Origin of the sequence: Paracoccus aminophilus JCM 7686, from assembly GCF_000444995.1 — a bacterium.
GTDB classification, from domain to species: domain Bacteria; phylum Pseudomonadota; class Alphaproteobacteria; order Rhodobacterales; family Rhodobacteraceae; genus Paracoccus; species Paracoccus aminophilus.
On record NC_022041.1, the window covers coordinates 2,512,533 to 2,567,498 of the forward strand.

Genomic DNA, 54,966 nt, shown 5'->3' on the forward strand with positions numbered 1-54,966 from the left:
CAATTGCGGCCTTAAACCGGATATCTCAGGTGAGCACAACACGGTCAGACCGACAAGCATTGGGACAGGCAATGGACTGTGGCCAAAATGAAAACACCGGCGCCGAGGCGCCGGTGTTTTTCAAGCTGACGATGGTGCGGTCGAAAAGACTCGAACTTTCACTCCGGTTAAGGAACAGCGACCTCAACGCTGCGCGTCTACCAATTCCGCCACGACCGCTCCGTCGTCAGCCCGGTCGATGTAGCCTGACCGCCGGGCGTTGAAAAGGGGCATTCGACAGATTTTTGAAGAATTTTTTACGCCCCTTTCTTATGCTCTATTCCGCCGCCTGCGCCGGTGCGGGCAGATAGTTCAGAACCGGCGCCAGCCAGCGCTCGGCCTCGGTCAGCGTCATGCCCTTGCGCTCGGCATAATCGGCGACCTGATCGTGCTCGACCTTGGCCACGCCGAAATAATAGGCCTCGGGATGACCGATATAGATGCCCGAAACCGAGGCACCCGGCCACATCGCCATCGACTCGGTCAGTTCGACCCCGGTCGCCTCCGTCGCATCGAGCAGATCGAAAAGCGCAACCTTTTCCGTATGATCGGGCTGGGCCGGATAGCCCGGCGCGGGGCGGATGCCCTGATAGGGCTCGCCGATCAGCTCAACCGGGGTGAAGGTTTCGCCCGCGGCATAGCCCCAGTAATCGCGCCGCACCCGCTCATGCATCAGCTCGGCCAGAGCCTCGGCAAAACGGTCGGCCAAGGCCTGCACCAGAATCGCCGAGAAATCGTCACGCTCGGCCTTGAAGCGGTCGGCGATCACCTGCTCTTCCGCGCCGGTGGTGACGACGAAGCCGCCGACGTAATCGCGGTAGCCCTCGGGCGCCACGAAATCCGACAAGGCGACATTCGGGCGGTCATCGCGCTTGGCAACCTGCTGGCGCAAGGTGTGGAAGGTGTTGAGCTTTTCCGTGCGGCTCTCATCGGTCCAAAGCCGGATATCGTCGCCGACCCGGTTCGCAGGCCAGAAGCCGATGACGGCGCGCGGCTTGAACCAATTTTCGTCGATGATCCGCTTCAGCATCGCTTGCGCATCGGCAAAGAGCTGACGCGCGGCCTCGCCCTGCTTTTCATCGTCGAGAATGCGCGGATAGACCCCTTTCATCTCCCAAGTCTGGAAGAAGGGCGTCCAGTCGATATAGCGCGCGATTTCGGCGAGATCGAAATCTTCGATCACCCGCGCGCCAAGGAAGCTCGGCACCTTGGCCGCAAAGCCGGTCCAATCGACCTTGACCGCATTGTCGCGCGCCGTCGCCAGAGGCAGACGCTTCTTATCGGCCTCGCCGCGCGTGTATTTCTCGGCCACGTCGAGATATTCGGCATTCACCCCGGCGGTGAAATCGCTCTTGCGGTCCGAGAGCAGGTTCGAGACCACGCCGACCGCGCGGCTCGCATCGGTGACATAGACGGTCTGGCCCTTGTGATAGCGCGGGTTGATCTTGACCGCCGTATGCACGCGGCTTGTCGTCGCGCCGCCGATCAGCAGCGGAATGTCAAAGCCCTCGCGCTCCATCTCCGAGGCGACATGGACCATCTCGTCGAGCGAGGGCGTGATCAGCCCCGAAAGGCCGATGATATCGACGTTTTCCTTCTTCGCGATCTCGAGGATCTTGGTCGCGGGCACCATGACGCCAAGGTCGATGATTTCGTAATTGTTGCAGGCCAAAACCACGCCGACGATGTTCTTGCCGATGTCATGAACATCGCCTTTCACGGTCGCCATCAGGACCTTACCGGCCGAACTTGAGGTGCCGTCCTTTTCCGCTTCCATATAGGGCAGCAGATGGGCGACGGCCTGTTTCATCACGCGGGCGGATTTCACCACCTGCGGCAGGAACATCTTGCCCGAGCCGAAGAGATCGCCGACGACGTTCATCCCCGACATCAGCGGGCCTTCGATGACATGAAGCGGGCGCGCGGCATTGAGGCGCGCGGCCTCGGTGTCTTCGTCGATATATTCGGTGATCCCGTTCACCAAAGCATGTTCCAGCCGCTTTTCGACCGGCCATTCGCGCCAGCTCAGATCCTTTTCGCGGCCTTTCGCGCCCTCGCCGCCGCGATATTTCTGCGCGATTTCAAGCATGCGCTCGGTCGAATCCTCGCGCCGGTTGAGGACGACATCCTCGCAGGCCTCGCGCAGCTCGGGATCGATCTGGTCGTAAACGGCAAGCTGGCCCGCGTTGACGATGCCCATATCCATCCCCGCCTGAATGGCGTGGTAGAGAAAGACCGCATGCATCGCCTCGCGCACCGGCTCGTTGCCGCGGAAGCTGAACGAGAGGTTCGAGACGCCGCCCGAAATATGGACATGCGGCAGGGTCTGGATGATCCGGCGTGTCGCGTGGATGAAATCGAGCCCGTAATTGTTGTGCTCTTCGATCCCGGTCGCGACGGCGAAGATATTCGGGTCGAAAATGATGTCTTCCGGCGGGAAACCGACCTCATTGACCAGCAGGTCATAGGCGCGGGCCGAGATCTCGACCTTGCGGTTTTCGGTATCGGCCTGACCGACCTCGTCAAAGGCCATGACCACGACCGCCGCCCCATAGGCGCGGCAGAGGCGGGCGTGATGGAGAAACGCCTCTTCGCCCTCTTTCAGCGAGATCGAGTTCACAACCGGCTTGCCCTGCACGCATTTCAGCCCGGCCTCGATCACCTCCCATTTCGAGCTGTCGATCATCACCGGCACCTTGGCGATATCGGGCTCGGAGGCGATCAGGTTCAGGTAATCGATCATGACCTGCTTCGAATCGATCAGACCCTCGTCCATGTTCACGTCGATGATCTGGGCGCCGTTCTCGACCTGATCGCGCGCAATGTCCAAGGCGGTGGCGTAATCGCCCGCCGTGATCAGCTTGCGGAACTTGGCCGAGCCGGTGACATTCGTGCGCTCGCCCACGTTCACGAAGGGGATCGCATCGGTCTTGACGAAGGGCTCGAGGCCCGAGAGGCGCAGGCGCGGCTCGATCTCGGGGATGGCGCGCGGCGGATATTTCGCAACGACCTCGGCAATCGCGCGGATGTGGTCGGGCGTCGAGCCGCAGCAGCCGCCAACGATATTGACCAGACCTTCACGCGCGAATTCCTCGATCTGCGCGGCCATGAAGGCGGGGCTTTCGTCATATTGGCCCATCTCATTCGGAAGACCCGCATTCGGATAGGCGCAGGTCAGCGTATCCGCGACCGAGGAGATCTCGGCCAGATGCGGGCGCATCGCCGCCGCGCCAAGCGCACAGTTCAGCCCGATCGACAATGGCATGGCATGGCGCATCGAATACCAGAAGGCGGTCGGCGTCTGGCCGGTCAGCGTGCGGCCCGAAAGGTCGGTGATCGTGCCCGAGATCATCACCGGCAGTCGCAGGCCCTTTTCGATAAACACCTCTTCGCACGCAAAAATCGCGGCTTTGGCGTTCAGAGTGTCGAAAATCGTCTCGATCAGGATGAGATCGGCACCGCCGTCCATCAAACCGCGGATCTGCTCGGAATAGGCGATGCGCAGATCGTCGAAAGTCACCGCGCGATAGCCCGGATTGTTCACATCGGGCGAGATCGAGGCGGTGCGGTTGGTCGGCCCAAGCGCGCCCGCGACGAAACGCTCGCGCCCGTCTTCGGCCGTGGCGCGGTTCAGCGCCTGCCGCGCCAGCCGGGCGCCGTTGAAGTTCAGGTCATAGACCGCGCCCTCCATCGCGTAATCGGCCTGCGCGATCGAGGTCGAGGAGAAGGTATTGGTCTCGACAATATCGGCGCCCGCTTTGGCATAGCGGTAATGAATGGCCTCGATCGCCTCGGGCTGGGTCAGGATCAGAAGGTCGTTGTTGCCCTTCTGCGGATGATCCGAGTGATGGTGACACGAGCAGCCCGAGCCATGGCCGAGGAACTCATCCTCGCCAAAACCCAGATTCTGGATCTGGGTGCCCATCGCGCCGTCAAGGATCAGAATGCGCTCGGCCGCAGCCTTGCGCAGCTTGTCGAAAACGGGGGAGAGAACGGGCTTCTTGGTGTCGGTCATGATCGGGTCCGGGAAAATGCAGGCTGCTATCTATAACGCTTGTGCGTCATTTAGGGAAATTCATCATCTGCACAATGATAATGAAGTGATTTCATAATCTGGCGCTTCTCTTTGCCCCGGTCCCGCGCCCTCTTGCGGCGGCCAAGGCCCGGGCGATATGACAGCCTTATGGTTGAATGGAAAACAGAACCCGGCCTGCTTGACTACCCTACCGCCGTCGCGCGGATGGAGGCGCGTGCGGCCGCGATTTCCGCAGGCGAGGCCGATGAGCTGATCTGGCTGGTCGAGCATCCCCCGCTTTACACCGCAGGCACCAGCGCCAAGGCGCAGGACCTGACCGATCCCGACCGCTTTCCGGTCTACGAGACCGGGCGCGGCGGTCAATATACCTATCACGGCCCCGGCCAGCGCGTGATCTATGTCATGCTTGACCTCAACAAGCGCGGCCGCGATGTCCGCGCTTTCGTCAAGGCGCTGGAGAACTGGGTCATTGATGCGCTCTCGGAATTCGGCGTGACGGGCGAGATCCGTGACGGCCGCGTCGGCGTCTGGGTCGCGCGACCCGACAAGGCGCCGCTGATCGACGGTTCGATGCGCGAGGACAAGATTGCGGCCATCGGCATCAAATTGCGCAAATGGGTGAGCTTTCACGGCATTGCCATCAATGTCGAACCCGATCTCGGCCATTACGGCGGCATCGTGCCTTGCGGCATTTCGGCGCATGGTGTGACCAGCCTTGTCGATCTTGGGCTTCCCGTCGACATGGGGGATCTCGACTCTGCGCTCATTCGGCGCTTTACCGACAGTTTCCCGGACCTCTGAGTCCATAAGACCCCCTATTTCGGGGTGCGGGACAGATCGTGATGAGAAAGAGCTTCAACCTTTTTCAACATGCTGTATCTTCCGCAACCTTGATGTAGATCAACCTCACGGCATTTTCCCCTGCCGGGAAGATCCGCTTTGGAAGGACATAGCGATGAAGACCAGCATCCTCGCCACTCTCGCCGCCACACTGCTGGCTGTTCCTGCTTTCGCTCAGGACGCCGGAGACGCCGCGAAAGGCGAAAACGAATTCAAGAAATGCAAAGCCTGCCACATGATCCAGGCTCCCGATGGGACCGATGTGGTCAAGGGCGGCAAGACCGGCCCGAACCTCTATGGCGTTGTTGGCCGCAAGGCGGGCACGGCCGAGGGCTTCAAATATTCGGACGCGCTGACCAAGCTTGGCGAGGCCGGTGAAGTCTGGACCCAGGAAGACCTGGAAGCCTATATCACCGACCCGAACAAATATGTCGAAGACAAGGTCGGCGACAAAACCCTGAAGACCAAAATGACCTTCAAGATGGCCAAGAATCAGCCCGACGTCGTGGCCTTCCTTGCCAAGAACTCGCCCGATGCGGGCGCGGCTCCGGCCGCTGAAGGCGCTGCGGCTCCCGCTGCAGAAGGCGCAGCCGCTCCGGCCGCCAACTAAGCCTTTCGCGTGACCCTCCGGTGGAGCGGTTGCGAAATGTGAATGAAATTGTCCCCCCGGCCTCTTGAAAAAGCTGCCGGGGGTTCGTCAATCCACCTTCCGGTCCATTGCCCGGCGGGTTTTTGTGGTCTAGAACCACCCAGAGTCCGCCGGCCCGTCTCCGATGGTCGGCCAGCCGCAAGTCTAGGGAGATCACTCATGGCAGACGCCGCCGTCCACGGCCCGGATGACCATCATGACACCCGTGGGTTCTTTACCCGCTGGTTCATGTCAACAAACCACAAGGATATCGGGATCCTCTATCTGTTCACGGCGGGTATCGTCGGGCTGATCTCGGTCTGCTTCACCGTCTATATGCGGATGGAACTGCAACACCCCGGCGTGCAATACATGTGCGCCGAAGGTGCCCGCCTCTTCGCCGATGCGACCCGGGAATGCACCCCGAACGGCCATCTTTGGAACGTGATGATCACCTATCACGGCGTCCTGATGATGTTCTTCGTCGTGATTCCCGCGCTGTTCGGTGGCTTTGGCAACTATTTCATGCCGCTGCAGCTGGGCGCGCCGGACATGGCCTTCCCGCGTCTGAACAACCTGAGCTACTGGCTCTATGTCTGCGGCGTCGCGCTTGGCATTGCCTCGCTTCTGTCGCCGGGCGGTTCGGACCAGATGGGCTCGGGCGTCGGTTGGGTGCTCTACCCCCCGCTTTCGACCTCGGAATCCGGCTATTCGATGGATCTGGCGATTTTCGCCGTCCACGTCTCGGGTGCCTCTTCGATCGTCGGCTCGATCAACATCATCACCACCTTCCTGAACATGCGCGCCCCGGGCATGACCATGTTCAAGGTGCCGCTGTTTGCTTGGTCGGTCTTCATCACCGCATGGCTCATCCTGCTGTCGCTGCCGGTTCTGGCTGGCGCCATCACCATGCTGCTCATGGACCGCAACTTCGGGACGAACTTCTTCAACCCGGCCGGTGGCGGTGACCCGATTCTCTACCAGCACATCCTGTGGTTCTTCGGCCACCCGGAAGTGTATATCATCATTCTCCCGGGCTTCGGCATCATCAGCCACGTCATCTCGACCTTCGCCAAGAAACCGATCTTCGGTTACCTGCCGATGGTTCTCGCGATGGCCGCGATCGGTGTTCTGGGCTTCGTCGTCTGGGCGCACCACATGTATACGGTCGGCCTGTCGCTGACCCAGCAGAGCTACTTCATGCTCGCCACCATGACGATCGCCGTGCCCACGGGCATCAAGGTCTTCTCGTGGATCGCAACGATGTGGGGCGGCTCGATCGAGTTCAAGACGCCGATGCTCTGGGCCTTCGGCTTCCTGTTCCTCTTCACCGTTGGTGGCGTCACCGGCGTTGTGCTGAGCCAGGCTCCGCTGGACCGCGTCTATCACGACACCTATTACGTCGTGGCGCACTTCCACTACGTGATGTCGCTCGGGGCGATCTATGCCATCTTCGCCGGTGTCTATTACTGGATCGGCAAGATGTCGGGCCGTCAGTATCCGGAATGGGCGGGCAAGCTGCACTTCTGGACCATGTTCATCGGTTCGAACCTGATCTTCTTCCCGCAGCACTTCCTTGGCCGTCAGGGTATGCCGCGCCGTTACATCGACTATCCGGTGGAATTCGCCTACTGGAACAATATCTCGTCGATCGGTGCCTATATCTCGTTCGCCTCGTTCCTCTTCTTCATCGGTATCGTGTTCTACACGCTCTTCGCGGGCAAACGCATCACCGTGAACAACTACTGGAACGAGCATGCCGATACGCTGGAATGGACCCTGCCCTGCCCGCCGCCGGAGCATACGTTCGAACAGCTGCCCAAGCGTGAAGATTGGGATCGCGCTGTCGCTCACTAAGGCAGTCGCCTGCTGAGCCAGCAAGACAATCGCAAACGGCCCCGGAGATTTCCGGGGCCGTTTTCATTCGCGCCGAGCCTCGGCCGCAGCCAACTGTTGCGCTCCTCGCCCGGCTTGGCGAAAATGGGGAAGGCGGTGCCCGCGATGTTCCAACGGGCGCTGACTGGCCGATCCCGCGCCTGGGGCGGCCCCTTCACCCTTCGAGATGAACGACGCCCATGCCCTATCGCTGGATCACGCCCCAAGCCGAAATCACCGCCGCCCCGGTCGAGCTGCATCTGTGGCCCTACCGCTCGCTGTCGCGCAAAGGCTTTGTCTGGGTGATTGGTCTGGCCGCGGGGCTCATCAGCCTGCCGGTGCTTTCGGTGCTCGGGCGGCAGGCACTCTGGGGGCTTTTGCCCTTCGCCATGCTGGCGGTCGCGGCCTTATGGTATGGAATCGAGCGCAGCTATCAGTCCGGCACCATGCATGAGACGCTGATTCTCACCCCCGAATCGCTGGTGCTGACGCGTGAGGATCCGGGTCGCGCGAATCGGGTCTGGCGCACGAATCCCTATTGGGTGCGGGTCAATCTGCGCAAGGACGGGCCGGTCGAGGAGTATCTGACGCTCACCGATGGCCAGCGCGAAGTCGAGATCGGCAGCTTCCTTTCCGCGCCCGAGCGGCTGACCCTGCGCGAAGAGCTTGGCCGCGAGCTCGCCCGCGTCCATTGACGCCAAAGGCCGCCCGCCCCAGAGGGAAACCGCGGATATCCCGCGCCAATCATCTTGCCGGAAATTGCGGGCTCATGACCTCAGGCCAAAGGCCCATGATCCAAAACCACCCATAAAAAAGGGCAGCCGAAGCCGCCCTTTCTCAAGCCGGGCGCACCCGCGTCATTTCATCAGGCGGTCTTTGATCATCGGGCCGACCGCGCCGAAATCCATCTGCCCGGCAAAGCGCGTCTTGAGCTCACCCATCACCCGGCCCATGTCGCGCACCGAATTGGCGCCGAGCTCGGCGATCACCGCATCAATCGCGGCCTGAACCTCACCGGCGTCAAGCTGGCGCGGCAGATAGCCCTGGATGATGCCGATCTCGGCCTCTTCCTTTTCGGCCAGCTCGAGCCGTCCGCCCTCTTCATAGGCGCGTGCCGATTCCTGCCGCTGCTTGACCATTTTCGACAGGATCGCGGTCAGATCGGCATCGGTCAGGCCGGGATGCTCGGCATTTTCGCCGCGCGCCGCGATCTCGCGGTCCTTGATTGCCGCGCTGATCAACCGCAGCGTCGAGAGACGTGCGGCATCCTTGCTTTTCATGGCCTCTTTGGTATCGGCCTGAATGCGTTCGCGAAGTTCCATCATATCCTCACTGTGAAGGTCACCGCAGGCTGTGCCCCCGCGCCGGGGCAACGTCAAGCCTGACGCCCCGCGATCTTGGCCCTCAACCCTTGGCCCTCAACCCTTGGACCCTGGCATGGTTCCGGCCTTGACGTTGCGGAGCGCTCCCCTTAGGTTCTCGCCGATTTATCCGGAGAGTTTGAAGATGGCACAGAAACCGACCGCATGTCTCGCCCTTGCTGACGGAACGGTCTTTCATGGCCGAGGCTTCGGCGCCACGGGAGAAACCGTGGCCGAGCTCGTCTTCAACACCGCGATGACCGGCTATCAGGAAATCATGACGGATCCGTCCTACGCCAGTCAGGTCGTGACCTTCACCTTCCCCCATATTGGCAATACCGGCGTCACCGAACAGGATGACGAAGCGCCCGAGCCCGTCGCCTCGGGCATCGTTGTAAAATGGGACCCGACCGAGCCCTCGAACTGGCGCGCCAATGCCGATCTGATCGAGTGGATGGAAAAGCGCGGTCGGATCGGGATCGGCGGCATCGACACCCGCCGCCTGACCCGCGCGATCCGCCAGCAGGGCTCGCCGCATGTCGTGATCGCCCATGATCCCGAAGGCAAGTTCGACATCGCGGCCATGGTCGCGAAGGCGCGTGCCTGGAAAGGTCTGGTCGGCCTCGATCTCGCCAAGGATGTGAGCTGCACCCAGAGCTATAAATGGGACGAGGGCCTGTGGAACTGGCCGGGCGAATTCGCCACCAACCCCGAGAAAACCCCCTTCCGCGTCGTGGCGATCGACTACGGCGCCAAGCGCAATATCCTGCGCTCGCTGGTCTCGGCCGGGGCCGATGTCACGGTCCTGCCCGCCACCGCCACCGCCGAGGATATTCTCGCCCATAATCCCGAAGGCGTGTTTCTCTCGAACGGCCCCGGGGATCCGGCAGCGACCGGCTCCTATGCGGTGCCGATGATTCAGGACCTGCTGAAGACCGAGCTGCCGATTTTCGGGATCTGCCTCGGCCACCAGATGCTCGCGCTCGCTCTGGGTGCGAAGACCGTGAAAATGGGCCACGGCCATCACGGCGCCAACCATCCGGTGCGCAATATCGAAAGCGGCAAGGTCGAGATCACCTCGATGAACCACGGTTTCGCCGTCGATGCCGAGAGCTTCCCGGCGGGCGTGATCGAGACCCATGTCAGCCTCTTTGACGGCACCAATTGCGGTTTGCGCATGGTCGATAAGCCGGTGTTTTCGGTGCAATATCACCCCGAGGCCGCGCCGGGTCCGCAAGACAGCGGCTATCTCTTCGATGCGTTCAGCGACGCGATGCGCGCGCGCCGACATTAAGGGCCGCCGCTAAGGCGGACCGTCAAATCGGTCAGGGACGGGATTAACCCGTCCTTAACTCCCCCCGTGGCAGAAGTGGCGAAAGATCCCAACGGGAAACGCCCATGTCCTCGTCCACGGTCTCCGCGCTGTCGCGGAAAATCAAGCTTGTCCCGGCCCAAACCGGCCCACGCGCCGGCATGGATGGTGCGACGCCGCCGCCGCCGACCAATCTGATCGAAGGGCGCGACCTGCGCCCACTCGGCCAGATCCTGCTCGAGGATGAAGCGGTCTCTGCGCAAAATCTGCTGAAAGCGGTGGTGATGCGTCAGCGTCAGGACGCGCCTCTGGGCGAGATCCTGCTGACCCATGACTGGGTCTCGGAAGAGGCGCTGACCCGCGCGCTTTCACGGCAATGGCGCAGCTCGCAGGTCGATCTCAAGGCGATGCCGCCCGACCCGCGGCTGATCGACCGCATCGGCGCCGATCGCTGCATCGCGGCCGGAATCCTGCCCTGGCGCCGCGTCGGGGGCGTCACCTATGTCGCTTGCGCGCGCCCCGATGAATTCGCCGAAACCCGCAAGCTTCTGCCCGAAGATTTCGGGGCAATCCGGATGCTTCTCGCCTCGGAAACCGCGCTGCGCGAGGCGGCCCTCGGGGCGAGGCGCAGCCAACTGGCGCGGCGCGCCGAAACCTGCGTCGCGGCGGCGGAAAGCTGTCGCAGCCGCAATGATGCCCGCATCGCGCGGCTGGCCGGGGTGGTCCTTGCGCTGCTCGCGCTCGGCCTCTGGTTCGCGCCGCTGACCATGCTTTCGCTCATCACCGGCTGGACGATCCTGACCCTGATCGCCACCATGTCGCTCAAGACGCTGGCCTTCGCCTCGGTGATCCGGGACGAGGCGCGCGCGCGGCGCAAATCCGGCACGCTTCCCGAGCGGCTGAAGGCAGAGCCCGAGATGAAGGGCCCGCTGCCGGTCATCTCGGTCATGGTGCCTCTGTTCAACGAATCGGACATTGCCGGACGTTTGGTCGAACGGCTCTCGCGGCTGACCTATCCGCGCGAGCTGACCGATGTGCTCCTCGTGATCGAGGAAAGCGACAAGGTCACCTCGGAGGCCTTGGCCCAAACGCGGCTGCCGCGCTGGATCCGCACGGTGACCGTGCCCGATGGTCCGGTCCAGACCAAGCCGCGCGCGCTCAATTTCGCGCTGAGCTTTTGTCGCGGCCAGATCATCGGGGTCTGGGATGCCGAAGACCGGCCCGAGCCCGATCAGCTTCACAAGATCGCCCGCGGCTTCCACTTCGCCGCGCCCGATGTCGCCTGCCTGCAAGGTGCGCTCGATTTCTACAACCCGCGCACAAACTGGCTCGCGCGCTGTTTCACCATCGAATACGCGACCTGGTTTCGCGCCAATCTGCGCGGTGTGGCGCGGCTTGGGCTGGTGGTGCCTTTGGGCGGCACGACGATGTTCATCCGCCGCAAGGCGCTGGAGGAGGTCGGCTGCTGGGACGCCCATAACGTCACCGAGGATGCCGATCTCGGCGTGCGGCTGGCGCGGCGCGGCTGGCGCACCGAAATGATCGACACCGTGACCCATGAAGAGGCCAACTGCCGCGCGCTCCCTTGGGTCAAGCAACGCTCGCGCTGGCTCAAGGGCTATGCGATGACATGGGCCGTCCATATGCGCCAGCCGCGCCAGCTTTGGCGTGAGCTCGGGCCCCGCCGCTTCTGGGGCTTTCAGACGCAGTTCCTCGGCGGGCTCTCGCAATATCTGTTGGCCCCGGTGCTCTGGAGCTTCTGGGCTCTGGCCTTCGGCCTGCCCCATCCGCTGGAAGCCCCCCTGCAAACCGTCTGGAATGGCTGGGCACTGACGCTGCTGATCACCACCATGATCGCGACCGAGGTCATCAATATCTGCGCCGGTCTCTGGGCGGTGCGTGAGCCCGAACATCGCCACCTGCTGCCTTGGGTGCCAAGCCTGCATCTTTACTTCCCGCTTGGGTGTCTCGCCGGATGGAAGGCCCTTTACGAAGTGGTCGCGCGGCCCTTCTTCTGGGACAAGACCAGCCACGGCCATTTCGATGAGATCTCGACCGAAGGCGACGACGCCTCGTCCCTGACCAGCTCGGCGCTGGTCGAGCTGCAAGGCGAGCTGACAGAGCGCCCCGCGCACGAAGACGAGGGCACGCCCGTTCAGGTCCTGGGCACCGTTGGCTAGGCCGCCGGGTGATCGGGAGATGTTGCCGCCGGAACAGGTCCCCCGAACCGGGGGATGGATCCCCCGCTTGGGCAAAGCTGCCTCAGCTGTCCTGATGGGCTGGCGCCTTCGATCCCGCATCTTCGCCCAGAAGCTGCGAGATGACTTCGGACGCCGCGGTCACATGGGCCGTCAGGCGCTCGCTCAACGCATCGAGGCTCAGCGCCCCGGTTTCGCGCAGCAGAAACTCACGTCCACCCTGCCCCAAAGTCTCGGGATCGAACGTGCCTTCGCTCAGCAGCCGGCCGGTGCATTGCAGGCTCCAGAGAAAGCGATAGGCCGAGCCGAGGATGGCGCTTTGCGCGGTGCTCACCAGCTTGCCGCGCTGGCCCGCTCTGAATTGGGCGATCGTGGCGCGGGCGGGGGCAGCGGTGCGCAAGGCGAAAGATTGGCCGAGCAATTCGATATCCTGCAAGCGGCCCGGTCCGATCTTGGCGCTCCATGCGGATTCGCTGGCCTTGGCGGCAAAGATCCGGGCGCGCATCTCGGTCAGATCGGCGAGAACGCGGGGTTCCTGACCGCGTGCGGCCAGGATCTCCATGCGCAAAGCCTCGACTTCGATGGCCAGTGCCGGGCCATCCGCGCCGGTGTCCGCAATGACCTGCGCCCGGGTCAGCGCGAGATGCTCCCAGGTCCAGGCCTCGTTCAGCTGATAGTCGCGGAAGGACTGGACCGAGGTCGCAACCGGCCCCTGCCGCCCCGAGGGGCGCAGCCGCATATCGACCTCGTAGAGCCGCCCCGCAGCAGTCGGCGCCGAAAGCGCGGTGATCATCGCCTGCGTCAGCCGCGCGAAATAGGCGCGCGCGGCGAGCGGGCGATCTCCGGTCGAGCTTTCCTCTCCGGCGCTGTCATAGATCACGATCAGATCGAGGTCCGAGCCCGCATTCAGCCGATGCGCGCCGATCGAGCCCATGCCCAGCACCACCGCTCCGCGACCGGGCGGCGGACCGTGGCGGCGGCTGAATTCGCGCGCCACGAAGGGAAAGAGCGCGCCGACGGCGGCCCGCGCGACATCGCCATATTGGCCCCCCGCCTCTTCCGCGCCAATCAGCGCGCGCAGATGGTGGACGCCGGTGCGGAACTGCCATTCATGCGCCCAGCGCCGCGCGGCATCGAGCCCGCGCTCATAGCCGCCATCGGGCGCAGCCAGCGCGCTGGCAAGAACGGTCTCAAGATCGCTTTGCAGCGCGACGGCACCCGGCCAATCAGAAAAGAAGCTGCCGCCCAAAACCCCGTCCAGAACATCCGGATGGCGCGCAAGATAGGTCGCCAGCCCCGGTGCAGTGCCGCAGATATCAACGATCAGCTCGATCAGCTGAGGATTGGCCTCGAAGAGCGAAAAGAGCTGAACCCCGGCGGGCAAAGCCGCGAGAAAGGCATCGAACCGCGCGAGCGCATCGTCGGGATCGGCGGCGCGCTGCATCCGGGTCAGGAGATCGGCCTCGATCCGCCGGAAGATCAGCCGCGCCCGCTGCGAGCGCAGCGCGGGATAGCTGCGCCACCGATCGATGATCGCCTCGGCCTCGGGCGACAGATCGGGACGCGTGGCCTCTTCGGCGGGGGCGAAGAAATCATTGGTCAGGGTCTCGACCCGCTCGAGCCGCTGGATCAGCGCCTGCGACCACGCCTCGGTATCGGCCTCGCCCATCATCCGCGCGATCCCCTCGATCCCCTCGGGCGTCACCGGCACGGCATGGGTCTGGGCGTCATTGACCATCTGGATCCGGTGCTCGACCTCGCGATGGGAACGGTAAAGCGCGATCAATTCGAGCGCGTCTTCCTTACCGATCCAGCCCTTTTCCGAGAGTGCAAGCAGCCCCGGCACCGTGCCCTTGGCCCGCAGTTCGGGATCGCGCCCACCGGCGATCAACTGGCGGGTCTGGGTGAAGAATTCGATCTCGCGGATGCCACCGCGCCCGAGCTTCATGTCATGACCGGGCAGCACCATCGGCCCTTGCAGGCCCTTATGCTCGCGGATGCGCAGCCGCATGTCCTGCGTGTCCTGCACGGTCGCGAAATCGAGATGGCGGCGCCAGATGAAGGGCCGCATCTCGTGGAGAAAGCGCGCCCCCGCCTCAAGATTGCCTGCGCAGGCGCGGGCCTTGATATAGGCCGCGCGCTCCCATGTCCGGCCCTCGGCCTCATAATAGCGCAGCGCGGCGGCGGTCGAGATGCAGACCGGCGTCACCGAAGCATCCGGGCGCAGCCGCAGATCCGTGCGGAAGACATAGCCCTGATCGGTCACATCCGAGAGCGTCGCCACCGCCTTGCGCGTCGCCCGGATCAGCGCCGCGCGCGCCTCTTGCTGGTCCTCGGGCGCATAGGCGGTTTCGTCAAAGAGCACGATCAGATCGATGTCAGAGCTGTAATTCAGCTCTCCTGCCCCCATCTTGCCCATGGCAAGCACGATGATCCCACCCGCATCCGCTGCGGTCGGCGGCAGCTTGCGACGCGAGATCTCGCTGTTGATATGGACACGCAACGCCAGATCGGTGCCGCGATCGGCGAATTGCGTGAGCACGCCGGTTACCGCCTCGAGCGGCCAGAGCCCGCCGAGATCGGCCAAAGCCGTCCAAAGCGCGATCCGCCGTTTCGCCTGCCGCAGCGCCGGGCCAAGGGCGTCGGCGGAAAGCGTCTCATAGCCAAGGGTGACCTGCGCCGTGATCCCCTGCGGATCATTGCCGGGCGCGACCGGATCGCCCGAAAGCGCGCCGATCAGCCAGTCGCGCTCGCGTTCGAGCAGTCCGGCGAGATAGGGGCTGCAACCGGAAGCCCCTTTGATGAGTTGGCCCAGAGGTTCGGCGAGCGGTGGAAACAACGCCAGAGTGGCCGCCCCGCGCGCGGGATCGGCAGGCAAGGGAAGACGGGTGATGCGCGATGCGAAATCCATATAAGCAGCCTAGCGGTGGCGATGGCAGTTGCAACCGGGATTGCCATGCGGCGCGGGTTGACCGGCTTCGCGCCTCTCCCCCGTTTAGATGCTTGGCCTCGGACATATCTCTTGTTAGGCTTGCCCCATCCGCAGCTCGATTGACGCCGTTCCCAATTTCACATTCCATGACCCGATTGCACGCCCGGCCCTTCTTTTCCTGTCCAGCTGCCCCAGGTGTGGCGCGCCATCGGACACGAATGTGCAGCAGGCCGATCCCGACCTGGTCGGTCAGGGCGCGCACAGAAAAGGGTCGTCCGTGATGAGACACAGCCGTCCGAACGCTCCGCAATTCTATGTGACCGCGCCCCAGCCCTGCCCCTATCTGCATGGCCGCGCCGAGCGGAAATTGTTCACCGCGCTTTCGGGCGATGGCGCGACCGAGCTGAATAACGTGTTGTCGCGGCAAGGCTTTCGCCGCTCGCAGAATGTGCTTTACCGGCCGAGCTGTGAAAGCTGCGTCGCCTGCATGTCCGCGCGGATCCGGGTCGCGGATTTTCACCCGTCGCGCACCCAGCGCCGGATCATCACCCGCAACCGCGACATCCAGCGGCTGGCGAGCAGCGCCTGGGCCACGGAAGAGCAATATGACCTCTTCCGCGCCTATCTCGACCATCGCCACGCCGATGGCGGCATGGCCGATATGGATATTTTCGAATTCGCCGCGATGGTCGAGGAAACCCCGGTCCGCACTCGAGTCATGGAATACCGGCTCGCCGATGACCAGCTGATCGCGACCTGCCTGACCGATGTGCTCGATGACGGGTTGAGCCTTGTCTATAGCTTCTATGATCCCGCGCTCGAACAGCGCAGCCTTGGCACGCATATCATCCTCGATCATATCGAGCTGGCGCGTCAGGCCGGACTTCCCTTCGTCTATCTGGGCTATTGGGTGCCGGGCAGCCGCAAGATGGCCTATAAGGCCAAATTCGACGCGCTCGAGATCTATAAGGGCGGTGTCTGGCAGCCGATTGGCGACCCGGATTCGCATAATGACGACATCCACCCGCTCTCGATTGACCCGATCGTTGAACAGGTCGCGCGCATCTCTCTTCCGCATATAAAGGGATAGTTTCGCGCAACCCTGACTTCGTGAAATAAAATTACAAGAATTTGCCAAATCTTGTCATTTTATTGGAGGGCGGCCATTGACCCTCCCTGCAAGGCCCCTTAGTTTGCGCGGACTGTCGGCCGGATTCCCCGGCAATTGGTTCACTTGGCTATCTATACACGGAGAATGGGCACATGTCCCGAAGCATGACCGGTGCAAGAATGGTTATCGAAGCTCTGCGCGATCAGGGCGTCGATACGGTATTCGGCTATCCGGGGGGCGCGGTACTACCCATTTACGACGAGATTTTCCAGCAAAACGATATCCAGCACATTCTGGTCCGCCATGAGCAAGGCGCGGTCCATATGGCCGAAGGCTATGCACGCACCACTGGCAAGCCCGGCGTCGTGCTGGTGACCTCGGGCCCCGGCGCGACCAATGCGGTCACCGGGCTGACCGATGCGCTGATGGATTCGATCCCGATCGTGGTTCTGACCGGACAGGTCCCGACCTTCCTGATCGGCACCGACGGCTTCCAAGAGGCTGATACGATCGGCATCACCCGGCCCTGCACCAAGCACAACTGGCTGGTGAAGGACACCGATCAGCTGAGCCAGACCATCCACCGCGCCTTCCATGTCGCGACCACCGGCCGTCCCGGCCCGGTGCTGATCGACATCCCGAAGGACGTGCAATTCGCGACCGGCGAATATGTCGGGCCGAAGGGCATGGATCTGGCCTCTTATCAGCCGGCGAAGAAGGGCGATCTCGATCAGATCACCAAGCTGGTCGAGCTGATGGAAAAGGCCGAGCGTCCGATTTTCTACACCGGCGGCGGCGTCATCAACTCGGGTCCGGCGGCGAGCCAATTGCTGCGCGAGCTGGTCGAGGCCACCGGCTTTCCGATCACCTCGACTCTGATGGGTCTGGGCTCTTACCCGGCGACCGGCAAGGCCTGGCTCGGGATGCTTGGGATGCATGGTCTCTATGAGGCCAATATGGCGATGCATGACTGCGATCTGATGATCAACCTCGGCGCGCGGTTCGACGACCGTATCACCGGCCGCGTCGCTGATTTCAGCCCGGGCTCGGTCAAGGCGCATGTCGATATCGACCCGAGCTCGATCAACAAGATCATCCGCGTCGATGTGCCGATCGTCGGCGATGTCGGTCATGTGCTGGAAGATCTGCTCAAGATCTGGAAATCGCGCGGGCGCAAGACCAACAGCGCGGCGGTCCAGCAATGGTGGGTCCAGATCGAGCAATGGCGCGCGCGCAACTGTCTGGCCTACAAGGGCTCGGATCAGGTCATCAAGCCGCAATATGCGCTCGAGCGGCTGCATGAGCTGACCAAGCACCGCAAGCCCTATATCTCGACCGAGGTCGGGCAGCATCAGATGTGGGCCGCGCAATATCTGCATTTCGACGACCCGAACCACTGGATGACCTCGGGCGGTCTGGGCACGATGGGCTATGGCCTGCCGGCCTCGATCGGCGCGCAGGTTGCGCATCCGGATGCGCTGGTCATCAACGTCGCGGGCGATGCGAGCTGGCTGATGAACATGCAGGAAATGGGCACTGCGATCCAGTTCCGCGCGCCCGTGAAGCAGTTCATCCTGAACAACGAGCGTCTGGGCATGGTGCGTCAATGGCAGCAACTGCTGCATGGCGAGCGCTACAGTCAGAGCTGGTCGGACAGCCTGCCCGATTTCGTCAAGCTGGCCGAAGCCTTTGGCTGCAAGGGCCGTATGGTCTCTGATCCGGCAGAGCTCGACGAGGCCATTCAGGAAATGCTCGACTATGACGGCCCCTATATTCTCGACGTGCTGATCGAGAAGCATGAGAACTGCCTGCCGATGATCCCCTCGGGCAAGCCGCATAACGAGATGATCCTTTCGGAAGAAGCCACCGAAGGCGCCATTGTCGGAGCGGGCGGCGCGCTCGTCTAAGCGCGGAACCTGACCGACCCCGTCCGGGGGCAAGCCCCCCGGACTTTCCCACTTTCATCTAGCGAGGCCATCATGGCGGCATTGAATATTCAGCAGGGTGCAAGCAGCCACTCGGCATATGATCTTCGCGACCCCAATGCACAGGTCGAGGAACCCCATACCCTAGCGGTGCTGGTGGACAATGAATCGGGCGTTCTGGCTCGCGTCATCGGGCTGTTCTCGGGCCGTGGCTACAACATCGACAGCCTGACCGTGGCCGAGGTCGATCACACCGGCCACCGCTCGCGCATCACCATCGTCACGCGCGGCACGCCTTCGGTGATCGAGCAGATCAAGGCCCAGCTTGGCCGGATCGTCCCGGTGCACGAGGTCCATGACCTCACCGTCGAAGGGCCTTCGGTCGAGCGTGAGCTGGGGTTGTTCAAGGTGAAGGGTCAGGGCGACAAGCGTGTGGAAGCCCTGCGCATCGCCGAGATCTTTCGCGCCAATGTCGTTGATTCGACGCTTGAAACCTTCGTTTTCGAGATCACCGGCACGTCGGACAAACTGGATGCATTCGCCGATCTGATGCGCCCGCTTGGGCTTGTCGAGCTGGCGCGCACCGGCGTTGCCGCACTGGCACGGGGCGTCTAAGCGAGAGGCTGAGCCGAAAGGCTCAGCGCGCTTTTCCAGCCGTTTTGACGGCCATCAGGCTCGGGTGCTTGTCTGACGCATCCGATCCCGGGGCAACGCTGTCTTGCGAGGCAACCAGACGCAAAGCAGGGCGCCCCGCAGCGCCTACGACCTCTGAAGTCACAGTCTTCGAGGAAACGGTGTCCGACGGCGCAGAACCAGTGGAATCAGCCCGTCCCATGTCGCGCAAAATTTTGGGCAATTGGGTATAGCTATGCTCTTCAACCACGCGGACATTGAAGGCATGACGCAGGTCGTTGCGCATTTCGGTCTCAAGCGAGACCATATCACCCGCCTCGGGCCAGCCGCGACCGGCGACCAGCTTATCGGCCCCCTGCAGATAGGCCAAAGCGCCCTGATCCTCGCACCAGATCACAGCTTTCGACTTCGCCGCACTGCTCCAGACAATCACGCCGATCATGGACGCTCCCTGAATCAAAAAGGACCGGGGCTCATCCCCAGTAAGCAACAACTTGCCGATGCAACCTATCGAGAGCGCCCTCAAGACGGAAGAGTTTTTCAAACAAAAACGCTCTTTGTCTTGAGAGGATGACGGGACGTCACCAGCTGCGGATTCGCGTTAGGTGCACGAAATTTCTACTCTTTTTAGCACAGCGCTCCGGACTTGCACACCCAGGTTGCGTTGCTTTTGAGTTATCGGAATGCCCCGCTGCGGTAGTCCGAGACGGCGCGCGCAACCTGAGCCATTCGTGCTGCACGCGAAGGATGTGTCCCGAGAATACGATCTCCCGGATCGGGAATTCGCGCGAAGAACTGCGCGCCATGTTCAGGGTTGAAACCGGCATCCAGCGCGATAATCGCGCCCAGGTAGTCGGCTTCGAGCTCCCAATCCTTAGAGTAGTAGCGCGCGCCCATTTGCGCGCCCATTTCCTGCGCCGAACGAATCGCCGAGGCATCCGCGCCATAGGCGCTGGCCAGCCCACCAAGGATCACCGCCCCCGCCGAAGCGGCGCTCGATTTGCGGTTGATATGGCCGAGGATATGATGGCTTGCCTCGTGGCCCATGACGAAGGCCAGCTCATCGGCATTGCGCGCCTCTCCGATCAAGGAGAGCGTGAAGCCGATAATCGGGCGGCCGGTGCGGTCGATGGTCTGGAAGGCATTGGGCTCGAGGCCGGGACGGTCATCGACGACGAATTGGAAATCGCAATTGATCGGCTGGGTGCGGCGGCGCAGGCATTCCTGCTTCACCGCCGGTTCCATCTGGCGCACGACCTCGGCGAAACCGCGCGCGGCGCTGACGGGCGAGCGGGCAAAATCCGGCGCGGGTTGCGAGACCACCGCAGGCACAGGCCCGCCCGGCCCGGTCTGCGACACTGGCAAGGGACCGACGCAGGCTGAAACAGCAAGACTGAACGCCAAAACCGCGCCCGCTCTCAGAATTTTGCGCATCATCCCTTACCTCGCAACACTGTTCGTCGCTATGTATCCTTGACGGTCCCACCGCGCCAAGCCCAGCCTTTCGTCCTGCGCGGGCTTTCACGCAAATGTTGCCGATCTGAATGAGGAGACGCCAATGTTCACCATCGAGCATGATTTCGACGCCACGGTCATCACCTTGATCGACGAAGCCGGAGGCGAGGATCGCCCGCTGTTCGAGGATGTCACCATTCTCGCCTTCGACGACCGCATCATTCTGGAACAGGAAGACCCCGAAAGCGATGAGGTGGTGCGCGTGGCCCTGAGCATGCGTCAACTCGACGAGCTGCGCGCCGCGCTGAACCTGCCGGAAGGCAATTACCGGCTCGAACCCCGCTAATCGATCCGGAAAACCTTGTCGCGCCCGCTTGCCCCGCGCAAAAGCGTCAGCCGCGATTTCGCGATGCCAAGCGCCTTGGCCAGCAGCCGGACGACCTCGGCATTGGCCTTGCCGCCTTCGGGCACGGTGGTGACCGTGACCTTGATCACGCCCCCCTCACAGCTGACAGCATTGCGCGAGGCGCGCGGCGTGACCCGCACCTCAATCACATGGCCGTGTTGCACAAGATGGCTGAGATCGGTCATGCTTCCTTGAACCGAAACCCCACCGGAAAAGCAATGCACGCGACCGCCTTTCTCCACGACGAGCTCACGCTTTGGCACGGCGGCGGGGAGTATGCGCTGACCATGCCGGTCGGCGGTCTGGTCAAGCCCGGCGGCGGCCTGCCCGAAAGCCCCGAAAGCAAGCGCCGTCTGGTGAACCTTCTGCGCGTCACCGGGCTGATGGAGGCGTTGGCACTGCAAAGCGCCCCGCCTGCCCCGCGCGAAGATCTGCTGCGCGTCCATCCCGCCGCCTATCTCGACCGCTTCAAGGCGCTCTCCGATGCAGGCGGGGGCGAGCTCGGCCCGCGCGCGCCTTTTCTCAAGGGCGGCTACGAGATCGCGGCGCTCTCGGCGGGGCTTGCGACCGAGGCCCTGCGTCAGGTCCTGCGCGGCCAGGTGCGGCGCGCCTATGCGCTCTCGCGCCCGCCCGGCCATCATGCGCTGCCCGATCTGCCGAACGGCTTTTGCCTGCTCGCCAATATCGCCGTCGCCATCCGCGCGGTGCGGGCCGGGGGGCTCGCGCGCCGCATTGCCGTCGTTGATTGGGATGTCCATCACGGCAACGGCACCGAGGCGATTTTCCTCGACGATCCCGACTGCCTGACGATCTCGCTGCATCAAGAGCGGAACTATCCGCTCGACACCGGCGGGGCCGATGTCCGGGGCGCGCGCGGCAGCAATCTCAATATCCCGCTGCCGCCCGGCACCGGCCATGCGAGCTATCTCGAAGCTTTCGAGCGCATCGTCCTGCCTGCGCTTCGCCGTTTCGAGCCCGAAGCCATCGTCATCGCCTGCGGCTATGATGCCTCGGCGATGGACCCGCTCGGGCGGATGATGCTGGGCGCGGAGAGCTTCGGCGCCATGACCGCGCTTCTGGTCGAAGCAGCCGAGCAGCTCTGTCAGGGCCGTCTGGTCGCGGTTCATGAAGGCGGCTATTCTGAGGCCCATGTCCCCTTCTGCGGTCATGCGGTCGTGGCCGGACTTGCCGGATCCCCCATTGCCGCGCCCGACCCGCTCGGCGCCACCATCCGGGCCCGCCAACCAGCGCCGCTCTGGATCAATCACCTGTCGGCCTATCTTCGCGATCTGGCCCAAACTTTCGAGGTCTGAATGACGCATTCCAACCCCCAAGCTCTCGATTTCCTGCGCCAGCGCCGCTCGCATCCGCCGAAACTGCTCACGGGCCCCGCCCCCGACCGCGCCGAACTGCTCGACCTGCTCGACATTGCCGCCCGCGTGCCCGATCACGGCAAGCTCGAGCCCTGGCGCTTCATCGTGCTGGAGCGCACAGCCCTCGACCGGCTGGCCCCGGTGCTGGCCGATTTCGTCGCGGCTTCGGGCGGTGATGAGGCGATGATCGAGAAGGCGCGCTCGGCCTTTGCCTCGCCGGTGATCGTCGCGGTCGTCTCTTCGCCCGTCGCCAGCGAGAAAATCCCGGAATGGGAGCAGTTCCTGTCCTCGGGCGCGGTCTGCATCAGTCTGGTCAATGCCGCCCTCGCGGCGGGCTATGGCGCGGCCTGGCTGACCGGTCCCGCCACGCGCGCCGATTTCGCCGCCGCCCATCTCGGCGTCAAACCCGGTGAGCGCGTCGTGGGCCTTGTCCATATCGGCCAGCGCGGCGCCACCCCGCCCGAGCGCCCGCGCCCGGTCATCGCCGACAAGGTCAACTTCCTCGGATGATCGCGCAGGCGCTGATCCGCGGCTGGGGGGATCTGCTGCGACCACGCGTGTTCCGTGTGGTCCTGCTTGGCGTTCTGCTCACGCTGGTCTTGCTGGTGGTGCTGCAAACCGGGGTCTTCTGGGTGATCCGTTGGGTCGCGCCCGACCACTTCAGCCTGCCGTGGATTGGCCAGATCCCGGTCGGCGCGGCGCTGAGCTGGGGCTCGCTGCTCTTGCTGCCGGTGATGGCGTTTTTCCTGATGGCGCCGGTCGCCGCCGCCTTTTCGGGCCTTTTCGCCGAGCAGGTCGCGGTCGTGGTCGAAGAGACCCATTACCCCGACGCAAAGGGCCTGCCGCTCGATTTCTGGGACGGGCTGCTGGAAGCGGCAGCCGTCACCGGCCTTGTGCTGCTGATCGCGCTCGTGACATTGATCGCGACACCGTTTCTCGGCCCGCTTGCGCCGGTGCTCTTTTACGGCGCGAATGGCTGGCTGCTCGGGCGCGAGTTCTTCGCCATGGCCGCCCGGCGCCACCTGACGCCAGAGGCCGCCGGGGCCCTGCGCCAGCGCCTCTCTGCTCAGACGCTGGGGCTGGGCGTGCTGATCGCGCTGCTGCTGTCAGTGCCGGTTCTGAATATCCTGATCCCGACACTGGCCGCAGCCAGCTTCACCCATCTCTATCACCTCAGCCAAAGAGGCGGACGAGATCGGCGCGGGTGACGATATCGTCGAGGATGATCCAGGCAATCGCGCCCCACAGCACGGTGGTGATGATCGTCGCCATGATCGCCATGCGCTTGAGCGGCGGGTTATGCGGCGCGCCTGCGGGCGTGCCCGGCGTCACCTCGCCGACATCGGCCTGGCTGCGCTGGCCAATCGGGGCCAGCACAAAGAGGACCAGAAACCAGATCACCGCATAAAGAACGATACCGCCGGTCAGATTCATCAGATTTGCTCCAGTTCAATCAGGGTGCCGTTGAAATCCTTCGGGTGAAGGAACAGCACGGGCTTGCCATGCGCGCCGATCTTGGGCTCGCCGCTGCCAAGGACGCGCGCGCCCTGAGCCTTGAGCTGATCGCGCGCGGCGAGAATGTCATCGACCTCGAAACACATGTGATGGATGCCGCCCGAGGGGTTTTTGTCGAGGAAGCTCTTGATCGGGCTGTCATCGCCCATCGGGTAAAGCAGCTCGATCTTGGTGTTCGGCAGCTCGATGAAAATGACGGTCACGCCATGATCGGGTTCGTCTTGAGGCGCGCCGACCTTGGCGCCAAGCGTGGTGCGATATTGCTCGGCCGCTGCCGTGAGATCCGGCACGGCGATGGCAACATGGTTCAGACGTCCGATCATGTGATTTCCTCCGCTATATGGGCTCCTTCTAGGCCGCTGATCCGCGCAGGGGAAGCAAAACCCGTCACGCTTAACCGCTTCTTAGGGAAACCGAGTCATTCTTGAGAAAAGGGATTCTGGACGGAGTTGATCATGAATGGACTGGAAAACGCGGCGCAGGGGAGCGAGCTTCCGCTCTGGCGCGCGCCAATGCTGCCTGACCGTCCGCTGGCTGGGCTGACGGTGCTGGTGGTGGAAGATTCGCGCTTCGCATCCGAGGCGTTGCGGCTTTTGTGCCTGCGTTCGGGTGCGCGCATCCGCCGCGCCGACTCACTGCGCGCGGCGCTCAAACATCTGCGCACCTATCGCCCGACGGTGCTCATTGTCGATATGGGCCTGCCCGACGGCAATGGCGCCGAACTGATCCGCAGCCTGACCGCCAACATGCCGCGTCCGGCGGTGGTCTTGGGCATTTCGGGCGATCCCGCGAATGAGGCTGCGGCATTGGCGGCTGGGGCCGATGGCTTCCTGTGCAAACCGATCGAGCGGGTGGCGCAGTTCCAGCAAGCGATCCTTGCCGCTTTGCCCGGCGATCTGAATCGAGGCGGGATGCGGCTTCTGCCCGATGACATGATTTGGCCCGATCAGACCGCCTTGCGCGATGATCTGAGCCATGTCGCCGAGATTCTCGCGACCGCCACGGACACCGCGGCCATCGACTATATCGCGCGCTTCCTCGCTGGCATCGCCCGCTCGGCCCATGATCCGCAACTGGAAGAGGCTGCGCGCACGCTCGCCCGGGATCAGCGAGAAGGCCGCGCTATGGCCGCCGATCTTGCGCGGATCAGCGGGCTGGTTCACGACCGGTTGGACGCGGTCGGGCAGATCTAAGCCGAGGCAGATGCGTTCGAGACGGGGGAGGCGAACAGGACCCCGCTCAGGTCTCGTGCGACGGCCGGCTTGCCGCGTCAGACGCGGCCTCGGTCAAAACGGACAGGCGCAGCTTCTGGCGACCGTCTGCGTCGAAATTCTCGGGCGTGAGCCAGCTTTGATGCGCTTTCGCAAGCGGGGGCCAATCCTTGTCGATGATCGCCCACCAGGCGGTATCCCGATTGCGGCCCTTATAGATCATATGCTGGCGGAAGGTACCTTCGTAACGGAAGCCATAGCGTTTTGCCGCCGCCATCGAGGGCGCGTTCAAGGCATCACATTTCCACTCGACCCGACGATAGCCGTGATCGAAGGCCCAGCCGATCATCAGCGAAATCGCCTCGGTCGCGGCGGGGCTGCGCTGCATCGCGGGTGAAATCTCGATATGGCCGATCTCGATCACGCCGTGATTGCGGTCAATCCGCAGATAAGAGGCAAGACCGCCAATCCGCTCGCGGGCAAGATCGCGCAGGGCGTAAAAGCAGGGATCGGCTTTGGCCGCAGCTTCGGCCTGCCAGGCGCGATAGGCGCCGAGCGTCGCGAATGGGCCGTAACCCATGTAATCCCAGACCCAATCCTGCCCGGCATTCGCGGCATAAAGATCATCGGCATGACGCGACGGATCCAGCCGTTCCAGCGCGACATAGCGCCCGGCAATCACCTCGGGCCCCGGGGCGGGCGGCACGGTGAAATCGGTGAGCTTGGCCCCTATCGGTCGCGCCTGCATCCCTGCCTCCTGATGATCGGCCCTTTAGCCAAGAAACTTCGGATCCGTCCCCATATCAAGCCCGGCGAAGATCTGGCTCTCGAGCGCGCCGCGCTCGATCCCGTAAAGATTGCGCATGGCCCAAGCGGCATAAGCGCGGATATCGCCTGTCGGCATGAGATCGCGCCCGGCGTAAAGCTGGTTGTCCTGAAGCCCCGGCCAGTCGCCATAGGCCTTGCCGCCGCGGATCGCGCCGCCTGCCATCAAAAGCGCGCCAGCCGTGCCGTGATCGGTCCCGCCCGAGCCGTTTTCGCGGGCCGTACGGCCAAATTCGGTCATGGCGAGGACGGTGGTGCGCTGCCAATTCGCGCCAAGCCCCTCTTTCAGCGCCACGATTGCATCACCCAACCGCATGAGCGCGCGGCCCAGAACCGCCTCTTGCCGGGCATGGCTGTCCCAGCCCGGCAGCGAAAACGCCGCGATCCGGGTCTCGCCATTCAGCCGGCTCGCCGCGAATTTCGCCAATGCCTTGGCATCACCGCTTGGCCCCGGCGTCTTCATGCCTGGGGTCGTCTCCATCCCGAGATCGCTCGCATCCATCGCCGCGTCGCGAAACAGCGGATCGTCGTGATAGACCTGCTCGAGCAGAAGCTGGGCCTGCGGCGACAAGCTCAGATCGGCATCGGGCGCCCAGCTTTTGGCCTTGGCCTTGCCGCTGAGGATCTTCATCTCATCCGTGCCGACCGAATAAGCGGTTTCCGAGGTCGCGCCGGGCAGAATCTGCAGCAAGCGGTTCAGCCAGCCGCCGGTGCGCGAGATTTCGGGAATGTCATTGCCCGTGCCCGCCTCGAGCACATCCTGACCGTCGAAATGGCTGCGCTTGTCGCGGTAGGGCGTGGAGACCGCATGGGCGAAGGACAGCTCTCCAGCCTTCCAGAGCGGCATGAGCATCTCGAGCTTCGGATGCAGCGCGTAAAATCCATCAAGATCGAAGGCACCCTGCCCCGGCCCGACCGAAATCGTCTTGCGCAATTGGGCGAGCTGGCGATCGCCATAGGGCTGGAACACGTCGAGCCCGTCCATCGCGCCGCGCAAGATGATCACCACCAACCGATTCTCGCCCGGAGCCGAGGCAAAGGTGATCGTGTTCAGGAAGGGATGGGCCGCAACCGAGCAGCCGATCAGCGCGCTCCCGCGCAAAAACATGCGTCTGTTGAGCATGAACTCCCCCTAGCGCCGGTTGAAATCGTTCGAGGCCAAGATCAGCGCCACGCCCTCGCGCTCGCTTTCGGCCTTGGGCACGGCCCAGTCGAGCATCTCGGAGCGCGTGCCGCCAAGGCTTGCGACCAGCATGCCGCGCGGATCGGGCAGATCGGACATGACCCGGCGCGGCGCATCAAGCGACCAGTTGATGCGCGCGGCCAAAGTCTGCGGCGCGATCCAAGCCTCGGCCTCTTCGGGCCAGCCATTGGGCCCGATCGGGCTCATCCAGCGCTGCCCCATCCGCGTCAGCGGATCGACCAGAACCCGGTTCACCATGCGCTCGTCCCAAGCCAGAACCGTCTCGCCGTCGAGCCCCAGCGCCCGCAGCCCGGCGACAACGAAATCGAAGGGCTGGCGCGCCTTTTGGCGAAAGCTGTCGGCGAGGGCGGGATGGGTGATCAGCACGCGATAGACATCGGGCAGATTGCCCTTGGTCTTGCGCCAGACCGAAGCCATGGTCTCGACCACCGCCGGATCCGGCGTATCGCTGAGAAAATGCACCGCGAGCTTGTGCGAGATGTAATCCGCCGTCGCCGGATGGCGCGCGATGTCACGCAAGGCTTCCTGAACATCGCCAAGCTGCCCCGCGCGATTGCCGCCGTAGCTTTTGCCCAGAACCACCTTGGTCCCGGGCTCGGAGCGGTTCGCGTTGAAAGCCGCGCCTGCGCGGGGATTGTAGCTCAGGCCCGTCAGAAGCTCGGCCAGCGCGCGAACGTCCTTTTGCGTATAGCTCGCGCCCACGCCGATGCTGTGCAGCTCAAGCGCCTCGCGCGCGAGGTTTTCGTTCAGCCCGACCTCGATCTGCTTTTGCGCCCGGCTGATCGCGAATTTCGAATTCGGCCCGACGCTGCCGTTCTGGTTCAGATAGAGCAGCATCATCGGATGGGTGTCGGCGGCGATGAACATGTCTTCAAAGCGGCCATTCAGATGCGGCCTGATCGCCTCATCGACAAAGGCCGAGGCCAGCACTTGCTGGGCCGCGCCATCGCCGCGCACGGTGAAATGATCGGCCCAGAACTGAACCAGACGCTCGCCAAAACCGACCGGGGCCGTGACGCCGCGCGCCACCCGCCGCTGAAGGTCGCGCCAATTGACGCGGCGCAGATCACGCGCGTAATCGCCGTAAGCCGCTTTGGCCTCTTCGCTATTCGTGTTGCGCGCCTCTTGCGCGAGATCAGAGAGCTTGAGCTGGGCGGCCTGCGCCTCGGCCAAGCTCACCGCGTCGGGGCCGGGTCCGGCCGCGGCCACGCTGGCGAGCACCGCATCGACATCGGCGGGCGGCTTTTGATGCGGGGAAAGGCCAAAGCCCAGCCGGATCGCCGCGAGTTCGGGAAAGCCAAACTCCAAGGGAATTCCTCACTTTTCCGGGGGTCGCGCCCCCGGAAAAGCTATCGCATGATTTGACGCGGCCGTCAGATCACTCTTTCGGCAGCGCGCGCAGACGCAGCTCGCGCATTTGCTCGTTGGTGGGCTCGGAGGGCGCGCCCATCATCAGATCTTCCGCGCGCTGGTTCATCGGGAACATGATGACTTCACGGATATTCTGCTCATCGGCCAGCAGCATGACGATGCGGTCGATGCCCGCCGCACAACCGCCGTGGGGCGGGGCGCCGTAGCGGAACGCCTTGACCATGCCGCCAAAGCGCTTTTCGACCTCGTCATGGCCGTAGCCGGCAAGCTCGAAGGCCTTGAACATGATTTCCGGCGAATGGTTGCGGATCGCGCCGGAAATCAGCTCGTAGCCGTTGCAGGCGAGGTCATATTGGTAGCCTTTGATCGTCAGCGGATCCTGCGCATTCAGCGCTTCCAGCCCGCCCTGCGGCATCGAGAACGGGTTGTGGCTGAAGTCGATCTTGCCGTCGTCGCCCTTCTCATACATCGGGAAATCGACGATCCAGGCGAATTTGAACTGGTTCTCGTCGGTCAGACCGAGCTCGCGACCGATCTCGGTGCGGGCGCGACCAGCGACCGCCTCGAAGGTTTCGGGCTTGCCGCCGAGGAAGAAGGCCGCGTCGCCCTCGCCCAGACCAAGCTGAAGGCGGATCGCTTCGGTCGGCTCATGGCCCAAAGCTTTCGCGATCGGACCAGCGGCCTCGGTCGAGCCATCCTCGGCCTTGCGCCAGAAGATATAGCCCATGCCCGGCAGGCCCTGCTGTTGAGCAAAAGCGTTCATGCGGTCGGCGAATTTGCGCGAGCCACCGGTCGGCGCGGGAATGGCGCGAACCTCGGTCCCGTCCTGTTCGAGCAGCTTCGCGAAAATGCCAAAGCCCGAGCCGCGGAAGTGGTCGGAAACGACCTGCATCTCGATCGGGTTGCGCAGATCGGGCTTGTCCGAGCCGTATTTCAGCATCGATTCCGCGTAAGGAATGCGCGGCCAGTTCGTATCAACCGGACGGCCGCCGCCGAATTCTTCGAAGAGACCCTGAATCACCGGCTGGACGGTCGCGAACACGTCTTCCTGCTCGATGAAGGACATCTCGAGGTCGAGCTGGTAGAAATCGGTCGGCGAGCGGTCGGCGCGCGGGTCTTCGTCGCGGAAGCAGGGCGCGATCTGGAAATATTTGTCAAAGCCCGCGACCATGATCAGCTGTTTGAACTGCTGAGGCGCTTGCGGAAGTGCATAGAACTTGCCCGGATGCAGACGCGACGGCACGAGGAAGTCGCGCGCGCCCTCCGGCGAGGAAGCCGTGATGATCGGCGTCTGGAATTCGGTAAAGCCCTGATCCCACATGCGGTTGCGGATCGAGCGCACCACTTTCGAGCGCAGCATGATGTTGTTGTGCAGGCTTTCGCGACGCAGGTCGAGGAAGCGGTAGGTCAGGCGGGTTTCCTCGGGATAATCCTGCTCGCCAAAAACCGGCAGCGGCAGATCATCCGACGGGCCCAGAACTTCGGTCGCGGTCGCGTAGACCTCGATCTCGCCGGTCGGCAGCTTTGCGTTCACAAGGCTTGCATCGCGCAGTTTGACCTTGCCGTCGATGCGGATCACCGTCTCGGCGCGCAGCTTTTCCAGCGCGGCAAAGGCCGGGCTGTCGCTGTCGGCGATCACCTGGGTGATGCCGTAATGGTCGCGCAGGTCAATGAACAAAACCCCGCCGTGATCGCGGACGCGATGAACCCAACCCGAGAGGCGAACCTCGGTCCCGGCATTCGCGGCAGTCAGCTGGCCGCAGGTATGGCTGCGATAGGCGCTCATCGGATTTCCCCTGAATATTTCGGATTTGCATCAACATCTCCGGCGGGGGGAAGTCAAGCAATCAGAACGGGCGCACGGCATTGCCCGAGTAGAAATAGGCGCCCATCCCCACCGCAAAGATCATATTCCCGGCCAAAGCGTGGAGCAGCCAGGCTCCGGGGAAGCCGCGCTTGAGATAGATATGCGCGAACAGCCAGCCGCCGAAGAAGGTCATGCCGGCGACGATCCAGGACCAATACATCAGATGGGCGAGCGAGAAGATCACCGCATTGACCGCGATCGCCTGACGCTTGGTGCGGAAAAGCTGGCCGTAGCGGTGAAAGTAGAGCGCGCGAAAGATCAGCTCTTGCGGCAGGGCCGAGAGCAGCGGGTACAGCATCCAGATCAACGCGAGAAACCGCAGGCGCTGCGGCGAGAGGTTCAGCGCATAGCCCGGATGGGTCAGCCACATGATGCCCCAGCCGATCAACCCGACCAGAAGCGCGAAGATCAGATATTTGCCCCAGCGGATCTCGGACCAGCCCCGCAAAAGGCTGCGCCATTCAAAGCCGCCCGTCCGCCACAAAAGCGCCATCCCGAGCAGCGAGAAGGCGAAGAGCGCGAGAAACATCCGCCCGGGCGGCAGGAAAACGGCAACGCCGAGCGGCACTCCGACAAAGAGTGCCGCGAATTCGGCCCAAAGCCAGCCGCGCCTTATTGTGACCGGCGATTGAGCCATTGCTGCCATTGACCGCGGTTTCCTGCGAATGCGTTCAGATCGACTCGACCTTCAATGCCCGGAACCAGACCGGTGCCGGTATATTGCCAGAAGGACCAACGCTGGCCCGGATAGATCTCCGAGGGATGCGCCGCGACCGAGCGCAGCCAGAATTCAGCATCCACCCGGCCAAGGTTGTTGTCATGGTAGAAATCGACCGTGGTGTAGATGATCGGGCGCTGGCCGTAATAGCTGTGCAGCAGATTGATGAAGGAGCTCGCCTCGCGGCGCACTTCCTCGGGGCTCGGCTTATAGCGGCAGGTCTGGGATTTATGCGTCCATTCCAGATCGACGACCGGCGGCAGCGCACCGCGCTCACGCGGGACATTGGCGATATACCATGCGGCCTGCTCGGCGCCCGAGCGGCAGAAGTAATAGTAATGATAGGCGCCGCGCGGCACACCTGCGGCCCCCGCCTCTTGCCAGTAGCGCCGGAACGCCGGGTCGGAATGGTCTCCGCCCTCGGTCGCTTTGATGAAGGCAAAGGAAATCCCGGCCTGCCGGGCCGCGCGCCAGTCGATATTGCCCTGATAGCGCGAGATATCCATGCCATGGACCTCGTGGTTATAGGGATGCCCGCCCTTCCACAAATGGGGCGCGGCATCGCCGAGCGCGGGAACCGTGCCGCCGACATAGCCGCCGCCATATCCCCCACCCCGGTGAATCGCGCCTGGGTTGCGCGCACAAGCGGCGGCGGCGACCACCAACAGAACCGCCAGGATCCTTCCAAGAATTTTCATCGCTGCCCTCTGCTCGACGACGCGTTCGACGCGCTTTTGCGCGTTATGGCAAAGCCGCGAAAGAAAGTCACGCCAGCGTGACAGTCACGAATTGGTCAGAGCGGAAAACATGGCACGAATTGGCCAGATCCGGGGCGGCGCCCGCCGCCGCGCTCAACCGGGGATAAGCTTTCCCGGGTTCATGATCCCGTTCGGGTCGAGCGCGCGCTTGATGGCGGCCATGACGCCTCCGGCCTCGCCATGCTGCAGCGCCATCAGATCACGTTTGCCCAGCCCGATGCCATGCTCGCCCGAGATCGTGCCGCCGACCGCAATCGCCCGCTCTGCCATGCGGGTCGCGACGCGTTTGGCGGCGGCGAGCTCCTCGGCATTCTCGGGATCGAGCAGGATCGTCGCATGGAAATTGCCGTCGCCGACATGGCCGAGGATCGGGCCCAGAAGCCCCGCCTCGCGGATATCGTCGCGCGCGGCGGTGACGGCGCCCGCGAGCTCGGACATCGGCACGCAAATATCGGTGACCAGCGCCGTCGCACCCGGACGCAGCGAGAGACAGGCCGGATAGGCGCCATGCCGCATCTTCCACAGCCGCGCCCGCTCTTCCGCCGTGCTCGCCCAGTCAAAGCCGAGCCCGCCGAATTCGCCCGCAATCTCGCCAAAGCGCGCGGCATCGCCCCGCACGCTTTCGCCCGAGCCGTGAAACTCGACCAGCAGATGCGGCTTTTCGGGCAGCGTGGTCCCCGCGTAATGGTTAAAGGCGCGCGCGGTCTCGGCATCGACGAATTCGATCCGTGCCATGGGAATGCCGGACTGAATCGTCGCCGTCACGCAATCGACCGCGTGTTCCAGCGTATCGAAAGCGCAGACCGCCGCCGCGACATCCTCGGGCTGGCCCTGCAGGCGAAGCACCAGCTCGGTGATGATCGCGAGCGTCCCTTCCGAGCCGACCAGAAGCGCGGTCAGATCATAGCCCGCGCTCGATTTCGCCGCGCGCGAGCCGGCGCGGATGATGCGGCCATCCGCGAGCACCGCCTCGAGCGCCAGCACATTGTCGCGCATCGTGCCGTAACGCACCGCCGTCGTGCCGCTGGCGCGGGTCGAGGCCATGCCACCAAGGCTGGCATTGGCACCGGGATCGACCGGGAAGAACAGCCCGGTCGCGCGCAGATCGGCATTGAGCGCCTCGCGCGTCACCCCGGGCTGGACCACCGCGAGCATATCCTCGGGGCGGACCTCGAGAATCGCGGCCATCCGGCTGAGATCAAGCGTGATGCCGCCGTGAATGGCCAAGGCGTGCCCCTCAAGCGAAGTGCCGGTGCCCCAGCCGATCACCGGAATGCGGTTCGCGTTGCACAGGCTCAGAATGAACGAGACCTCCGCGGTGGTCTCGGGCCAGATCACCGCATCGGGCAGACGCGCGCGGTGAAAGGTCTCCGAGCCCGCATAATGGCTCAGATCTGCGGCCTTGACCGAAAAGCGCGCGCCAAAGGCGCTGGCAAGCTCATCTTGGACATGATCGGGAAGCGACATCGGAGAGACCTTCTGCTGGCGGGCCGCCGCGTCCGGACGCCCCTGCCCCTTAGTCACGAAAACCTCGGCCGCGTTCAATGGCCCACCGTCGCCTTTTTGCCGGTGATCGCCGCGAAAACCGGGCCGATGATCTTGGTCGCCACCGGGATCAGCACGAGGCCAAGAAGCACGCCGAAGATCCCGTCGAAAAAGGCGGTGACGGCCCATTCGACCACGCCCGCGCCGACCGGCATGGTCGCGCCCGCGCGGGCCGCGGTTGCGGTGATCCATTCATAGGGCTGATGCATGCCCAGATCGTGGAGCCCGTGGATCACGATATTGCCCCCAACCCAGACCATGGCGGCGGTGCCGACAATCAGCAAAAGCCGCATGAATCCCGGCATGATCCGCACGATCCAGCGCCCAAAGGCCGCGACCCCGGCGCGGCCCTTGCGCGCGAGATGCAGGCCGAAGTCATCGGCCTTCACGATCAGCGCGACAAAGCCGTAGACCCCGACGGTGATCAACACCGCGACGACCAGAAGGATCAGCGCCTTCATCCAGATCGGATCGCTTTCGGGGATGGTTGAAAGCGCGATGGTCATGATCTCGGCCGAGAGGATGAAGTCGGTCTTGACCGCGCCCGCCACCCGCTGCTCTTCAAGCGAGACCGAGCCATCGGCATTGACCTGCAGCTCGGCCTCGGCGCCGTGATCGCCGGGGCGCAGCGCGTGCCAGACCTTCTCGGCGCCCTCAAAGCACAGATAGGCCCCGCCGATCATCAGAAGCGGCGAGATCAGCCAGGGCGCGAAGGCCGAAAGCAGCAGCGCCACCGGCAAGAGGATCACGACCTTGTTGAAGATCGAGCCGCGCGCGATCTTAAGAACGATCGGCACCTCGCGGCTGGCGTCGAAACCATGGACATATTTCGGCGTCACCGCCGCATCGTCGATCACCGCGCCCGCGGCTTTCGCGCCCGCTTTGGCCGCCTGCCCCGCGACATCATCGACCGAGGCCGCCGCCACTTTCGCGATTGCGCCAATGTCGTCCAAAAGCGCGATCAGCCCCGTCATTTTGCAACCCTCGTGTCAAATCTCCGTCACTGAACGCGGCGGACTCCCTCTCGGTTACCACGAAACTGGCGCCAAAACTCCCCGCTTTGTCGTAGCCCTGCGACTTTCCGTGGTCTGAGTGGTCAGCCGACCTTGCACCCCTTTCGGGAATGTTCCAGAAAGTCGTGAATATTCGATAAAGGTGCGCCATGCTCGATAAAGATGCCAAACCGACCGAAGAGATCGACCTGCGCGAGGTCTTCGGCCTCGACAGCGACATGAAGGTCAAGGGTTTCGCCGAGCGAACCGAGCGCGTGCCGGAAATCGACCCGACCTATAAGTTCGATCCCGACACGACGATGGCGATCCTCGCGGGCTTTGCCTACAACCGCCGCGTCATGATCCAGGGCTATCACGGCACCGGCAAATCGACCCATATCGAGCAGATCGCGGCGCGGCTGAACTGGCCCTGCGTGCGCGTCAACCTCGACAGCCACGTCTCCCGGATCGACCTGATCGGCAAGGATGCGATCAAACTGATCGACGGCAAGCAGGTCACGGTCTTCCACGAGGGCATTCTGCCTTGGGCTTTGCGCAACCCGACCGCGATCGTCTTTGACGAATATGACGCGGGCCGCGCGGACGTGATGTTCGTGATCCAGCGCGTTCTGGAAGCCGACGGCAAGCTGACGCTTCTCGACCAAAACGAGGTCATCACGCCGAACCCGTTCTTCCGCCTGTTTGCAACCGCGAACACCGTGGGTCTGGGCGACACGACCGGGCTTTACCACGGCACCCAGCAGATCAACCAGGGCCAGATGGACCGCTGGTCGCTGGTCTCGACGCTGAACTATCTGAGCCATGACGCGGAAACCAATATCGTTCTGGCGAAGAACCCGACCTACAACACCGAGAAGGGTCGCAAGGAAATCAGCCAGATGGTCAGCCTCGCCGATCTGACGCGCACGGCCTTCATGCAGGGCGATCTCTCGACGGTCATGTCGCCGCGCACCGTGATCGCCTGGGCGCAAAACGCACGCATTTTCAACAACATCGGCTATGCGTTCCGCCTGACCTTCCTGAACAAATGCGACGAGCTCGAGCGCCAGACGGTCGCCGAATTCTACCAGCGCCTGTTCGACGAGGAACTGCCGGAAAGCGCGGCAGCCAAGGCTGGGTGATGCGGGATCCGATAAGAGAGTTTTCGGAGTTCTCGCGATCCGACGATGCTCTTATCGGAAAACTTGTCCGTGCCTTTGGTCTGTTGGAATCCGCAGTCAGTGAGTTGATTTTAACAATCTGTAAGGTTGCGCCTAGTTTTCTGGATGCGAAAGGTATCTCTAGCTCCGACGCGCTCTTAGGAAAATTGCTTAAATCTGGCATTGGCGGTATGTGCGGGTTCATCAAAGACTATGTTGAGAGCGCTTACAGCAACCATCCAAGGCTGAGAATGCTCAGCACCGACCTTGTTGAATTCGTCTCATCAACAAAGACTTTGCGGAACATTATTTGCCATGGTTCGTGGCAAATTCTTGGCCACGACCATCTCACATGCCGGTTTTGGTCCGATGCTGCTCGCGACCATGCTTCAAACTGCGATAGAGCCGATGCGCAGCCGTGGGAATATACTTACGCGCGCAGCGACTTACATACATACTCCACTGAAATCGTTACGATTTCGAGGCGGATACTGGAATTGAACGGGATCTTGTTGGACGGCATGTCCTCTCTCGAGAAGAATAAAGTGTGAGTTGGAGGGAAAATTCACCATGAAAAAATCCGACAACCCCGCCGATCCGTTCAAGAAGGCCCTGACTGAGGCCACGCGTGCGCTTGCCGAAGAGCGTGAGCTGAACGTCACCTTCTCGGCCGACCCTTCGGGGGTCGCGGGCGATACGATGCGTCTGCCTCAGGTCTCCCGCCGCATGACGCGCGAGGAAATCTTGCTCGCACGCGGGACGGCCGATGCTCTGGCGATGAAGCTGCGTCACCACGACAATGCGACCCATGCCAAATATGCGCCCTCGGGCCCGATGGCGCGCGAGCTTTACGAGGCGATGGAGACCGCGCGTTGCGAGGCGCTTGGCGCGCGTGACATGCCGGGCGCGCTTTCGAACATCGACGCCAAGATCGGCTTTGACGCCGAGCGTAAGGGCTATGCCCAGATCAAATCCGCGACCGAAGCGCCTTTGGCGGCGGCGGCGGGCTATATCGTGCGCGAAATGGCGACCGGGCGGAAACTGCCCACGGCGGCGCAGCATGTCGCCGATCTGTGGCGGCCTTTCGTCGAAGAACAGGCCGGGGGCGATCTCGAGGACATCAGCGCGGCCCTTGCCGATCAGACCGCTTTCGCGCGGCTTGCCCGCAAGGTCATCGCCGATCTCGGCTATGGCGATCAGCTGGGTGAGGACCCGGATGAGCCCGAGGACGATTCCGAGGACAGCGCCGAGCAGGAAGAGGAATCGAGCGACAACCAGTCTCGCGACCAATCCGAAGAGGATGATGCCGAGGCCGCGCCCGAGCAAAGTCAGGAGCAGCAGCAGGACGAGCGTCAGGCTCAGGTCAGCATGGACGACCAGTCCGACGAGGAAATGGCCGATGAGGCCGAATCCTCGGAAGCCGACACGCCCCCCGACCTGCCGCCGCCGGTCTCGGATGCCAGCATTGATTACCGCGTCTATACGCAGGAATTCGACGAGGAAATCCGCGCCGAGGATCTGGCCGAACCCGCCGAGCTGGAACGCCTGCGCGCCTATCTCGACAAGCAGCTCGAACCTCTGCGCGGGGCGGTCAGCCGTCTTGCCAACAAGCTGCAACGCCGTTTGCAGGCCCAGCAAAGCCGCAGCTGGGAATTCGACAAGGAAGAGGGCGTGCTCGATGCGGGCCGTCTGGCGCGGGTGATCGCGAACCCGACCACGCCGCTCTCGTTCAAGGTCGAGAAGGACACCGAATTCCGCGACACCGTGGTGACGCTTCTCATCGACAATTCGGGCTCGATGCGGGGCCGCCCGATCTCGATCGCGGCGATCTGCGCCGATGTCATGGCGCGCACGCTTGAACGCTGCCAGGTCAAGGTCGAGATCCTGGGCTTCACCACCCGCGCCTGGAAGGGCGGTCAAAGCCGCGAGAAATGGCTGGCCGAGGGCCGTCCGGCCTCTCCGGGCCGTCTGAACGATCTGCGCCACATCATCTACAAGGGGGCCGATGCGCCGTGGCGGCGCGTGCGTCCGAACCTTGGGCTGATGATGAAAGAGGGCCTCTTGAAGGAAAACATCGACGGCGAGGCGCTTGAATGGGCGCATCGCCGGATGGTGCGCCGCAGCGAGGCGCGCAAGATCCTCATGGTGATTTCGGACGGGGCGCCGGTCGATGATTCGACGCTCTCGGTCAATCCGGCGAACTACCTTGAAAAGCATCTGCGCGATGTGATCGCCATGGTCGAAAAGAAAAAGCAGGTCGAGCTTTTGGCCATCGGCATTGGCCATGACGTGACGCGCTATTACGAGCGCGCGGTCACGATCACCGATGTCGATCAGCTGGCGGGCGCGATGACAGAGCAGCTCGCGGCGCTGTTTGAATCCGATCCGCGCAAGCGCGCGCGCGCCTTGGGGATGCGCCGCGCAAGCTGATCAGCGCCTGAAAACGACGATCCAGAAAGGCGGGCCGCAAGTCCCGCCTTTTTCCTTGCCCAGCCGAGCACTTGCCCGGTTCCGCCTCTGGACAGTTCCCCCACCAAAGGGGGATAGTCCGGCATCGGAGGTGCCCCATGGCCAATGACAAACCCTTTCAGTCCTTCACCGTCGAAACCCGTCCCGAAGACGGGCCGCCGCGACTGGCCGCGCTGCGTGCCGAGCTGGCGCGTCGTGAGCTTGACGGTTTCATCGTGCCGCGCACCGATGCCCATCAGGGCGAATATGTGACCGCGAAGGACGCGCGGCTTTTGTGGCTGACCGGCTTTTCGGGCAGCGCGGGCTATGGGATCGTGACGGCGGCGCAGGCCGGGGTCTTTGTCGACGGCCGCTACCGCGTGCAGGTCAAGGGCGAGGTCGATCTCGCGCATTTCACGCCGGTGAACTGGCCCGAGACCTCGCTCGCAGATTGGCTGCGTCAGGCTTTGCCCGAGGGCGGGCGCGTGGCCTATGACCCTTGGCTGCAAAGCCGCAAGGAAATCCGCGATACCGAAGCCGCGCTCGCGGGGGCGAATATCGCGCTGGTGCCGAGCGAGAACCTTGTCGATCAGATCCGGACCGATCAGGCCGCAGCGGTCTCGGGGCCGGTCCGGCTGCATGACGAGGCGATTGCGGGCCGCACGGCAGCCGAGAAACGCGTCGCTTTGGCGGCAGAGCTGAAGGCGCGCGGGCAGGCCTCTACCGTGCTGACGCTGGCCGATTCCATCGCCTGGCTCTTGAACATCCGCGGCGAGGATCTACCGAAAAACCCCGTGGTTCAGGGCTTTGCCGTGGTCGATGACAAGGGTCAGGTCCAGCTTTTCTCTGAGCCCGCGAAATTCGGCCCCGAGGTCCGCGCGAAGCTGGGCAATGATGTGGTGATCCTGCCGGTCGAGGGCCTGCCCGCCGCCTTGGGCGAGTTGAACGGCCCGGTGCGGCTTGATCCCGCCTCGGCCCCCGATGAGGTCTTTCGTCTGGTCGAAGCGCGCGCCGATGTCGTCGAGGCCGCCGATCCGGTGGTGCTGCCGAAAGCGATCAAGACCGCCTCGGAGATCGAGGGGATGCGTCAGGCCCATCTGCGCGATGCCGTCGCCATGGTCGAGATGCTGGCCTGGCTCGATGCCCAACCGGTCGATGGCTCGCTCGATGAAATCGCGGTGGTCAAGAAGCTGGAAAGCCTGCGCCGGGCGCAGGGCGCGCATGATGTCAGCTTCGACACGATCAGCTCGACCGGGCCGAATGCGGCGATCAACCATTACCATGTGAACGAACAGACCAATCTGCCGATCCGCGACGGCGAGCTGTTGCTGCTCGATTCGGGCGGGCAATACCGCGACGGCACGACCGATATCACCCGCACCATTCCGATGGGCCAGATCACCGCGCGCCACCGCCTGCCCTATACGCTGGTCCTGCAAGGCATGGTCAATCTGTCGCGGCTGAAATTCCCCAAAGGCCGCGCCGGGCGCGATCTCGACCCGGTGGCGCGCGCGCCCTTGTGGACGGCGGGGCTCGATTTCGACCACGGCACCGGCCACGGCGTCGGCGCAGCGCTTTGCGTCCATGAGGGGCCGGTGCGGATTTCGCGCGTGTCGGAAATTCCGCTGCAACCGGGCATGATCCTCTCGAACGAGCCCGGCTATTACCGCGAGGGCGATTTCGGCATTCGCATCGAGAACCTGATCGTCGTGACCCCATCCGACAGCCCGGATGGCCGCGAGATGCTGGGTTTCGAGACGCTGACCTGGGTTCCGATCGACACCCGCCCGCTTGATCTGACGCTGATGTCGAAAGCTGAAATCGACTGGCTCAACGCCTATCACGCCGAGGTGCGCGCGAAAGTCGCGCCGCTGGTCACCGGCGCCGCGCATGACTGGCTGATCCGCGCGACCGAGGCTTTGGGGTAAGCCGCGTCTCCGCGATCTCGCCGCGCTGGCAGCGGGATCGCGGGCTCTGACCCGGGGCGGAAGGCGGCGCCTGCCCCGCGACCCGGTTTGACAAGGGTTTGACAAAGGGATGAAGTTTTTGCTTTTTTCGGGGCGGCACCTGTCAGGTGATCGGCGCGATTGGCAAAAGACCCGCCCGACCGTCCTATGGTTGTTACAATCGCAGTCCATCCGAACGGCCTGACCTCGCGGCCTGCCGATCTGCGAAAGCCCGCCCGATCTGGCCCCTCCGCCGCGCGGGATGGCTCAGCGGTGGGCCAGCGGCGGGCCCATCACCACCCGCCCCGGCGGAGAGACGGAGACAAAAATGCGCTATGCGGTTTACCACCTTCCCGAAGACCCGCTTGGAGATTGGGGCAGCGCTTGGCTCGGTTGGGACATCCGCACAGGCCAAACGCGGACCCAGCCCGAGGTCACGGGCCTGCCAAAGCCCCTCGCCGCGCTGACGGAGATCCCGCGCCGCTACGGCTTTCACGCCACGCTGAAGGCGCCGATGGTGCTGGCCGAGGGCGCCAAGCCGGATGAGTTGGCCGCCGCGTTGCGCACCGTTGCCGCGCGCCATCGTCCCCTTGCCCTGACGATGCAGCTCGTCACCGATTGGGGCTTTCTCTGCCTGCGCCCGCAGCATCAGCCCTCTGCCCTGCATGCGCTCGAGGCCGATCTGGTGCAAGAGCTCGACCGCTTCCGCGCCGCGCTGAGCGCCGAGGATCGCGCCCGCCGCCAGCCAGAGCGTCTGAGCGATGCGGCGCGCAACCATCTCGACCGCTGGGGCTATCCCCATGTGCTCGAACTTTTCCACTATCACCTCACCCTCTCGGGCCCGATTACCGAGGAAGAGGGTGACGCGCTGAAGGCCCGGTTGTCGGGCCCGCTCGGCGCGCTGATCGAAGCACCGATGCCGGTCTCGAAACTCGCGCTGGTGATCGAGCGCCCGGATCGCCAGTTCGAGCTGGTCGAAGAGGTCGCGCTCGGCTGACCTAGGCTTTGCCCGATAAAGTGGCAGATGCCACGTCATCGGGCAGATCCTGCGGGCAACGGGCCGGGCGCGCGGCACGGGCGGACGCTGGACCTTGCCTTGCGCCCCCACGGCCCCCATCCCGATCAGAAGCAATGGCGGAGAGCGGCAATGATGGTCAGGGATGCGAGCCCCGAGGATGTGGCGGCAATCGCCGAGATCTATAATGACGCGGTGCGCACCACGACCGCGATCTGGAACGACAGCACCGTCGATGCCGCGAACCGTCTGGCCTGGATGCAGGATCGCACCCGTCTGGGCTATCCGGTTCTGGTCGCGACCGGGGCCTCGGGCGAGGTGCTGGGCTATGCCTCTTTCGGCGATTGGCGCGCCTTTGACGGCTATCGCCACACCGTCGAGCATTCGGTCTATGTCGCGCGCGATGCGCGCGGTCAGGGGATCGGCAAGGCGCTGATGGTGGCGCTGATCGAGCGCGCGCGCACGATTGGCAAACATGCCATGGTCGCGGCGATCGAGGCGGGCAATCAGGGCTCGATCGAGCTCCACCGCAAGCTTGGTTTTCGCGACGCGGGCGTGCTGACCGAGGTCGGGATGAAATTCGGGCGCTGGCTCGATCTCGCGCTTTTGCAGCTCACGCTCGATGCGCGCTCGACGCCTGCGGGCTGATCAAAGCCATTTCTTCCAGCGAAAGAGCAGGAAGGTCGCGACCGAAGAGGCGACCATCAGCGCGAGCGCGGTTTCATAGCCCCAGGGCGCGCTGAGTTCGGGCATATGGGCGAAGTTCATGCCGTAGACGCTGGCAATCAGGGTCGGCGGCATGAAGAGCGCAGCCACGACGGAGAGGATCTTCACGGTGGTGTTCTGGCGCAGGTTGATCATGCCCATGGTCGCATCGACGACCAGCGTCACCCGCGCATCGAGAAAATCGGAATGGACCTGCAACGCGTGAATATCGCGCTGGATCGCCGCGAGATTGGGACGCAGCTTCGCGGCCTCGCTGCGCCGCTCGATCACCGGCAGATGAAAGGTCAGCATCCGCTCGAGCGTCATCAGGCAGAGCCGGACCCGGCTGACCAATTCGGCATTGCGCCCAACCGTGACCAATGCGCCGCGCAGTTCTTGATCCGATGAGTTTTCCGCCTTGCCCAGAATCTCGCCCGAGGTCTGTTCTAGCACCCTCCCCACACCTTCAAGCAGATCGGCCATCCGCGCGACGATCTCTTCGTTCAACCCGACAAAGATCCGCTCGGCCGAGCCGACGCCGCAAGAGCTTTGATCGGCGCGGGTCGGATAGGTCGCGAAAGAGCGCGGCTCGTGATGGCGCACCGTGACCAGACGCGTCGCCGAGAGAATGAAGGTGACCGGACCCAGAATGGAATGGCCGCGCAGGTCCTGCCCCGGCACCATCGCGGTCATATAGGCGGTCTCGCCCTCGAGATAGAGCCGGTTCGAGATCTCGATCTCTTCCATATCCTCGAGCGTCGGCACCTCGACGCCAAGCCGCGCCATCGCCGCGATCTCGTCGGGATCGGGGATGAAAAGGTCGATCCAGACGGCAGCGGCCAGATCGGTTTCGGGCGGCAACAGCGCAAGGCCCTTTTCGGCGGGAACATAGGCTTTCAGCATCGGCATCCTCCGGCTTGCGCATCGCCCCTCCTGCGTAACCTGCCTGCCCGGAGGGTCAAGCGCGCTTTCCCCTGACCGCGCGCCGTGTTGTCACGCGCATTTCACACTTTTTGCGCAAGATGTGGGCAGTTCACCGTCCCGCCACCGAAGGTCGTTATGCGGCAGCTTCCTCCCCTGCGCCTGACCGGCGCGACGATCCTGCGCGACGGCGAGCTCAGACAGCGCTCGGTGGCGATCGAGCGGGGGCGCATCAGCAAAGGCCCCCTGCCCGCGGTCGAGCTTGACGGCTATCTGATCCTGCCCGGGATCATTGATCTGATGGGAGAAATTCCGGCCATGACCGCGCCCTCGACGCCGACGACGCTGCTGCGCGCGCAGCAGGTTGCGGCGGCTCAGGCCGGGATCACGACGGGCTGGATCGCGCTGCCCTGGTCGTGGAACCTCGGACCCGACGGTGCGGCGCGCACGGCGGCCCTGCTGATCGCGATGAACCATCCCAGTGGCCCGGTCGATCTGCGCCCGGCCTTGCGGGTCGAGGTCTCGCGCACAAGTGACGGCGCGCGGCTGATTGATCTGATCGGCCAGCATCGCCCCAAGCTCATCTATTTCGAGAACCGCCGCGAGGCGCTGGTCGATCTGCGCCTGAAAAACCCGACCGGATTTGAGGAGGCCGCCCGCCAGTTCGGCCTGAGCGCGGCAGGCCTCAGCGCGGCGCTTGATGCGGTCCAAAGCCATCTGCGCGAGATCCCGCGTCATCTCTGCCGGGTCGCCGAGGCGATGGATGCGATCGGCGGCAGCTATGGCAGTCTGGACGACGCCGGCGGCGATGTCCGCGAGACCTATTCGATGATCGGCGCGCGGCTCGCCACCTGCCCGCTCTCCTATTCCGCCGCCGCAGTGGCGCGCGCGATGGACAATCCCGTCCTGCTGGCGCCGCGCAGTGACGCGCTGGCCAATGATCTTATCCGCTCGGGCATGGTCTCGGGATTGGTCTCGCGCGGGGAAGGCGCAGAGATCGCCCAACGCGCGCTGGCGCTTTCCGGCGCGGATCTGGCGGGACTGCCGAAGATCTGGCCGCTGGTCTCGTCGCGGCCCGCTGAAATCTGTGGGCTCGCCGATCGCGGCACGCTCGATCATGGGCGGCGCGCCGATCTGGTCATCATCCGCCGCGACAGCCGTCAGGTCGAGGCGACGATCTGCGCGGGCCGGTTGGCCTATGCCGAGGGCGAGGCGAAAGCGCGCTTCGATGCCATTCTGGGCGGCCCCGATCAACGGGCGACCGCCGCCGAGTGAGGCGATTGGAAACGTTAACCAATTTGTGTTTCCTGGGGAACTTCTCAGCCCATGGCGCATTGATTAGATGTGTCGTGTAACGAGTAACCAGTGCCCAGTAACGAGTAGCAAAGGCTAAGGATGCGCCCGGGAGCATCCTCCCTTTTTGTCTGGTATTCATCAGTTCGGATCTGAAAAGATCCTCATGTGGCCTTCTTCACAATCTGCCCCAAACCGCTCGCATCGCAGTCTTGCCATGCGCTGATGAAGTATGCGCGAATTTGACCGGGGAGTGGATCAGCGATCGCGGCCCGCCAAACCGCACCCGCTTTCGCCGCGCCTGACTGTAGACCTGCGCCTAGACCAGCCGGTCGCGCGTGGTGTCCCTGCCGTTGTCATGGCGGCGCGCGAAATCGCCGAGCTTTTCATCGGCCTCCGAGCGGCTCCAGCCATATTTTTCCTGCAACAGCGCCGAAAGCCTGTCGCGTTGGCCCGCGACCTCGGCCATTTCCGCCGCGCTCAGGGCGCCCCATTTTTCCATGAGCACCAGTTTCACGCGATCCCATTCGCGCTCGATCACATCCCAGTCCATCGCCTTCCCTCCGGCCAGACAGCGGCCTATGGGCGAACCGCGCGGCATCGCGCACGGTTCCCCGAGCAGCGGTCAGTTCACGCGATTGGGTGCGGCGCGCCCTTCGGCAAAGGCGATCAGATTGTCGAGCGCCATCATGCCCATACTCGTGCGCACCTCCTCGGCGGCGGTGCCCAGATGGGGCAGCAACACCGCATTTTCAAAGGCCCGCAGCGCCTCGGGCACAATCGGCTCGCGCTCGAAGACATCGAGCCCGACACCGGCGATCTTGCGCTCTGCAAGCGCGGCGATCAGCGCGGCCTCTTCGACGACATCGCCGCGCGCGATATTGATGAGATAGCCCTGCGGCCCCAGTCGCGCCATTTCGGCGGCCCCGATCAAATGGCGCGTCTCGGCCCCGCCCGGCACTGCGACAACCGCGAAATCGGCCTGAGCGAGCATGTCATGGAGATCGTCGATCTGCTCGGCGGGAAAGCCCAAGGCCGAGACCGGCGAGCGGTTGAAGAAGATCACCCGCATGCCAAAGCCGAAATGGCAGCGCTGCGCGATCGCCTTGCCGATGCGCCCCATGCCGATGATGCCGACGGTCTTGCCGCTGACATGAGTGCCCAGAAGCTGGGTCGGCTGCCAGCCGGTCCATGCGCCTGCGCGCAACAGCCGTTCGCCCTCGCCCGCGCGGCGCGCCACCATCAGGATCAGCGTCAGTGCAATATCAGCGGTCGAATCGGTAACCGCGCCCGGCGTGTTCGAGACCGGCACCCCCGCCGCTGCTGCCGCCTTGACGTCGATATGGTTGTAACCCGCCCCGAAATTCGCCACGAACTGGCAGCGGATCGGGCCCTCGAAGGCCTCGGCGGTAAAGCGGTCGCCAAGCGTCGGCAGGATCAGATCGTAATCGGCCAGCGCCTGCCGGGCCTCTTGCGGCGTCAGACCGGCGGTCACATCCTGAAAATCGCAGTCAAAGCGCGCAGCCAGCGCCTTTTCGGCCGCAGGCGTCATGCGGCGGGTCACCAGAAGCTTCATCAATACATCCTTCCACCAACGGGAACGTCCTTGTCCGGCACCAGAAGCACGACCTCGCCATCGGGATCGGGCAGGCCCAGCACCAGAACCTCGGACATGAATTTGCCAATCTGGCGCGGCGGGAAGTTGACCACGCCCATGACCTGTTTGCCGATCAAAGTTTCGGGATCATAATGCGCGGTGATCTGTGCGGACGAGCGGCGCTCGCCGATCTCGGGGCCGAAGTCGATCCAGAGCTTGATCGCCGGGCGGCGCGCTTCGGGATAGGGCTCGGCGCGGGTGATGCGGCCGACGCGGATGTCGACGGCGGCGAAATCATCATAGGCGATCTGGCGCCCGGGCGCGGTCTCGCTCATTTGCCAAGCTCCCGCCCGCGTGCGGTCGCCGCCGCCACCGTGCGCTTCATCAGGGGCTCAAGCCCGGTTTCGGGGTCCATGAGCTGCGAGAGTCCCGCCGCCGTCGTGCCATTCGGAGAGGTCACGCGCTGGCGCAGGACCGAGGGGTGCTCGTCGCTCGCAAGCGCAAGCGCGCCCGCGCCCGCAACCGTCGCCTTCGCGAGCTCCAGCGCCATCTCGCGCGGCAGGCCCTCGGCCTCGCCCGCCGCCGCCATCGCCTCCATGAGATAGAAGACATAGGCCGGGCCCGAGCCCGAAAGGCCGGTCACCGCATCCATCTGATCCTCGCCCGCAAGCCGCACCACCGCGCCCACCGCCGCCATCAGCGCCTCCGCGAGATCGAGATCGGCGGCGCTCGCGCGGGCATTGCCGACGATCGCGGTCATGCCCTTGCGGATCGCGGCGGGCGTGTTCGGCAGGGTGCGCACGACCGGCGCCTGCGGAAAAGCCGCCTCATAAGCGGCGATGGTCGTGCCCGCCGCGCAGGTCAGGACCAGCGTATCCGCGCCCACCCGCGCCTGAAGCGTCGGCAAGACCTCGGCCATCATCTGGGGCTTGACGGCGATCATCAGCACGGCGGGATTTTTGGGCAGATCCGCGTTCACGGCAATGCCAAGACCGGCGAGATCGGCGCGCGGGTTGGGATCGATCACCCCCACCTTACGCGGGTCGAGACCACCGTCGAGCCAGCCGTCCAGAAGCGCCCCGCCCATATTCCCACAGCCAACGAGCACAAGCCCGCGTTCATTCAGCTTTGCCAGTTCCATCTGTCCCCCCAATCGACGCGCTTCCCCCGCGCAACTGGCCCGGCCCTGAGACCGGGCATCCTGATGCGCGCTCAGGCCAAGCGCTCAGGCCGCATCCTCAGGCCCGTCCGTAGGCCTCGGCCATCGCGATGTCCAGAGCCTGAGCCGGCTCGGCATCGCCCCAGCAGGTGAGCTGGAACGAGGGGTAATAGCGCTCGGAATTCTCGATCGCGCTGCGGATCATGCGGTCGATCTGCTCTGGCGTTGCCAGCGATTCGCCCGAGAGCACCAGCCCGTAGCGCCAGACCATCAGCCGCTGCTCGGGCCAGAAGGCGAAGGAGCCGTCCCAGACCTGATCATTGGCGAGGTTCATCAGCTCATAGAGCTTGGGCAGGCGTTTGCGGGGCGGGTCCATGTCGAAGGTGCAGATCAGACGCAGCACCTCCTCACGGGCCGACCAGGCGAGGGTCAGCGAATAGCTGCGCCACTGGCCCTCGACCGACATCGCGATCTGGTCCTCGGCAACGCGGTCGAAATCCCAATCATGATGGGTCGCGACGGTCTCGACGATGTCGATCGGATCGATCTCATCGCTATGGATATACTGCTCGAGCTGCGCCATGCCTGCCCCTTTGCTGTCGATGGCGGGGAAGATCCCCCAACCATTGGTAGCTTCAACTACACCCGGCGTTTTGATGCCGTCGTGCTACTAAATATCGTGTTCTTGAAGTTCCGGACTGTAAAGCGAAATTTCCATGACAGGCAGATAGCTGCGGGCGCAATCCACAGCTTTGTCGATTCCATCCACAGGCCTTCAACAGTTCGCTTGAAGTTTTCCCCGCCCCCCTGTTCAAGAAATCGCAAATGGAGGGGCGAAAATGCGCGATCACGGCGGAGATATCGATAAAGCCGCGAAAAGATTCGGGGGGGCGGACTGGATCGACCTCTCGACGGGAATCAATCGCAGGCCCTGGCCGGTCGCAGGGATCTCGGATCATGCCTTGCAGGCCCTGCCGACAGCGGCCGCTTTCACCCGGCTGCAAGAGGTCGCGGCGGGCTGGTTCGGCTGCGATCCGGCGCTAGTCGTGCCTTTGTCGGGCGCCTCGGCGGGCATTCAGTTGCTGCCGCGCCTGCTGCCGCGCGGGCGCGCGGCGGTGCTCTCGCCGACCTATAACGAGCATGCAGCCAGCCTGCGCGCGGCGGGCTGGCAGGTCGATGCGCCGACCACGGTCGCGGCCTTGCACGGCGCCGATCTGGCGGTGATCGTCAATCCGAACAATCCCGATGGCCGCGTCTGGTGGCCTGCCGAGATTGCCGAGCTGTCGCGCTATGTCGGCCATCTCATCGTTGACGAAAGCTTCGCCGATCCCCGCCCCGATCTCTCAATCGCCGATGCGCCGCCCGCCAATGTGACGGTGCTGCGCTCTTTCGGGAAGTTCTGGGGTCTGGCCGGGCTGCGTCTGGGCTTTGTCGTCGGACATGAGGGCCTGACGCGCCGCTTGCGCGACCGGGCCGGGCCTTGGGCGGTCAGCGGCCCCGCGCTGGAAATCGGCGCGGCGGCGATGGCAGATCGGGGCTGGGCCGAGGATACGGTGGTCTGGCTGGCCGAGGCCGCGACCCATCTCGACCAGATCATGACGCAAGCGGGCTGCGGCTTTGTCGGCGGCACGCATCTTTTCCGGCTTTACGATCTGGAGGATGCCAGCGCGATGCAAGAGCGGCTCGCGCGTAGCGGCATCTGGAGCCGCATCTTCCCGTGGAACCCGCGCTGGCTGCGTCTGGGTCTGCCTGGCAGCCGCGAGGAATTCGCGCGGCTGCAAGACGCTTTGAAGGCTTAGAGCACCTTGTTCACATGACCCATCTTGCGGCCGGGGCGTGCCTCGCCCTTGCCGTAAAGATGGATCTGGGTGCGCGGCTGTTTCAGCAAGGCCGGGATCTGCTCGACATCATCGCCGATCAGGTTCTGCATCTCGACATCGGCATAGCGGCTGCCATCGCCAAGCGGCAGACCGGCCACGGCGCGGATATGCTGCTCGAACTGATCGACCGCGCAACCCCCCTGCGTCCAATGGCCCGAGTTATGGACGCGCGGCGCGACCTCGTTCACGATCAGCCCCGAGGCGGTCACGAACAGCTCGACCCCCATGACGCCGACGTAATCAAGCGCATTGACGATGCGCGCGGCAATCAGCACCGCATCGGTCAGAACGCCATTCGGCTGGCCGCTCGGCACGGTCGTGGTGCGCAAGATGCCCTCGCGGTGGACATTGAGCCCGGGATCAAAGGCCGAGACCTGCCCGTCCTGACCGCGCGCGACGATGACGCTGATCTCGGCCGAGAAATCGACGAAACCTTCCAGCACCGAAGGCGCACCGGTCCAGTCGCGTTGACCGGGTTCGGTGATGCGGATCTGGCCCTTGCCGTCATAGCCCATGCGGCGGGTCTTGAGGATCGAAGGGGCGCCAACGGCGGCAATCGCAGCCTCCATCCCTTCAGCACTCTCCACCGCCACATAAGGCGCGGTCTTGAGCCCGATCGAGCTCAGGAAATCCTTTTCCGTCAGCCGGTCCTGCGACACTGCCAACGTCTTGCGGTTCGGGCGAATGGGCCGCAGGCTTTCAATGAGATCGAGTGCCGAGGTCGGCACATTCTCAAACTCATAGGTCACGACATCGACGGATTGGGCGAAGGCGCGCAGAGCGGCCTCGTCCTCATAGGGCGCGTTGGTGACCTGATAGGCGACATCGCCCGCAGGCGCGGCACCCGGCTCATAGATATGGCTGCGATAGCCCAGACGGCTTGCGGCAACCGACAACATCCGGCCCAATTGGCCGCCGCCGAGAATGCCGATGGTCGCGCCGGGTTTCAGGATCTCAGTCATCGGAGGGCTCCTCGGGGATCGAGGCGGACAAAGCCGCGCGCCAGGCGTCCAGCCGCTCGGCCAAAGCCGCATCGGTGATCGCGAGAATGCCCGCTGCCATCAGCCCGGCATTGGCGGCACCCGCCGCCCCGATGGCCATAGTCGCGACCGGATAGCCCTTGGGCATCTGAACGATCGAATAAAGCGAATCGACGCCCGAAAGCGCCTTGGTCTGGACCGGCACGCCGATCACCGGCACCCGCGTTTTCGAGGCCATCATGCCGGGCAGATGCGCCGCCCCGCCCGCGCCCGCGATGATCACTTTGAGCCCGCGCGACACCGCGCTCTTGCCGTAATCCCAGAGCCGGTCGGGCGTGCGATGCGCGCTGACGATCTTCGTCTCATAGCTGACCCCGAGCTCATCGAGAATCTTTGCAGCCTCGCGCATGGTCTGCCAATCGGACTGGCTGCCCATGATGATTCCGACCGGTTTGTCCATCGCTTGCCCTCATTCGATCCGTGCCCCGGCCTTAACGCGCGGGAACGGTGCACGCAATCATGCGATGATATCGGGCGTCAGATCGTCCTCGATCCGCGAGATCCGGTCCTTGAGCGCCAGCTTTTGCTTCTTGAGCCGCTGGAGCGTCAGCGAGGAGGTCAGCGTCTGGCTGGTCAGCGCGATGATCGCCTCGTCGAGATCGCGGTGCTCGCGCTTGAGCACCGCAAGTCGTGCGCGGTGGATCTCTTCCGGAGACATTTCGTGCTGGGACGTCATCATCTGGCCTCGAACTGCTTATGGCTGTTTATAGACTGCCCGTTTCGGCCGGTTAACTGCAAGGCCGCATCTTGTTCGGCGCCGTCTGCGCTCACATATTGGCAGGGTCGGATTGCCAATCAGGGGTCCGGCCGACAGTCGCTTTGCTGCAAAGGACTAGAGCAGATGACGAAGATTTCACTGGCCACCCATCCGTTCCTTCTGGGCTTCGACCAATTGGAACGTCTGGCCGAACGCGCTGCCAAGGGCGCGGAAGGCTATCCGCCCTATAATATCGAACATGTTGGGGCGAATGGCTTTCGGATCACTCTCGCGGTTGCCGGTTTCTCGGAAGAGGATCTGTCGATCACCCTTGAGGAACGCCAGCTCGTGATTCGCGGCCGTCAGGCCGAGGTCGATGAGAGCCGGGTGTTCCTGCATCGCGGCATCGCGTCGCGCGCCTTCCAGCGCAGTTTCGTGCTGGCCGACGGGGTCGAGGTGATTGCGGCGGGGCTCGAAAACGGCCTGTTGAACATCGACCTCAGACGCTCTGTTCCCGACAGCATTGTCCAGACCATCCCGATCAGCCGCAAAGAAAGGGGATCGCAATGAATACGAAGTTCGACTTCAGCCAGGAAACGGACAACACCGTCTATATCCGCCGCGTCGCGGTTGCGACTTTGCCGCAGGATGTGCGCGATCAGGTCGAAGGCGTCGAGGCGCTTTATGCCGTTCATGGTGCCGATGGCGAACGGATCGCTTTGGTGAAAGATCGCGGGCTCGCCTTCATGCTGGCGCGTGAAAACGAAATGAGCCCGGTCAGCGTTCACTAAGCAATGCTGCGCGCGTCGCTGACGAAACCGAGCCTTGCCAGCGCGTCTCAGTTGCGCGCTGGCATAACTCTGTCGCAACCGGCAGCGCCAAACTTGTCGCCAAAACCCGCCGGATTGGCTCCGGCCTTCGCAAGATAGGGCAGGACGATCTGGCTGCGGATGGCCTTGGCCGTGCTGCGGCGCTTCCAGTATTTTCGCTTTCCGCACAGCAGACCAAAGACACTGCGGCGCGCGGCCTCGACGCGGCGCAGCTTCTGGCGCCAGTTGTGGCGATGCGGCGGCGGCATGAGGTCGGCAATGCGCCCGGCGTGGAAATGCCAGATCTCGCCGAAAGCCACATTCCACATCCAAGGCTTCACATTCACCACATAATGCAGAACCGAGATCCGGCTCGGCAGCTCCTCGACGCATTTATAGGTCGGGAGATTGGCATAGATGTTGTATTGCGCGGGCAAGAGCACGATCCGGTCGCGGCAGACGATATTGATCGCGGATTGATCCTCGCAATACCAAGCGGCCTTGGGGTCGGACAGGATTTCGAGGCAGCGGCAGCTTAGCTTTTCCGCGCGCCAGACCGGCAGATTCATCACCAAAAGGCCCGAGTTCACATATTCGCCAAGCCGAGTCCCGGTCGCGGCCAGTTCTCGCGGGGCGGGCGAAGGATCGGCCACGGCGGCAATCGGGCAATCGCCGAGCTCGACCTGCATCAGCGCGGACAGGTCATCGACCACGATCATATCGCTGTCCATATAGACGAGACGATCGTCCTCGGGCAGCAGCTCGGGGATGAGCAGGCGCATATAGGCAGCGCGGTTCAAATGAGCGCGGCGCACCGTCAGATGGGCAAAGCGCGAGGCCTCGATGGAAATCCGGTCGATGCGCAGGGACAGCCGGGTCGCGAGCTCGGCCAGTTTGCGACAATTGTCTTCGGCAATCCCCATATCCAGCACGGTGAAGCGCACGCGGGGATTGTGAAAGGCGGTCGAGGCGATCAGCGCCATGACCCCGGCCATGTAATTGTTATCCGATCCGGTGACGATATGAAGCATGTCCATGGCCTCGGAAGATGTCATTCGCTTTTGCCCTGCCACGCCTGTTCGAGCCAGTCGATCTTGCCGATCCGACGATACCATTTACCACCTTTGCCCGAAAACACGTCATCCATCTTGGGACTGCCGGCAAAGACAACGATGCGCGCGGTCTCGGGCAGGCTCGGGTCGCTGACATAGCTCAGCAGATGGCGCGGCACGCAATCGTTCTTGAAACTGACGCACCAGCCTTTGGGCCAGTAGGACAGCTGACCCTTGCGGTCGAGCTCGGCGCTGACGAATTGTTGTTCATGCTCATATTGCGCCGCGATCTCGCCCGGCGCGGCCAGATAGCCCTGCAAGATGCTGCCAAAGCCGCCGACGGTGAAGCGAAAGACCGAGGTATTCGCGACCATATGCAAAAAGCGGTCCCGCGTCGGGCGCAGCTTGCGCAGGGGTTTCGGGCGGAACAGATCATCGTCGCGAATGCCGATGAAGGTGCCGGGCAGCTCGAAGAAGGGCGAAAGATCGCGCACGACAACCAGATCGAGATCCAGAAACAGCGCCATCCCCTGAAGCCCGAAGAGATCGGGCTGAAACAGCGCCAGCTTGCGCCAACGGGTATCGCCATTGCCGGGCGGAAGGCCCAGCTCGGGCAGAGGAAAGGCCTCGATCCCCGGCTCAAACCCGACCGCGTCATCGGTGAAACAGATAAAGCGATGGGGTCGGGCAAGGTTGCGGCGGACCTGCCGGGCCAGCCGGTTCACATCGTCGGCACTGTAAAGCGTGCCCCATTTCATCGTCAGGATGAGGACGGGCTCGGACATCTGGGCTCCTCAAGGCGCATGTGGAGGCCATATCAGCATGGACCGCGCTCTTCAACGAGGGGCGCGGTCAGCAAGCGGTGAGCAGCTTAGTCGGCGGTCGCGACTTCTTCGACCGCGGCATCGGGATCGGGCAGACCGGCTTCGTGATGCTCGGCCAGATATTTCTCGGCATCGAGCGCGGCCATACAGCCCATGCCCGCGCTGGTCACGGCCTGACGATAGACGTGATCGGTCAGATCGCCCGCGGCAAAGACGCCCGGGATCGAGGTGCGGGTCGAGCCCGGCTCGACCTTCACATAGCCGCCGTTGTGCAGCTCAAGCTGGCCCACGACCAGCTCGCTCGCAGGCGCATGGCCAATCGCGATGAAGACGCCATCGACCGCGAGATCGCGCTCGGCGCCGGTTTTCACGTCGCGCAGCTTCAGCCCGGTCACGCCAAGCGGCGCGCTGGTGCCTTCGACCTCGGCGATCTCGTGATCCCAGAGCACCTCGACCTTCGGGTTCTTGAACAGGCGGTCCTGCAGGATCTTTTCCGAGCGCAGGCTGTTGCGGCGATGAACCAGCGTCACCTTGCTGGCGAAATTCGTCAGGTAAAGCGCCTCTTCCACCGCCGTATTGCCGCCACCGATCACGGCAATCGGCTTGTTGCGGTAGAAAAAGCCGTCGCAGGTCGCGCAAGCCGACACGCCAAAGCCCTTGAATTTCTCTTCCGAGGGCAGCCCAAGCCAGCGCGCCTGCGCGCCGGTCGCCAGAATGACCGCATCGGCGGTGATTTTCGCGCCGCTGTCGAGATGGGCGACAAAAGGCCGCACCTGCAGATCAAGACGGTTGACGGTGTCCATATGGATCCGCGTGCCCATCGCGCGCGCATGCGCTTCCATGTTCACCATGAGGTCGGGGCCTTGAATCTCGGTGTGGCCGGGCCAGTTCTCGACTTCGGTGGTGATGGTCAGCTGACCGCCCGGCTGCATGCCCTGAATAAGCACAGGCTCGAGCATGGCCCTTGAAGCATAGACGGCAGCCGTGTAACCGGCGGGACCCGAGCCGATGATGAGCAGACGGGTATGCGCGGGCAGTTCAGTATCGGACATGGCGCAGGGCCTTTCGCTTGAATTCCGTGGTCAGAGGTTTAGGTAAACATCGCCGCGACCGGTTGCAATGTGTCGCCCTTCGTGGGGCGTCGCCGCGTAACGTCAGAAAGAATATTGCGATTCCGGTTCTGCCACGGTAGTTTCCGGCAAGAAACGTAGCCCTGATGGGCAAGAGGGATTTATGAGCGCTGCCAGACTTGACGATATCGACCGCAAGATTCTGGCAGAGTTACAGGCCGATGGTCGGATGACCAACGTCGAACTCGCTCGGCGCGTCGGCATCTCGGCCCCGCCCTGCCTGCGCCGCGTCCGCGCGCTCGAGGAAACCGGCTATATCCGTGGCTATCACGCCGATATCGACCCGCGCGAGCTGGGCTTCGAGGTGCAGGTCTTTGCCATGGTGCGCCTGCACAGCCAGTCGGAAAAAGACCTCTCGGCCTTCGAGGCTCAGGCACGCAGCTGGCCTTTGGTCCGCGAATGTCACATGCTCAACGGTGAGATCGATTTCATCCTGAAATGCGTCTCGCCCGATCTGCCGACCTTCCAGCGCTTTCTGACCGAGGGGCTGACCTCGGCCGAGAATGTCGCCAGCGTCAAGACGAGCCTCGTGATCCGCTGCGCCAAGGACGAGCCCGCGATCCCGTTTGAAGTCGTGGAAAGCCGCCTCGCCTGAGGTGAACCGGACGGGGCGCGCGACCAAAGCGCGCCCGCCCACCTGCCCTTCCGGCGCGTCCTCTTACAACACAATCGCCGAAATCAGCCGCCCGTAATCGGCGGCGCCCTCATGGGTGGCGCGGCGATAGGAAAAGAAGCGCTCGGGATCGGAATAGGTGCAATGATGCGTCCAAGCGGCGCTGACGCCCGCCTCGCGCAGCCGCATCAGGCCAAAGCCCGGCAGATCGAACATCGGCCTCCCGTTCAGCCCGCCCGAGAAAAAGCGGCCATAGCTTGGGTCTTCGGCGAGAAACTGATCCATGAACTCGTCGCCGACCTCATAGGCGCGCTGACTGATCGTCGGGCCGATGACGGCGCGGATATGGCGCGCGCCCAGATCCTCCATCGCGGCAACCGTCGCCTCGATCACGCCGCCAAGCGCGCCTTTCCAGCCCGCATGAGCCGCGCCGATCACCCCGGCCTTGGCATCGGCAAAGAGAATCGGCTGGCAATCGGCGCTGAGCACGCTCAGGACCACACCCGGCAGCGTCGTCACCATGCCATCGGCACGGGTCGCGGCCAGT

At 63.7% G+C, this 54,966-nt stretch carries 54 protein-coding genes and 1 tRNA gene (1 of these 55 cut by a window edge); 25 read left to right on the forward strand and 30 right to left on the reverse strand.

Annotated elements, in window-relative coordinates:
- Positions 1–132 precede the first annotated feature (132 nt).
- Together JCM7686_RS12205 and metH are read right to left on the reverse strand one after the other, a co-directional pair.
- Positions 133–219 (reverse strand) — tRNA-Leu (locus JCM7686_RS12205).
- A gap of 97 nt (positions 220–316) precedes the next feature.
- Positions 317–4,054, reverse strand: a complete 3,738-nt coding sequence (metH, locus tag JCM7686_RS12210) for a methionine synthase (protein WP_020951125.1) — start codon at positions 4,052–4,054, stop codon at positions 317–319.
- A 168-nt stretch (positions 4,055–4,222) separates the two neighbouring features.
- Between metH and lipB the strand changes: the two genes are divergently transcribed.
- The 4 genes from lipB (at position 4,223) to JCM7686_RS12230 (ending at position 8,113) form a co-directional block, all read left to right on the forward strand.
- A complete protein-coding gene (gene lipB, locus JCM7686_RS12215; protein ID WP_020951126.1) occupies positions 4,223–4,876 on the forward strand; it encodes a lipoyl(octanoyl) transferase LipB in 654 nt (217 codons plus the stop codon).
- Between the two features lie 154 nt (positions 4,877–5,030).
- Positions 5,031–5,525 carry a c-type cytochrome gene (locus tag JCM7686_RS12220; RefSeq protein ID WP_020951127.1) on the forward strand — a complete coding sequence of 165 codons (495 nt, stop codon included), beginning with the start codon at positions 5,031–5,033 and terminating at the stop codon, positions 5,523–5,525.
- 198 nt (positions 5,526–5,723) lie between these two features.
- Entirely contained in the window at positions 5,724–7,400 is a 1,677-nt protein-coding gene (gene ctaD / locus JCM7686_RS12225; protein ID WP_020951128.1) for a cytochrome c oxidase subunit I, read from the forward strand.
- Between the two features lie 218 nt (positions 7,401–7,618).
- Positions 7,619–8,113 (forward strand): DUF2244 domain-containing protein, encoded by a 495-nt coding sequence (locus JCM7686_RS12230; protein WP_020951129.1) that lies wholly within the window; start codon positions 7,619–7,621, stop codon positions 8,111–8,113.
- Positions 8,114–8,275: 162 nt separating this feature from the next.
- Here JCM7686_RS12230 and JCM7686_RS12235 read toward each other — a convergent pair whose 3' ends face one another.
- On the reverse strand, positions 8,276–8,740 hold the full coding sequence (locus JCM7686_RS12235; RefSeq protein ID WP_020951130.1) for a GatB/YqeY domain-containing protein: 465 nt from the start codon (positions 8,738–8,740) through the stop codon (positions 8,276–8,278).
- A gap of 184 nt (positions 8,741–8,924) precedes the next feature.
- On the opposite strand from JCM7686_RS12235, the gene carA reads away from it, so the two are divergent.
- Together carA and JCM7686_RS12245 are read left to right on the forward strand one after the other, a co-directional pair.
- Positions 8,925–10,073, forward strand: coding sequence for a glutamine-hydrolyzing carbamoyl-phosphate synthase small subunit (gene carA, locus JCM7686_RS12240; RefSeq protein ID WP_020951131.1), 1,149 nt, complete (start codon positions 8,925–8,927; stop codon positions 10,071–10,073).
- A 104-nt stretch (positions 10,074–10,177) separates the two neighbouring features.
- Positions 10,178–12,271, forward strand: coding sequence for a glycosyltransferase family 2 protein (locus JCM7686_RS12245; protein ID WP_020951132.1), 2,094 nt, complete (start codon positions 10,178–10,180; stop codon positions 12,269–12,271).
- Positions 12,272–12,353: 82 nt separating this feature from the next.
- Here the strand turns inward: JCM7686_RS12245 and JCM7686_RS12250 are convergent, their stop codons facing one another.
- Positions 12,354–15,200 (reverse strand): [protein-PII] uridylyltransferase family protein, encoded by a 2,847-nt coding sequence (locus JCM7686_RS12250; RefSeq protein WP_020951133.1) that lies wholly within the window; start codon positions 15,198–15,200, stop codon positions 12,354–12,356.
- 301 nt (positions 15,201–15,501) lie between these two features.
- On the opposite strand from JCM7686_RS12250, the gene JCM7686_RS12255 reads away from it, so the two are divergent.
- From JCM7686_RS12255 to ilvN, 3 genes are all read left to right on the forward strand, one after another.
- Entirely contained in the window at positions 15,502–16,311 is an 810-nt protein-coding gene (locus tag JCM7686_RS12255) for an arginyltransferase (protein ID WP_020951134.1), read from the forward strand.
- A gap of 173 nt (positions 16,312–16,484) precedes the next feature.
- Positions 16,485–18,239 carry an acetolactate synthase 3 large subunit gene (locus JCM7686_RS12260; protein WP_020951135.1) on the forward strand — a complete coding sequence of 585 codons (1,755 nt, stop codon included), beginning with the start codon at positions 16,485–16,487 and terminating at the stop codon, positions 18,237–18,239.
- Positions 18,240–18,311: 72 nt separating this feature from the next.
- The gene (gene ilvN / locus JCM7686_RS12265) at positions 18,312–18,872 is read left to right on the forward strand and encodes an acetolactate synthase small subunit (protein ID WP_020951136.1); all 561 of its coding nucleotides are present in this window, start codon (positions 18,312–18,314) and stop codon (positions 18,870–18,872) included.
- A 22-nt stretch (positions 18,873–18,894) separates the two neighbouring features.
- On the opposite strand, the gene JCM7686_RS23500 is transcribed toward ilvN, so the two are convergent.
- On the reverse strand, positions 18,895–19,332 hold the full coding sequence (locus JCM7686_RS23500; RefSeq protein ID WP_020951137.1) for a hypothetical protein: 438 nt from the start codon (positions 19,330–19,332) through the stop codon (positions 18,895–18,897).
- A gap of 233 nt (positions 19,333–19,565) precedes the next feature.
- Entirely contained in the window at positions 19,566–20,327 is a 762-nt protein-coding gene (locus JCM7686_RS12275; RefSeq protein WP_020951138.1) for a M48 family metalloprotease, read from the reverse strand.
- A 121-nt stretch (positions 20,328–20,448) separates the two neighbouring features.
- Between JCM7686_RS12275 and JCM7686_RS12280 the strand changes: the two genes are divergently transcribed.
- Entirely contained in the window at positions 20,449–20,691 is a 243-nt protein-coding gene (locus JCM7686_RS12280; RefSeq protein WP_020951139.1) for a hypothetical protein, read from the forward strand.
- Here the strand turns inward: JCM7686_RS12280 and JCM7686_RS12285 are convergent.
- On the reverse strand, positions 20,688–20,936 hold the full coding sequence (locus JCM7686_RS12285; protein ID WP_041527336.1) for a DUF167 domain-containing protein: 249 nt from the start codon (positions 20,934–20,936) through the stop codon (positions 20,688–20,690). The two genes, JCM7686_RS12280 and JCM7686_RS12285, sit on opposite strands and share 4 nt — an antisense overlap.
- Before the next feature lie 33 nt (positions 20,937–20,969).
- On the opposite strand from JCM7686_RS12285, the gene JCM7686_RS12290 reads away from it, so the two are divergent.
- The 3 genes from JCM7686_RS12290 to JCM7686_RS12300 are packed head-to-tail and all read left to right on the forward strand — an operon-like array spanning position 20,970 to position 23,332.
- On the forward strand, positions 20,970–22,064 hold the full coding sequence (locus JCM7686_RS12290; RefSeq protein WP_020951140.1) for a class II histone deacetylase: 1,095 nt from the start codon (positions 20,970–20,972) through the stop codon (positions 22,062–22,064).
- Positions 22,065–22,634, forward strand: coding sequence for a nitroreductase family protein (locus tag JCM7686_RS12295; RefSeq protein WP_020951141.1), 570 nt, complete (start codon positions 22,065–22,067; stop codon positions 22,632–22,634).
- The gene (locus JCM7686_RS12300) at positions 22,631–23,332 is read left to right on the forward strand and encodes an EI24 domain-containing protein (protein ID WP_020951142.1); all 702 of its coding nucleotides are present in this window, start codon (positions 22,631–22,633) and stop codon (positions 23,330–23,332) included. Before JCM7686_RS12295 ends, JCM7686_RS12300 begins: the two co-directional genes overlap by 4 nt.
- Here the strand turns inward: JCM7686_RS12300 and JCM7686_RS12305 are convergent.
- Complete coding sequence (locus tag JCM7686_RS12305) at positions 23,298–23,558, reverse strand: DUF1467 family protein (RefSeq protein ID WP_020951143.1); 261 nt, start codon at positions 23,556–23,558, stop codon at positions 23,298–23,300. The genes JCM7686_RS12300 and JCM7686_RS12305 overlap by 35 nt on opposite strands.
- Positions 23,558–23,962, reverse strand: coding sequence for a methylmalonyl-CoA epimerase (gene mce / locus JCM7686_RS12310; protein WP_020951144.1), 405 nt, complete (start codon positions 23,960–23,962; stop codon positions 23,558–23,560). Before mce ends, JCM7686_RS12305 begins: the two co-directional genes overlap by 1 nt.
- Before the next feature lie 132 nt (positions 23,963–24,094).
- Here mce and JCM7686_RS12315 point away from each other — a divergent pair, with 132 nt between their 5' ends.
- Complete coding sequence (locus JCM7686_RS12315) at positions 24,095–24,832, forward strand: response regulator (RefSeq protein ID WP_020951145.1); 738 nt, start codon at positions 24,095–24,097, stop codon at positions 24,830–24,832.
- 46 nt (positions 24,833–24,878) lie between these two features.
- On the opposite strand, the gene JCM7686_RS12320 is transcribed toward JCM7686_RS12315, so the two are convergent.
- From JCM7686_RS12320 to JCM7686_RS12355, 8 genes are all read right to left on the reverse strand, one after another.
- Entirely contained in the window at positions 24,879–25,598 is a 720-nt protein-coding gene (locus tag JCM7686_RS12320) for a GNAT family N-acetyltransferase (protein ID WP_020951146.1), read from the reverse strand.
- Between the two features lie 24 nt (positions 25,599–25,622).
- The gene (locus tag JCM7686_RS12325) at positions 25,623–26,798 is read right to left on the reverse strand and encodes a DUF1501 domain-containing protein (RefSeq protein ID WP_020951147.1); all 1,176 of its coding nucleotides are present in this window, start codon (positions 26,796–26,798) and stop codon (positions 25,623–25,625) included.
- A gap of 9 nt (positions 26,799–26,807) precedes the next feature.
- Entirely contained in the window at positions 26,808–28,187 is a 1,380-nt protein-coding gene (locus JCM7686_RS12330) for a DUF1800 domain-containing protein (RefSeq protein ID WP_020951148.1), read from the reverse strand.
- Between the two features lie 70 nt (positions 28,188–28,257).
- A complete protein-coding gene (gene aspS, locus JCM7686_RS12335) occupies positions 28,258–30,036 on the reverse strand; it encodes an aspartate--tRNA ligase (protein WP_020951149.1) in 1,779 nt (592 codons plus the stop codon).
- Positions 30,037–30,097: 61 nt separating this feature from the next.
- Positions 30,098–30,763: a CPBP family intramembrane glutamic endopeptidase gene (locus JCM7686_RS12340; RefSeq protein ID WP_020951150.1), complete on the reverse strand. Its 666-nt coding sequence runs from the start codon at positions 30,761–30,763 to the stop codon at positions 30,098–30,100.
- Complete coding sequence (locus tag JCM7686_RS12345) at positions 30,730–31,533, reverse strand: glycoside hydrolase family 25 protein (RefSeq protein ID WP_020951151.1); 804 nt, start codon at positions 31,531–31,533, stop codon at positions 30,730–30,732. Before JCM7686_RS12345 ends, JCM7686_RS12340 begins: the two co-directional genes overlap by 34 nt.
- Positions 31,534–31,686: 153 nt before the next feature.
- Positions 31,687–33,060, reverse strand: coding sequence for an FAD-binding oxidoreductase (locus JCM7686_RS12350; protein ID WP_020951152.1), 1,374 nt, complete (start codon positions 33,058–33,060; stop codon positions 31,687–31,689).
- Positions 33,061–33,134: 74 nt separating this feature from the next.
- Positions 33,135–34,112, reverse strand: a complete 978-nt coding sequence (locus JCM7686_RS12355; RefSeq protein WP_020951153.1) for a DUF808 domain-containing protein — start codon at positions 34,110–34,112, stop codon at positions 33,135–33,137.
- A gap of 188 nt (positions 34,113–34,300) precedes the next feature.
- Between JCM7686_RS12355 and cobS the strand changes: the two genes are divergently transcribed.
- The 6 genes from cobS (at position 34,301) to JCM7686_RS12385 (ending at position 41,347) form a co-directional block, all read left to right on the forward strand.
- Positions 34,301–35,272 carry a cobaltochelatase subunit CobS gene (cobS, locus tag JCM7686_RS12360; protein ID WP_020951154.1) on the forward strand — a complete coding sequence of 324 codons (972 nt, stop codon included), beginning with the start codon at positions 34,301–34,303 and terminating at the stop codon, positions 35,270–35,272.
- Positions 35,272–35,841 carry a hypothetical protein gene (locus tag JCM7686_RS12365; protein ID WP_020951155.1) on the forward strand — a complete coding sequence of 190 codons (570 nt, stop codon included), beginning with the start codon at positions 35,272–35,274 and terminating at the stop codon, positions 35,839–35,841. Before cobS ends, JCM7686_RS12365 begins: the two co-directional genes overlap by 1 nt.
- Positions 35,842–35,860: 19 nt before the next feature.
- Positions 35,861–37,720: a cobaltochelatase subunit CobT gene (gene cobT, locus JCM7686_RS12370; protein ID WP_020951156.1), complete on the forward strand. Its 1,860-nt coding sequence runs from the start codon at positions 35,861–35,863 to the stop codon at positions 37,718–37,720.
- Between the two features lie 137 nt (positions 37,721–37,857).
- A complete protein-coding gene (locus JCM7686_RS12375; protein ID WP_020951157.1) occupies positions 37,858–39,666 on the forward strand; it encodes an aminopeptidase P family protein in 1,809 nt (602 codons plus the stop codon).
- 346 nt (positions 39,667–40,012) lie between these two features.
- On the forward strand, positions 40,013–40,681 hold the full coding sequence (locus JCM7686_RS12380) for a DUF1045 domain-containing protein (protein WP_020951158.1): 669 nt from the start codon (positions 40,013–40,015) through the stop codon (positions 40,679–40,681).
- A gap of 150 nt (positions 40,682–40,831) precedes the next feature.
- Positions 40,832–41,347 (forward strand): GNAT family N-acetyltransferase, encoded by a 516-nt coding sequence (locus JCM7686_RS12385; RefSeq protein ID WP_020951159.1) that lies wholly within the window; start codon positions 40,832–40,834, stop codon positions 41,345–41,347.
- Here JCM7686_RS12385 and JCM7686_RS12390 read toward each other — a convergent pair whose 3' ends face one another.
- Positions 41,348–42,307, reverse strand: coding sequence for a magnesium transporter CorA family protein (locus JCM7686_RS12390; RefSeq protein WP_020951160.1), 960 nt, complete (start codon positions 42,305–42,307; stop codon positions 41,348–41,350).
- A 156-nt stretch (positions 42,308–42,463) separates the two neighbouring features.
- On the opposite strand from JCM7686_RS12390, the gene JCM7686_RS12395 reads away from it, so the two are divergent.
- The gene (locus JCM7686_RS12395) at positions 42,464–43,600 is read left to right on the forward strand and encodes an amidohydrolase family protein (protein WP_020951161.1); all 1,137 of its coding nucleotides are present in this window, start codon (positions 42,464–42,466) and stop codon (positions 43,598–43,600) included.
- A 337-nt stretch (positions 43,601–43,937) separates the two neighbouring features.
- Here the strand turns inward: JCM7686_RS12395 and JCM7686_RS12400 are convergent, their stop codons facing one another.
- The 5 genes from JCM7686_RS12400 to JCM7686_RS12420 form a co-directional block, all read right to left on the reverse strand.
- Entirely contained in the window at positions 43,938–44,171 is a 234-nt protein-coding gene (locus JCM7686_RS12400; RefSeq protein WP_051201563.1) for a CsbD family protein, read from the reverse strand.
- 72 nt (positions 44,172–44,243) lie between these two features.
- Complete coding sequence (locus tag JCM7686_RS12405) at positions 44,244–45,194, reverse strand: 2-hydroxyacid dehydrogenase (protein ID WP_020951163.1); 951 nt, start codon at positions 45,192–45,194, stop codon at positions 44,244–44,246.
- Positions 45,194–45,550 (reverse strand): tRNA-binding protein, encoded by a 357-nt coding sequence (locus JCM7686_RS12410; protein ID WP_020951164.1) that lies wholly within the window; start codon positions 45,548–45,550, stop codon positions 45,194–45,196. Before JCM7686_RS12410 ends, JCM7686_RS12405 begins: the two co-directional genes overlap by 1 nt.
- Positions 45,547–46,356 carry a pyrroline-5-carboxylate reductase gene (gene proC, locus JCM7686_RS12415; RefSeq protein ID WP_020951165.1) on the reverse strand — a complete coding sequence of 270 codons (810 nt, stop codon included), beginning with the start codon at positions 46,354–46,356 and terminating at the stop codon, positions 45,547–45,549. Before proC ends, JCM7686_RS12410 begins: the two co-directional genes overlap by 4 nt.
- A gap of 97 nt (positions 46,357–46,453) precedes the next feature.
- Positions 46,454–46,957: a type III secretion system chaperone family protein gene (locus tag JCM7686_RS12420; RefSeq protein WP_020951166.1), complete on the reverse strand. Its 504-nt coding sequence runs from the start codon at positions 46,955–46,957 to the stop codon at positions 46,454–46,456.
- Positions 46,958–47,213: 256 nt separating this feature from the next.
- Here JCM7686_RS12420 and cobD point away from each other — a divergent pair, with 256 nt between their 5' ends.
- Positions 47,214–48,173, forward strand: a complete 960-nt coding sequence (gene cobD / locus JCM7686_RS12425; protein WP_020951167.1) for a threonine-phosphate decarboxylase CobD — start codon at positions 47,214–47,216, stop codon at positions 48,171–48,173.
- Here the strand turns inward: cobD and JCM7686_RS12430 are convergent.
- From JCM7686_RS12430 to JCM7686_RS12440, 3 genes are read right to left on the reverse strand one after another with little or no spacing between them, the layout of a single operon-like run.
- On the reverse strand, positions 48,170–49,216 hold the full coding sequence (locus JCM7686_RS12430) for a 5-(carboxyamino)imidazole ribonucleotide synthase (protein ID WP_020951168.1): 1,047 nt from the start codon (positions 49,214–49,216) through the stop codon (positions 48,170–48,172). The two genes, cobD and JCM7686_RS12430, sit on opposite strands and share 4 nt — an antisense overlap.
- Positions 49,209–49,694 (reverse strand): 5-(carboxyamino)imidazole ribonucleotide mutase, encoded by a 486-nt coding sequence (purE, locus tag JCM7686_RS12435; protein WP_020951169.1) that lies wholly within the window; start codon positions 49,692–49,694, stop codon positions 49,209–49,211. The genes JCM7686_RS12430 and purE overlap by 8 nt, the downstream gene beginning before the upstream one ends.
- Before the next feature lie 57 nt (positions 49,695–49,751).
- Positions 49,752–49,970 carry a YdcH family protein gene (locus JCM7686_RS12440; RefSeq protein ID WP_041527892.1) on the reverse strand — a complete coding sequence of 73 codons (219 nt, stop codon included), beginning with the start codon at positions 49,968–49,970 and terminating at the stop codon, positions 49,752–49,754.
- A gap of 165 nt (positions 49,971–50,135) precedes the next feature.
- On the opposite strand from JCM7686_RS12440, the gene JCM7686_RS12445 reads away from it, so the two are divergent.
- Together JCM7686_RS12445 and JCM7686_RS12450 are read left to right on the forward strand one after the other, a co-directional pair.
- Positions 50,136–50,561, forward strand: a complete 426-nt coding sequence (locus tag JCM7686_RS12445) for an Hsp20 family protein (RefSeq protein ID WP_020951171.1) — start codon at positions 50,136–50,138, stop codon at positions 50,559–50,561.
- Positions 50,558–50,782 (forward strand): DUF1150 family protein, encoded by a 225-nt coding sequence (locus tag JCM7686_RS12450; protein WP_020951172.1) that lies wholly within the window; start codon positions 50,558–50,560, stop codon positions 50,780–50,782. Before JCM7686_RS12445 ends, JCM7686_RS12450 begins: the two co-directional genes overlap by 4 nt.
- 47 nt (positions 50,783–50,829) lie before the next feature.
- Here the strand turns inward: JCM7686_RS12450 and JCM7686_RS12455 are convergent, their stop codons facing one another.
- The 3 genes from JCM7686_RS12455 to trxB all read right to left on the reverse strand — a co-directional run bounded on the left by JCM7686_RS12455 (position 50,830) and on the right by trxB (position 53,728).
- On the reverse strand, positions 50,830–51,855 hold the full coding sequence (locus JCM7686_RS12455; protein ID WP_158442361.1) for a glycosyltransferase family 8 protein: 1,026 nt from the start codon (positions 51,853–51,855) through the stop codon (positions 50,830–50,832).
- Positions 51,852–52,637 carry a hypothetical protein gene (locus JCM7686_RS12460; RefSeq protein WP_020951174.1) on the reverse strand — a complete coding sequence of 262 codons (786 nt, stop codon included), beginning with the start codon at positions 52,635–52,637 and terminating at the stop codon, positions 51,852–51,854. The genes JCM7686_RS12455 and JCM7686_RS12460 overlap by 4 nt, the downstream gene beginning before the upstream one ends.
- 86 nt (positions 52,638–52,723) lie before the next feature.
- The gene (gene trxB / locus JCM7686_RS12465) at positions 52,724–53,728 is read right to left on the reverse strand and encodes a thioredoxin-disulfide reductase (protein WP_020951175.1); all 1,005 of its coding nucleotides are present in this window, start codon (positions 53,726–53,728) and stop codon (positions 52,724–52,726) included.
- Between the two features lie 181 nt (positions 53,729–53,909).
- Here trxB and JCM7686_RS12470 point away from each other — a divergent pair, with 181 nt between their 5' ends.
- Entirely contained in the window at positions 53,910–54,401 is a 492-nt protein-coding gene (locus tag JCM7686_RS12470; RefSeq protein ID WP_020951176.1) for an Lrp/AsnC family transcriptional regulator, read from the forward strand.
- Positions 54,402–54,464: 63 nt separating this feature from the next.
- Here JCM7686_RS12470 and pgeF read toward each other — a convergent pair whose 3' ends face one another.
- Positions 54,465–54,966, reverse strand: the 3' portion of a protein-coding gene (pgeF, locus tag JCM7686_RS12475; RefSeq protein WP_020951177.1) for a peptidoglycan editing factor PgeF. It continues 263 nt past the right edge of the window; 502 of the gene's 765 nt are visible here — the last part of the coding sequence; its start codon lies beyond the right edge, outside the window — the gene reads right to left on this strand; the stop codon is at positions 54,465–54,467.

Excerpts from the sequence above, each read along its gene's own strand:
- metH (WP_020951125.1), bottom strand. The coding sequence starts at position 4,054 with ATGACCGACACCAAGAAGCCCGTTCTCTCCCCCGTTTTCGACAAGCTG.
- lipB (WP_020951126.1), top strand. The coding sequence starts at position 4,223 with ATGGTTGAATGGAAAACAGAACCCGGCCTGCTTGACTACCCTACCGCC.
- JCM7686_RS12220 (WP_020951127.1), top strand. The coding sequence starts at position 5,031 with ATGAAGACCAGCATCCTCGCCACTCTCGCCGCCACACTGCTGGCTGTT.
- ctaD (WP_020951128.1), top strand. The coding sequence starts at position 5,724 with ATGGCAGACGCCGCCGTCCACGGCCCGGATGACCATCATGACACCCGT.
- JCM7686_RS12230 (WP_020951129.1), top strand. The coding sequence starts at position 7,619 with ATGCCCTATCGCTGGATCACGCCCCAAGCCGAAATCACCGCCGCCCCG.
- JCM7686_RS12235 (WP_020951130.1), bottom strand. The coding sequence starts at position 8,740 with ATGGAACTTCGCGAACGCATTCAGGCCGATACCAAAGAGGCCATGAAA.
- carA (WP_020951131.1), top strand. The coding sequence starts at position 8,925 with ATGGCACAGAAACCGACCGCATGTCTCGCCCTTGCTGACGGAACGGTC.
- JCM7686_RS12245 (WP_020951132.1), top strand. The coding sequence starts at position 10,178 with ATGTCCTCGTCCACGGTCTCCGCGCTGTCGCGGAAAATCAAGCTTGTC.
- JCM7686_RS12250 (WP_020951133.1), bottom strand. The coding sequence starts at position 15,200 with ATGGATTTCGCATCGCGCATCACCCGTCTTCCCTTGCCTGCCGATCCC.
- JCM7686_RS12255 (WP_020951134.1), top strand. The coding sequence starts at position 15,502 with ATGAGACACAGCCGTCCGAACGCTCCGCAATTCTATGTGACCGCGCCC.
- JCM7686_RS12260 (WP_020951135.1), top strand. The coding sequence starts at position 16,485 with ATGTCCCGAAGCATGACCGGTGCAAGAATGGTTATCGAAGCTCTGCGC.
- ilvN (WP_020951136.1), top strand. The coding sequence starts at position 18,312 with ATGGCGGCATTGAATATTCAGCAGGGTGCAAGCAGCCACTCGGCATAT.
- JCM7686_RS23500 (WP_020951137.1), bottom strand. The coding sequence starts at position 19,332 with ATGATCGGCGTGATTGTCTGGAGCAGTGCGGCGAAGTCGAAAGCTGTG.
- JCM7686_RS12275 (WP_020951138.1), bottom strand. The coding sequence starts at position 20,327 with ATGATGCGCAAAATTCTGAGAGCGGGCGCGGTTTTGGCGTTCAGTCTT.
- JCM7686_RS12280 (WP_020951139.1), top strand. The coding sequence starts at position 20,449 with ATGTTCACCATCGAGCATGATTTCGACGCCACGGTCATCACCTTGATC.
- JCM7686_RS12285 (WP_041527336.1), bottom strand. The coding sequence starts at position 20,936 with ATGACCGATCTCAGCCATCTTGTGCAACACGGCCATGTGATTGAGGTG.
- JCM7686_RS12290 (WP_020951140.1), top strand. The coding sequence starts at position 20,970 with ATGCACGCGACCGCCTTTCTCCACGACGAGCTCACGCTTTGGCACGGC.
- JCM7686_RS12295 (WP_020951141.1), top strand. The coding sequence starts at position 22,065 with ATGACGCATTCCAACCCCCAAGCTCTCGATTTCCTGCGCCAGCGCCGC.
- JCM7686_RS12300 (WP_020951142.1), top strand. The coding sequence starts at position 22,631 with ATGATCGCGCAGGCGCTGATCCGCGGCTGGGGGGATCTGCTGCGACCA.
- JCM7686_RS12305 (WP_020951143.1), bottom strand. The coding sequence starts at position 23,558 with ATGAATCTGACCGGCGGTATCGTTCTTTATGCGGTGATCTGGTTTCTG.
- mce (WP_020951144.1), bottom strand. The coding sequence starts at position 23,962 with ATGATCGGACGTCTGAACCATGTTGCCATCGCCGTGCCGGATCTCACG.
- JCM7686_RS12315 (WP_020951145.1), top strand. The coding sequence starts at position 24,095 with ATGAATGGACTGGAAAACGCGGCGCAGGGGAGCGAGCTTCCGCTCTGG.
- JCM7686_RS12320 (WP_020951146.1), bottom strand. The coding sequence starts at position 25,598 with ATGCAGGCGCGACCGATAGGGGCCAAGCTCACCGATTTCACCGTGCCG.
- JCM7686_RS12325 (WP_020951147.1), bottom strand. The coding sequence starts at position 26,798 with ATGCTCAACAGACGCATGTTTTTGCGCGGGAGCGCGCTGATCGGCTGC.
- aspS (WP_020951149.1), bottom strand. The coding sequence starts at position 30,036 with ATGAGCGCCTATCGCAGCCATACCTGCGGCCAGCTGACTGCCGCGAAT.
- JCM7686_RS12340 (WP_020951150.1), bottom strand. The coding sequence starts at position 30,763 with ATGGCAGCAATGGCTCAATCGCCGGTCACAATAAGGCGCGGCTGGCTT.
- JCM7686_RS12345 (WP_020951151.1), bottom strand. The coding sequence starts at position 31,533 with ATGAAAATTCTTGGAAGGATCCTGGCGGTTCTGTTGGTGGTCGCCGCC.
- JCM7686_RS12350 (WP_020951152.1), bottom strand. The coding sequence starts at position 33,060 with ATGTCGCTTCCCGATCATGTCCAAGATGAGCTTGCCAGCGCCTTTGGC.
- JCM7686_RS12355 (WP_020951153.1), bottom strand. The coding sequence starts at position 34,112 with ATGACGGGGCTGATCGCGCTTTTGGACGACATTGGCGCAATCGCGAAA.
- cobS (WP_020951154.1), top strand. The coding sequence starts at position 34,301 with ATGCTCGATAAAGATGCCAAACCGACCGAAGAGATCGACCTGCGCGAG.
- JCM7686_RS12365 (WP_020951155.1), top strand. The coding sequence starts at position 35,272 with ATGCGGGATCCGATAAGAGAGTTTTCGGAGTTCTCGCGATCCGACGAT.
- cobT (WP_020951156.1), top strand. The coding sequence starts at position 35,861 with ATGAAAAAATCCGACAACCCCGCCGATCCGTTCAAGAAGGCCCTGACT.
- JCM7686_RS12375 (WP_020951157.1), top strand. The coding sequence starts at position 37,858 with ATGGCCAATGACAAACCCTTTCAGTCCTTCACCGTCGAAACCCGTCCC.
- JCM7686_RS12380 (WP_020951158.1), top strand. The coding sequence starts at position 40,013 with ATGCGCTATGCGGTTTACCACCTTCCCGAAGACCCGCTTGGAGATTGG.
- JCM7686_RS12385 (WP_020951159.1), top strand. The coding sequence starts at position 40,832 with ATGATGGTCAGGGATGCGAGCCCCGAGGATGTGGCGGCAATCGCCGAG.
- JCM7686_RS12390 (WP_020951160.1), bottom strand. The coding sequence starts at position 42,307 with ATGCTGAAAGCCTATGTTCCCGCCGAAAAGGGCCTTGCGCTGTTGCCG.
- JCM7686_RS12395 (WP_020951161.1), top strand. The coding sequence starts at position 42,464 with ATGCGGCAGCTTCCTCCCCTGCGCCTGACCGGCGCGACGATCCTGCGC.
- JCM7686_RS12400 (WP_051201563.1), bottom strand. The coding sequence starts at position 44,171 with ATGGACTGGGATGTGATCGAGCGCGAATGGGATCGCGTGAAACTGGTG.
- JCM7686_RS12405 (WP_020951163.1), bottom strand. The coding sequence starts at position 45,194 with ATGAAGCTTCTGGTGACCCGCCGCATGACGCCTGCGGCCGAAAAGGCG.
- JCM7686_RS12410 (WP_020951164.1), bottom strand. The coding sequence starts at position 45,550 with ATGAGCGAGACCGCGCCCGGGCGCCAGATCGCCTATGATGATTTCGCC.
- proC (WP_020951165.1), bottom strand. The coding sequence starts at position 46,356 with ATGGAACTGGCAAAGCTGAATGAACGCGGGCTTGTGCTCGTTGGCTGT.
- JCM7686_RS12420 (WP_020951166.1), bottom strand. The coding sequence starts at position 46,957 with ATGGCGCAGCTCGAGCAGTATATCCATAGCGATGAGATCGATCCGATC.
- cobD (WP_020951167.1), top strand. The coding sequence starts at position 47,214 with ATGCGCGATCACGGCGGAGATATCGATAAAGCCGCGAAAAGATTCGGG.
- JCM7686_RS12430 (WP_020951168.1), bottom strand. The coding sequence starts at position 49,216 with ATGACTGAGATCCTGAAACCCGGCGCGACCATCGGCATTCTCGGCGGC.
- purE (WP_020951169.1), bottom strand. The coding sequence starts at position 49,694 with ATGGACAAACCGGTCGGAATCATCATGGGCAGCCAGTCCGATTGGCAG.
- JCM7686_RS12440 (WP_041527892.1), bottom strand. The coding sequence starts at position 49,970 with ATGACGTCCCAGCACGAAATGTCTCCGGAAGAGATCCACCGCGCACGA.
- JCM7686_RS12445 (WP_020951171.1), top strand. The coding sequence starts at position 50,136 with ATGACGAAGATTTCACTGGCCACCCATCCGTTCCTTCTGGGCTTCGAC.
- JCM7686_RS12450 (WP_020951172.1), top strand. The coding sequence starts at position 50,558 with ATGAATACGAAGTTCGACTTCAGCCAGGAAACGGACAACACCGTCTAT.
- JCM7686_RS12455 (WP_158442361.1), bottom strand. The coding sequence starts at position 51,855 with ATGACATCTTCCGAGGCCATGGACATGCTTCATATCGTCACCGGATCG.
- JCM7686_RS12460 (WP_020951174.1), bottom strand. The coding sequence starts at position 52,637 with ATGTCCGAGCCCGTCCTCATCCTGACGATGAAATGGGGCACGCTTTAC.
- trxB (WP_020951175.1), bottom strand. The coding sequence starts at position 53,728 with ATGTCCGATACTGAACTGCCCGCGCATACCCGTCTGCTCATCATCGGC.
- JCM7686_RS12470 (WP_020951176.1), top strand. The coding sequence starts at position 53,910 with ATGAGCGCTGCCAGACTTGACGATATCGACCGCAAGATTCTGGCAGAG.